Raw genomic sequence first — 55985 nt, forward strand, 5'->3', positions numbered from 1 at the left:
ACGGCCCCGCTGTCCGTCGGTCCCTCACCGACGGCGTCGGCCCCGCAGCCGGTCGGCCCCTCGCCTATGGCGACGGCCCCGCAGCCGGTGTGTCCTTCACCGACGGCCCCGCAGCCGGTCGTCGGCGAAGAGGGCCAGGGCCTCGTCCGTCGCCCGCTCGAGCGAGGAATCCGCGTCGCCGCCGCTCATCGCGCCCCGTCGGCCTTGCGGTCGTCGCCGACGGGGGACGCACCGGCTGCGGGGCCGACGCCGTCGGCGAGGGGCCCACGGGCAGCGGGGCCGTCGGTGAAGGACGCACCGACTGCGGGGCCGTGGCCATCGACGAGGGACCGACCGGCTGCGGGGCCGTCGGTGAAGGACACACCGGCTGCGGGGCCGTCGCCATCGGCGAGGGGCCGACCGGCTGCGGGGCCGACGCCGTCGGTGAGGGACCGACGGACAGCGGGGCCGTCATCGTCGCCATCGACGAGGGACCGACCGACTGCGGGGCCGTCGCCATCGGCGAGGGGCCCACGGGCAGCGGAGCCGTCGGTGAAGGACACACCGGCTGCAGGGCCGTCGCCATCGGCAAGGGACCGACCGGCTGCGGGGCCGTGGCCATCGGCGAGGGACCCACGGGCAGCGGGGCCGTCATCGTCGCCATGGGTGAGGTGCCCACGGGCAGCGGGGCCGTCGGTGAAGGACACACCGGCTGCCGGGCCGTCGCCATCGGCGAGGGACCCACGGGCTGCGGGGCCGTCGCCGGACTCGCCGGCTGCCGGGCCGCTGTCGGCGGGCGTCTTGGGGGCGCCGTCAACGGCGGGCTCCGCGGCCTCTCCGGCCCGGGAGGGCTGCCCGGCCGCGCTGTCCTGCGCCGGCGTTGCGGCCGGGCCGCCCGCGGCGCGCTTCCCGGGTACGCCCTCCTCGGCGGCAGCCGCCGCCGTGCCTCCCTCGGCGGCAGCCGCCCCCGCGGCAGCCGCCTCCGCCGCCCAGCGCTGGGCCAGCGCCACGGCCTTGCGGGTCGCCTCGGCCACCGCTTCGGGGCTGCCCCCCGCGCGCCCGGCCGCATAGCCGACGAGGAACGTCGTCAGGGGCGCGGCGGGGCGGGCCACGCCGTGCGCGGCGTCGCGCGCGAGGTCCAGCAGGGCGGTGGTGTCGACGTCGAGGTCGATGCCGAGTTCGGCCTTGGCCGCGGAGATCCATTCATCCAACACGCTCCCATCGTCCCTGATGCGCGCGCGGGCGGTGGCGACGTCTTCCCAGGTGTCACAGTCGAAGGAGGCCGTCGGGTGCGCGAAGCGCCCGAGGGTCAGCTCGTCGGTGAGCAGGCGCAGGGGCAGCCCGGCGAGGCTGCCGTGCTCGGTGGCGAGCAGCGCCAGCTCCCGGCGCAGCGGCTCGGTGCGGTAGGCGGCGACCAGCGGCTGGTCGCGCCCGTCGAAGTCGGTGAGCAGGACGCCCTCCACGTACGGACCGCCGGTGGCCGCCGCGGCGAGCAGGGCCCGTACGGTCTCGGCCCGCAGGAAGGGCAGGTCGGCGGAGAGCACGAGCGTGGTGGCGGAGGCCGTCTGGCGCAGGCCGGCGGCGAGCCCGGCGAGCGGGCCGCCACCGGGCGGCTCCTCGCGGGCCCACCGCACGGGCCGCGCGGTGGGGCGCCGGGGCCCCACGACGACGGTCTCCTCGGCGTCCGCGCACGCCTCCAGCACGCGGTCCAGCAGTGTCCGCCCGCCCACGCGCAGGGTGGGCTTGTCGGCGCCGCCCAGTCTGCGGGCCGCGCCACCGGCGAGCACTACGGCGTCGTAACCAGTCACCCGACGAGTATGGCCGCTCGGGGCGGGCCGAAGGCTCAGAGGGAGCGCAACAACACGGCGGGCTGCTCGACGCAGTCGGCCACGTACCTCAGGAAGCCGCCCGCCGTGCCGCCGTCGCAGACCCGGTGGTCGAAGGTGAACGACAGCTGCACCACGTGCCGTACGGCCAACTCCCCCTGGTGAACCCAGGGCTTGGGGACTATCCGGCCGACGCCGAGCATGGCGGCCTCGGGGTGGTTGATGATCGGCGTGGAGCCGTCGACGCCGAACACGCCGTAGTTGTTCAGCGTGAACGTGCCGCCGGTGAGCTCGGCCGGGGTCAGCGTGCCGGACCGCGCGGCCTCGGTGAGGCGGGCGATCTCCGCGGAGAGGCCGTCGGCGGTGCGCAGGTGGGCGTCGCGGACGACGGGGACGACCAGGCCGCGCTCGGTCTGCGCCGCGAAGCCGAGGTGGACGCCGGGCAGGCGGACGATCTCCCGGGCTTCGGTGTCGACGGTGGCGTTGAGGTCGGGATAGCGGGCCAGGGCGGCCGTACAGATGCGGGCCAGCAGGGCCAGGAGGGAGACCTTCGGCCCGCCCGCGGCGTTCATGGCCCGGCGGGCGGCGAGCAGCTCGGTGGCATCGGCGTCCACCCAGCAGGTGGCGTCGGGAACCTCCCGCCGGCTCCGGCTGAGCTTCTCGGCAACGGCACCGCGCAGCCCCCGCAGGGGGATGCGCTCCGCGCCCGGGACGCCGGGGGCGACCGCCGCGGTGGTCTCCCGTGCGGCCTCCGGTGCGGCTTCGGGCGCGACCGCGGCGGCGCGCACGGCACGCTCCACATCGACGCGCAGAATCAGCCCGTCCCGCCCGGAACCGCTCACCGCCCGCAGATCGACCCCGTGTTCCCGGGCCAGCTTCCGAACGAGCGGAGAGACGACGGCGACGGGCCCGGCGGCAGCGCCGCGCCGCTCCTCGGTCACGGCAGGGGACGCACCGCTGCCCGCAAGTCCGATGGCAGTCCCGTCCGTTCCGTCCGCCGCAGCACCGCTGAGCCCGTACGCACGTGACCGGCGGTCCCGGCCCGCCTCCGGGCCGCCCGGCCCAGCCGCACGCCCGTCCACAGGCACGCCCCGGGAAGCCTCCTGCCCCGCAGAACCGCCGGCAGCCCAGGCCGCCCCTCCCGTCGCAGCGGCGCCCGGCCCGCGCGAAGAAGACCGGCGGTGCCCGCCCGCCTGCAGGCCGTCCGGCGCCGCCGGATCCCCGGCTGCAGAGCGACCCGCAGGACCGGAGGTGCCGTCCGGCAGGTGCGGCGCCCCGATCCCGGGGCGCCGCACCCGGCGCCGCCGCGCCGCAGGCGCCCCCGTGCCGTAGCCCACGAGGACGTTGCCGGAGGACTCCGCCTCGGGGGCGGCCCCCGACGCGGGGGGCGCGGGCGCGGCGCCGGCCTCAACGGGCGCCCCGACGGCCACCGTCAGGAGCGGCGCCCCCACGGGCAACTCCGTGCCCTCCTCGCCGAAGCGGGCCGTCACCACACCCCCGTAGGGGCAGGGCACTTCCACCATCGCCTTGGCGGTCTCGACCTCCACGACCGGCTGGTCGACGGCCACGACCTCGCCGACCTCGACCAGCCAGCGCACGATCTCCGCCTCGGTGAGCCCTTCGCCCAGGTCGGGCAGCCGGAATTCCTTGACCTCGGGCATCAGCTCTCCGCCTCCCACTGCAGCCGTGCGACCGCGTCCAGGACCCGGTCGACCCCGGGCAGGTGGTGCCGCTCCAGCATCGGCGGCGGGTACGGGATGTCGAAGCCGGCGACGCGCAGCACCGGCGCCTCCAGGTGGTGGAAGCAGCGCTCGGTGATCCGGGCCGCGATCTCCCCGCCGGGGCCGCCGAATCCGGTCGACTCGTGGACGATCACCGCGCGCCCGGTGCGCCGGACGGAGGCGCAGACCGTCTCCTCGTCGAAGGGCACGAGCGAGCGCAGGTCGACGACTTCGAGGTCCCAGCCCTCGGCGACGGCGGCCTCGGCCGCCTCCATGCAGACGGGCAGGGACGGCCCGTACGTGATGAGCGTGGCGGACGTGCCGCGCCGGCGGACGGCGGCCCGCCCTATGGCGGGCACCGCCTCGGGCGTCTCGGGGTCCCACTCGGCCTTGGACCAGTAGAGCCGCTTGGGCTCCAGGAAGACGACGGGGTCGTCGGAGGCGATCGCCGCGCGCAGCAGCCCGTAGGCGTCGGAGACGGTGGCGGGGGTGACGACGTGGAGGCCGGGGGTGGCCATGTAGTACGCCTCGGAGGAGTCGCTGTGGTGCTCGACGCCGCCGATGCCGCCGCCGTAGGGCACGCGGATGGTGAGGGGCATGGGCATCGCGCCGCGCGTGCGGTTGCGCATGCGGGCGACGTGGCTGATGAGCTGCTCGAACGAGGGGTAGGCGAAGGCGTCGAACTGCATCTCCACGACGGGCCGCAGCCCGTACATGGCCATGCCGACGGCGGTGCCGAGGATGCCGGCCTCGGCGAGCGGGGTGTCGGTGCAGCGGTCCTCGCCGAACTCCTTCACCAGGCCGTCGGTGACGCGGAAGACGCCGCCGAGCGCGCCGACGTCCTCTCCGAGGACGTGGACGGAGGGGTCCTCGGCCATGGCGTCGCGCAGGGCGCGGTTGAGGGCCTGGGCCATGGAGGCGGGCCGGGCTCCGGCCCTGACGGCCGCGGTGGTCATCGCTGCATCCCTTCCGGGGAGGCCGGGGCGGCTTCGGCTGCGGCGTCGAGCTCGGCGCGCAGCATCTCGGCCTGCTCCCGCAGTTGGGCGGTCTGCTCGGCGTAGACGTGGGTGAAGAGGTCCATGGGGTCGAGCACGGGGTCCTGGTTCATGCGCTCGCGCAGGTCGGCGGCCATGCGCTCGGCCGCTTCCCGCTCGGCGGCCACGGTGTCCTCGTCCAGGAGCTTGCGTGCGGTGAGCTCCTGCTCCAGCAGGGCGATGGGGTCGTGGCCGCGCCAGGTGTCGACTTCGGCGTCGCTGCGGTAGCGGGTGGCGTCGTCGGCGTTGGTGTGGGCTTCCATGCGGTAGGTGAGGGCTTCGACGAGGGTGGGGCCGCCGCCTTCGCGGGCGCGCCGCACGGCGTCGGTGAGCACCTCGTGGACGGCGGCGGCGTCGTTGCCGTCGACGAGCCGGCCGGGCATGCCGTAGCCGACGGCCTTGTGGGCGAGCGAGGGGGCCGCGGTCTGCTTGGCGAGCGGCACGGAGATCGCGAAGCCGTTGTTCTGCACGAGGAAGACGACGGGTGCCTGCCAGACGGCGGCGAAGTTCAGCGCCTCGTGGAAATCGCCCTCGCTGGTGCCGCCGTCGCCGACCATGGCGAGCGCGACCACGTCATCGCCCTTGAGGCGGGCGGCGTGGGCGAGGCCCACCGCGTGCGGCAGCTGGGTGGCCAGCGGGGTGCACAGCGGTGCGATCCTGTGCTCGTGGGGGTCGTATCCGGTGTGCCAGTCGCCGCGCAGCAGGGTGAGCGCCTGGACGGGATCGAGGCCGCGGGCGACGGCCGCGAGGGTGTCCCGATAGCTCGGAAAGAGCCAGTCCTGCTCCTGCAGGGCGAGCGCGGCGGCGACCTCGCACGCCTCCTGCCCGGTGGAGGAGGGGTAGACGGCGAGCCGGCCCTGGCGGGTGAGCGCGGTGGCCTGGGCGTTGTACCTCCGGCCGCGGACGAGGTGGCCGTAGAGCCGGAGCAGCAGCCCGGCGTCGAGCCCGTCCGCCGCCTCGGTGCCCAGCACGCGATACGGCTCCGCGTCGGGAAGCAGGGGTGCGGGGTCGGTGCGGGGCCGCCAGGCGGGGGGCGGGGTGGGCCGGTACGAGCCGGGCTGCTCCAGAACCGTCATGACGAGCACCTCCTTCGTGGGGACGGGCTTGACCGGACGTGCGGCGGAATCCCGCCGACGCCCTCCCTACCGATTGTTCGGTCGTCGGCACATTTTGGCTACAGGCGGCCCGAGCCTGTGGACAAACGGTTCTCCACAGCCTGAGATATGGCCAGGACGTCCAAGAGGGGGAGGCGGGACGCCATGCCGGACGAACAGATGGCCTTCACCGGGAGCAGGGCTCCGGCGCGGCCGCTGGACGAGATAGACCGCGCCATCCTGCGCATGCTCCAGGCCGACGGGCGCGCTTCGATACGCTCCGTCGCCGAGCAGGTGCACGTCTCGCGCGCCAACGCCTACGCCCGGATCAACCGGCTCATCGACGACGGGGTCATCCGGGGCTTCAGCGCGCGGGTCGACCAGGAGCGGGCTGGGCAGAGCGCGTCGGCGTACATCACGCTGAAGATCGTGCAGAACTCCTGGCGCACGGTCCGCGACAAGCTCCTGGAGCTGCCGGGGGCCTCGCACATCGCCCTGGTCAGCGGGGACTTCGACGTGCTGTTGCTGGTGCACACCAAGGACAACCGGGCCCTGCGCGAGCTGGTGCTGACCCGCATCCAGTCCATGGACGAGGTGCTCAGCACCCGCACGCTGCTGATCTTCGAGGAGACGGACCTGCAGGAGAAGGGCTAGTCCGGGAACGGCCGGTCCGGGAAGGTCAGTCCCGCCCGGGGGTGCGCAGGCCCGCGAACGCCGTCAGCACCACCGCGTCGGCGACCTCTTCGCTGGTCGCCGCCCCGCCGTGGCCGGGGCGGTACCACTCCACCACGGAGTTGATCATTCCGAAGAGGAGGCGGGTGGCCAGCCGTGCGTCCACGTCGGCCCGCAGGTCGCCGTCGGCCGCCGCCTGCTTGAGGAGATCGGCGACGCGGTGGTCGAACTCGCGGCGGCGCTCCATCGCCCAGCGCTCGGTGTCGGTGTTGCCGCGCACGCGCAGCAGCAGCGTCACGTAGGGCAGCTCGGCCATGAGCACCTCGACGGTGCGCCGGGTGACGTGCTGCAGGCGGTCGACGGCGCGGCCCCCGGTCGCCTCCGGCTCCTCCAGCACGGCGAAGAGCCCGTCCAGGGCGCGGCTTATCGCGAGCCGCAGCAGCTCTTCCTTGCCCTTCACGTGGTGGTAGATGGAGGACTTGGAGATCCCGGCCGCCTTGGAGAGGTGCTCCATGGACGTGCCGTCGTAGCCCCGCTCGTTGAACACCTCGACGGCGACCGCGAGCAGCGATTCGGGCGTGTAGGTGTCGCGCTTGGCCATGGTCACGATTACAGCACCCGTGCCTCTCGGTCCGCACGGCGCCTCAGGGCCCGCGACGGCGCGTAGCGCTCGCCCGCCCCCTCGTCGTGCAGGTTGTACAGGAAGTTCCACAGCCAGAGCGCCCCGAGACGGTCGGCCCACTGAAGCGGGCCGCCCGGATAGTTCACTCCCAGCCGCATGGCCGCGTCGATGTCCTCGGGGGTGGCGACCCCGCGGGCGGCGGCGTCGACGGCGAAGTCCACGATCATCGCGACGGTCCTGCCGACGATCATGCCGGGGACGTCGTCGATGACGCTGACCTGCTTGCCAAGCGCCTGCATCAGGCCGGTGGCCTCACGGACGTCCTCGGGCGCGGCGTCCGCGGACGGGGCCAGGGCGATGCGGGTAGCGGCGCGGTAGTCGAGCGACAGGTCGAAGAAGATGCCGCGCTCTCCCGGAGGGCCCTCCACGGCGGCCGAGCCGTCGGTCAGCGCCAGGCACGCACCACCGGGCAGCCTGATGTGGCCGCCGGAGGCGGACCCGTCCCCTTCCACGGCGACCTCGATGCCCGCCTCCCGGGCCATCTCCACCAGGGCGGCGGCGGGCCCCAGGCCGCCCGTGACGCGGATCGCGGCGGGGGCGTCCTGCGGCTCCGCGGTGTGCGGCCGGGGCCGCTGCGCGTCCGCCGAGTGGTCGAACCAGCCGCGGCCGCTCTTGCGCCCCAGCAGCCCCGCCTCCACCAGCCTGCGCTGCGCCAGGGACGGCCGGAACTTCGGGTCGTGGAAGAACGACTCGTAGACCGAACGGGTGACGGCTTCGTTCACGTCCTGGCCGATGAGGTCGGTGAGCTCGAAGGGCCCCATCGCGAAGCCGCCGCACTCGCGCAGCACGGCGTCGAGGGTGGCGGGGTCGGCGGCACGCTCCTCGTACAGCCGGAAGGCCTCCGCGTAGAAGGGCCGGGCGATGCGGTTGACGATGAAGCCGGGGGCGTCGGCGCAGGCCACCGGGGTCTTGCCCCACGCGGCCACCGTGGCACGGGCGCGATCGGCCGCCTCCTGGTCCGTGGCGAACCCGCGGACGACCTCCACCAGCGGCAGCAGCGGGGCGGGGTTGAAGAAGTGCAGGCCGACGAAGCGGCCGGGGAGCTTCAGGGCGCCCGCGACGGCGGTCACCGACAGGGACGAGGTGTTGGTGGCCAGCAGGCAGCTGTCGGGAACGACCGATTCCAGCTCGGTGAACAGCTTCTGTTTGGCCTGCAGTTGCTCGACAATCGCCTCGATGACGAGCGCGGAGTCGACGAGTTCGGCGAGCCGGGCGGCGGGCCGCAGGCGGGCGAGAGCAGCGTCCCGGCCGGCCGCGTCGAGCCTTCCCTTGTCCACCAGGCGGCCGAGCCGGGCGGCGATCGCCCGCGCCGCCTCCTCCGCACGGCCGGGCGCGGCGTCGTACAGCCGCACGGGGTGGCCCGCGGTCAGGGCGACCTGGGCGATGCCCTGGCCCATGGTGCCGGCGCCGACGACGGCGACGGTGCCGGCCGGGTCGATAGCGGTCATGGCAGTGATCCTCCCCGAAGTGTTGTCCACAGGATTGCCGGGCCCCCTTGTCCCGACCGATCGTTCGGTTACTGTATCCACCGGGGGTGCGTCTGGTCCCCCGTATCGGAGCCCCGCTCGACAAGGAGTTGGTCAGCCGTGACCGCCGGACTCACCACCGCTCAGTTGACCGAGAAGCACCGCCCCATCCTGGATCAGGCGCTGGAGGCCATCCGCACGCGGGCCTACTGGTCCCCCTTCCCCGAGCACCCGAAGGCGTACGGCGCGGAGGGCGCCGTGCCGGGCAGCCTGAGCGCCGCCGAGGGCCAGGCCGCCTTCGAGGCGCTGCGCGGCGCGCGCTTCGAGCTGGACCAGCCGGGCACGGACGGCTGGGCGGGCGCCGAGGTGTCGCCGTTCGGGATCGAGCTCGGCATCGAATATCCCCACCCGGCCGTCGATGACCTGCTGCCGGCGCTGCGCGCGGCGATGCCGCAGTGGCGCGAGGCGGGGCCGGAGGTGCGGGCCGCGGTCTGCCTGGAGATCCTCGCGCGGATCAACGCCCGCTCGCACGAGTTCGCCCACGCCGTGATGCACACCAGCGGCCAGGCGTTCATGATGGCCTTCCAGGCCGGCGGCCCGCACGCCCAGGACCGGGGCCTGGAGGCCGTGGCCTACGCCTATGCGGAGCAGGTCCGCACCCCGGGCTCGGCGCCGTGGTCCAAGCCGCAGGGCAAGCGCGATCCGCTGGAGCTGCGCAAGGAGTTCACGGCCGTCCCGCGCGGCGTCTCCTTGCTCATCGGCTGCAACACCTTCCCCACGTGGAACGGCTTCCCCGGCTTCTTCGCCTCCCTCGCCACGGGCAACGCCGTCCTGGTCAAGCCGCACCCGCGCGCGGTGCTGCCCCTGGCCCTGACCGTGCGCATCGCGCGCGAGGTGCTGAGCGAGGCCGGCTTCTCGCCCGACCTGGTGGCCTTGGCCGCCGAGCGGGACGGCGAGGGCATCGCCAAGACCCTGGCCGTGCGCCCGGAGATCCGCATCATCGACTACACCGGCTCCACCGCCTTCGGCGACTGGCTGGAGGCCAACGCCCGCCAGGCGCAGGTCTACACGGAAAAGGCCGGCGTGAACACCGTCGTGCTCGACTCCACCGACGACTACAAGGGCCTCCTGGGCAACCTGGCCTTCTCGCTGTCCCTCTACAGCGGCCAGATGTGCACCACCCCGCAGAACTTCCTGATCCCCCGCGAGGGCATCGCCACCGACGCCGGGCACAAGTCCTACGACGAGGTGGTCACGGACCTGGCCGCCGCGGTCGAGGGCCTGCTGGGCGACGACGCCCGGGCGAACGCCCTGCTGGGCGCCATCGTCAACGACCAGGTCAAGGAGCGGATCGACGCCGCCGCGCAGCTCGGCGAAGTGGCCCTGGCCTCCCGCACGGTGGACAACCCCGAATTCCCCGGTGCCACCGTCCGCACCCCGGTGATCGTGAAGCTGGACGGCGCCAAGCCCGACGCCGAAGCGGCCTACTTCTCGGAGTGCTTCGGCCCGGTCTCCTTCGCCGTGGCCGTCGACTCCGCGGCGGACGCCGTGGAGCTGCTGCGCCGCACGGTGCGGGAGAAGGGCGCGATGACCGTCGGTGCGTACACGACGTCGGCGGAGGTCGAGCGGCTGGTGGAGCAGGCCTGCCTGGAGGAGTGCGCCCAGCTCTCGCTCAACCTGACGGGCGGGGTGTTCGTGAACCAGACGGCGGCCTTCTCCGACTTCCACGGCTCCGGCGGCAACCCCGCCGCCAATGCGGCCCTGTGCGACGGCGCGTTCGTCGCCAACCGCTTCCGCACGGTCGAGGTGCGCCGCCCGGCCTAGGCCCGGTCCGGGCCCGGGCCTCCCCAGTGGAACAGCGCCATGGCGACGCTGGTGGCGAGGTTGTAGCTGGAGACCTGCGGCCGCATGGGGAGGGCGACCAGCCGGGTCGCCCTCTCGCGCAACCCGGGCGAGATGCCGTGGCGCTCCGAGCCGAAGGCGATCAGCGCGTCGTCGGGCAGCGTGAGGGAGCGGATGTCGTCGCCCTCCGGGTCCAGGGCGTACAGCGGCCCGGGCGGCAGCTCGGGCAGGGGCAGCCGCTCGACGGCCGTGGCGTAGTGCAGCCCCGCCCCGGCCCGTACGGCATTGGGGTGCCAGGGGTCCATGTCCCCGGTGGTGACGACGCCCGTGGCGCCGAAGCCGGCCGCCAGCCGGATCACGGCGCCCACGTTGCCGAGGTTGCGGGGGTTGTCCAGGACGACGACGGGGGCCCGGCGGGGCGCCCGTGAGAGGGCGTCGAGGTTCGCCCGGCGGGCCGGCCGCACGGCGAGCGCGGCCACGCCGGTGGGGTGGATCCTGGGCACCAGCTCGCGCAGGTCCCGCGCCGGGATCTCCACCAGGCGCTCGTCGAGGATCGCCGTGAGGTCCTCGGCCAGCGCGGCGGCCAGCTGCAGCGCCGCCGCCTTGTCGCTGGTGAGCGCGATGCTCACGTCCGCGCCGAAGCGCAGGGCGTGCTTCAGGGCGTGGAAGCCGTCGAGCAGTACGGCGTCGGGGGCGTGCTCGCCCCACTGCCGCACGGCAGCAGCGGCTTCGTCCTCGGTCATGCCCCTCAGCCTACGAGAGTCCGGTCGGCCGCTTCGTCCCCCTCGCGCTGCGCGGGAACGGCCTGCGTCCGGGCCGGCAGCAGCCGGTCACGGGCGCGGGCCGCGAGCGGTCCCAGGCGGCGCAGGAAGGAGGTGGGGAGGAAGACCGCGTCGGCCACGATCATCGCGAGGGAGAAGAACGGCAGCCCGAGCAGCAGGGCGATGCCCAGGTGCTCCATCATCATCACGGCCAGCAGGACGTTCTTCACGCGCCGGTTGAGCAGGGTGAAGGGGAAGGCGACCTGCACGGCCACGGTGCCGTAGCTGAGCAGCAGCACGAGCAGCCCGCTGCTCGCGAGGGCGTGGGACAGCTCGGGCCAGGGCGAGAAGTAGTCGAGGTGCAGCGGGTAGTAGAGCGCGGTGCCGTCCTGCCAGCGCGAGCCCTGGATCTTGTACCAGCCGGCCGTGGCGTAGATCAGGCAGACCTCGGCCATGATCACCAGCAGGCCCGCGTTGTGCAGCAGGTTGGCCAGGATGTCCAGGACGGCGCGGGGTTCGGGTGCGTAGCGCCCCGCGAGCCACCACAGCGCCTGAACGAGCCACAGGCCCCACAGCGCGGTGGCCCAGCCGACGCCGGGGAGCGGACCGTGGTCGGTCCAGGACATCCGCGTGTCGCCGAGGAGCTGCGCGGCGGCCAGGGCGAGCCCGCAGGCGGCCCACAGCACGATCCCCGTCACGTCCCGGCGGGCGGGCCCGCCGGCCTGCTTGGCGGCGCGGCGGGCGTCCAGCGACCAGACCCGCCCGCAGCGCGTGAGGATCAGGTAGAGGGCCATCAAGTGGATGACGTTGTCGCCGCCGTCGCCGAGGAAGACGCTGCGGTTCTGCAGGGACAGCACGCCGACCATGGAGAGCACGGTCATGGTGCGGGTGCGCCAGCCCAGGGTCAGCAGGGCGGCGGTCACGACGGCGAAGGCGTAGACGGCCTCGAACCACAGGCCGCCGTCGGACCACAGCAGGGCGGTGAAGGCGTGGTTGTCGGCGGTCAGCCGACGGGCCATCTCCCAGCTCCACGGCCCGTCGGGGCCGTACATCTCGTGCCGGTTGGGCCACTCGCGCAGCAGGAAGACCAGCCACGTGAAGGAGAGGCCGATGCGGATCACGGCCGTCTGGTGGGCGCCGAGGGCGCTGCTCGTGACGCGGTCGATTCCGCGCGAGAGGCGGGCGCCGAGCGGCAGGGTGGTCGTGCTCATCGGTTCTTCGCCTCCGTACGGTCGGCGGCGGTGACCGGCCACCAGCCCAGCACGCGGTAGGCGGGCTTGGCCCCGCCCTTCTCGTCGCTCCAGGCGGGCGGCTCGACCAGGGTGGTCACGGCGCGCACCTGGACGCGGCGGAGGCTGTGTCCGTCCTGCCCGGGGCCGAGGCGGTCGACGACGATGCGCCGTATGTACTGCTCGGAGAGCTCGCCGCGCAGCCCGTTGGGCGCTTCCTTGACGTCGTGGGAGTTGGTGTAGAAGTCCCAGGCGCGGCGCAGCTCGTTCTGCTGCGTGTGGCTGGGCAGGAGGTTGTGGCGGATCTCGGCGCCGTCCTTCGCGGTCAGATCGGTCCAGCCGGTCGTCGTGGTCCGCCCGTCGGGGCCGGCGAGCTCGGCGCGGGCCTGCACGGCGACGTTCTGCTGCAGCGGGTTGGGAGCGAAGAACTTCCAGTTCTGCTCGTACTCCGGATAGATGTAGTCGTCTATCGCCGCCGCGTTCTGCTTCGTGACCGTGTTCGACGGCGCCACGTGCAGGAACACCATCGCCAGGTGCACTCCCGTCGTCACCGCGATCACCGCCGCGCCCGCCGCGACGACGAGGCGCGCGGGCAGGGACAGCCCCTCGAGGGCGCCGGCCCGCTCGTGCCCGTCATCCGACTCCATGCCCGCCCCGTTCCCGCGTCCTGCCTGTGCTGTGCACCCGAACGGTACCCAGGTCGTCCGGCGGGGCACAGCGCCCGGGGGTTATCCACAGGCTTGACACCCCATGGCGGCCGCCTCACCATTGAACCGAACGATCGGTCGGTCGGGCCGGTCTCAGGCGGGCGGAGAGGCAGGGGGCATGCCATGACGACGATGGCGCCGGACACAGGAGCCCAGGACACCGCGGGCTACGAGGCGGTCTTCGACGCCGCCGTGGCCGCCGACGAGCGCATCGAGCCGCGGGACTGGATGCCCGATGCCTACCGCGCCACCCTCGTCCGCCAGATAGCGCAGCACGCGCACTCCGAGATCATCGGCATGCAGCCCGAGGCCAACTGGATCACCCGCGCGCCCTCGCTGCGCCGCAAGGCGATCCTCATGGCCAAGGTGCAGGACGAAGCCGGCCACGGCCTCTATCTCTACAGCGCCGCCGAAACCCTGGGCACCGGGCGCGACGAGCTGCTCGACAAGCTCCACTCGGGCCGCCAGAAATACTCCTCGATCTTCAACTACCCCACCCTGACCTGGGCGGACGTGGGCGCCATCGGCTGGCTCGTCGACGGCGCCGCGATCACCAACCAGGTCCCGCTGTGCCGCTGTTCCTACGGGCCCTACGCCCGCGCCATGGTCCGCATCTGCAAGGAGGAGTCCTTCCACCAGCGCCAGGGCTATGAGCTGCTGCTCGCCCTCAGCCGGGGCACCGAGGCCCAGCACGCCATGGCCCAGGACGCCGTGGACCGCTGGTGGTGGCCCTCGCTGATGATGTTCGGCCCGCCCGATGCCGAGTCCTCCCATTCGGCCCAGTCCATGGCCTGGAAGATCAAGCGGCACTCCAACGACGAGCTGCGCCAGCGGTTCGTGGACATCTGCGTCCCCCAGGCCGCCTCCCTCGGCCTGACCCTCCCCGACCCCGACCTCCGGTGGAACGAGGAGCGCGGGCAGCACGACTTCGGCGCCATCGACTGGACCGAGTTCCACGAGGTGCTCCGCGGCAACGGCCCCTGCAACGACCAGCGGATCCATCAGCGCCGGCGGGCCCATGAAGAAGGCGCATGGGTGCGCGAGGCAGCCGCCGCGTACGCGGCCAAGCACGGAAAGGCGACGGCATGACGAACGCTGACTGGCCGCTGTGGGAGGTCTTCGTCCGCAGCAGGCGCGGCCTCGCCCACACCCACGCGGGCAGCCTCCACGCCCCGGACGCGGAAATGGCCCTGCGCAACGCCCGCGACCTCTACACCCGCCGCTCCGAGGGCGTCTCGATCTGGGTGGTGCCCTCCGCCGCGGTCACCGCCTCCTCCCCGGACGAGAAGGACCCCTTCTTCGAGCCCGCGGCCGACAAGCCCTACCGCCACCCGACCTTCTACGAGATCCCGGAAGGGGTGCGGCACCTGTGAAGGACGCGCCTGTGACCGCTGTGGATGCGCCCCCGGCCGCGGCCGCGCTGGCCCTCGGGGACGACGCCCTGGTGCTCTCCCACCGGCTGGGGGAGTGGGCCGGGCACGCCCCGGTACTCGAAGAGGAGGTCGCCCTGGCCAACATCGCCCTCGACCTGCTCGGCCAGGCCCGCACCCTGCTCTCCCTCGTCGGCGACGAGGATGAGCTGGCCTATCTGCGGGAAGAGCGCGCGTTCCGCAACACCCAGCTCGTCGAGCAGCCCAACGGCGACTTCGCCCGCACCATCGCCCGCCAGCTGTACTTCTCCACCTACCAGCACCTGCTCTACCAGCAGCTGGCCGCGGCCGGCGGGCCGTTCGCGCCCCTGGCCGGCAAGGCCGTCAAGGAAGTCGCCTACCACCGCGACCACGCCGAGCACTGGACGCTGCGGCTCGGTGACGGCACGGAGGAGAGCCACGCCCGCATGCAGCAGGGCCTGGACGCCCTCTGGAGGTACACGGGCGAGCTCTTCGACCCCGTCGAGGGCCTGCCGGTCGACCACGGCGCCCTGCGCGAGGCCTGGCTGTCCGCGGTGACCGCCACCGTCGAGCGCGCCACGCTCACCCTGCCGGCCGGCCCGCAGAGCGGTGCGTGGACGGCCGGTGCGGGCCGGCAGGGCATCCACACCGAGCCGTTCGGGCGGATGCTCGCGGAGATGCAGCACCTGCACCGCAGCCACCCGGGGGCGTCATGGTGACCGCACCCACCGCCCTGGAGGAGCGGCTGCGCGCCCTGGCCGGAGCCGTCCCCGACCCGGAGCTGCCCGTGCTCACCCTCGCCGAGCTGGGCGTGCTGCGCGGCCTGCACGTCACCGGCCCGGGCCGGGTCGAGGTCGAGCTCACCCCCACCTACACCGGCTGCCCCGCGATCGAGGCCATGTCCGCGGACATCGAGCGCGTGCTGCACGAGGACGGCCAGGCCGAGGTGTCCGTCCGCACCGTGCTCTCCCCCGCCTGGTCCACGGACGACATCACGGCCGAAGGGCGGCGCAAGCTCGCCGAGTTCGGCATAGCGCCCCCGAGGCCCACGGGCCCCGGCGAGCCCGTCATGGTCGGCCTGGGCATCCGGTGCCCCCACTGCGGCTCCACCGAGACCACGCTGCTCAGCCGCTTCTCGTCCACCGCCTGCAAGGCCCTGCGCCGCTGCGAGGCGTGCCGGGAGCCGTTCGACCACTTCAAGGAGCTGTAGATGGCAGCGGCCCGCCACGGCGCCTTCCACCCCCTGCGAGTGGCCTCCGTCGAGCCCCTCACCGACGATGCGGTGGCCGTCGCCTTCGCCGTGCCCCCCGAGCTGCGCGAGACCTATCGCTACGCCCCCGGCCAGCACATCGCCCTCCGCCGCACCACCCGCGACGGCGGCGAGATCCGCCGCACGTATTCGCTGTGCGCCCCCGCTCCCGCCCCCGGGGCGCCGGGCCCCGCGGAGCTGAGGGTGGGGGTGCGGCTGGTCGACGGCGGCGAGTTCTCGACCTACGCCTTCAAGGAGCTGGCCGCCGGGGACACCGTGGAGGTGATGGCGCCGACCGGGCGGTTCGTCCTGGAGCCGCGCGCCGGTCACTTCGCCGCGATCGTCGGCGGCAGCGGGATCACGCCCGTGCTGTCCATCGCCTCGACGCTGCTGGCGAGGGTCCCCGAGGCCCGGTTCTGCCTCATACGCAGCGACCGGACCACCGCCTCCACGATGTTCCTGGAGGAGGTCGCCGACCTCAAGGACCGCTTCCCCGACCGCTTCCAGCTGGTGCACGCCCTCTCCCGCGAGGAGCAGCAGGCCGGGCTGCCGTCCGGGCGGCTGGACGAGGAGCGGCTGGCCCGGCTGCTGCCCGCGCTGGTGCCGGTGGAGGAGATCAGCGGCTGGTTCCTGTGCGGGCCCTTCGGCCTGGTGCGGGGCGCCGAGCGGGCGCTGCGCGGCCTCGGGGTGGGGCGGGACCGCATCCACCAGGAGATCTTCCACGTCGAGTCCGGGGCGGCGGTGGAGGCTGGGGCCGCCGTGGAGCCCGGGGCCTCGGTGGACTCCGGCCGGGCGGCTCCCGCCGGCTCGCCCGCGCACAGCACGGTGACGGCGATGCTCGACGGGCGCAGCGGCAGCTGGCCGGTACAGGAGGGCGAGACGCTGCTGGAGGCGGTGCTGCGCAATCGCTCGGACGCGCCCTACGCCTGCAAGGGCGGGGTGTGCGGGACGTGCCGGGCGTTCCTGGTCCGAGGCGAGGTGCGGATGGACCGCAACTTCGCGCTGGAGCCGGAAGAGATCGAGGGCGGCCATGTGCTGGCGTGCCAGTCGCATCCGCTGACGGAGGAGGTGGAGCTCGACTTCGACCGCTGAGCGTTCCCGTGACCGCTGAGCGTTCCCATTTGCCGCCCGCCGCCTTAGATTGACGGACCGTCAGATTTGATGGGCCGGATCACGGGCGCGGGAGGACGGCGGCAGTGGACTTCACCTTCAGCGAGGAACAGCAGGCGGCCCGGGAAGCGGCGCAGGCCGTCCTTTCCGGGGTCTCCCCCGACGGCGTGCCCAGCCCGGTCCTCTCCCGGGGCCCGGTCGCGGAGGACTTCGACCGCGCGCTGTGGCGCAAGCTGGCCGCGGCCGACCTGCTGAGCCTGACCGTCGCCGGCGAGCACGGCGGGGCGGGGCTCGGGCCGATCGCCCTGTGCCTGGTGCTGCGCGAGGCGGGGCAGGTGCTCGCCCGGGTGCCGCTGCTGGAGTCCGGTGCGACGGCGCTCGCGCTCAGCACGCACGGCGGGCCGGCCGGAGCGGCGGTCCTGCCCGCGATCGGGCGGGGCGAGCTGGTCACCACGGTGGCCTCCAGCGGGCGCACGGGCCACGACGCGGCCGAACTCGCGGTGGCCGCGCGGCCGGTGGCCGGGGAGGGCTGGGTGCTCGACGGCGTGCAGACGGCCGTGCCGTGGGCGCCCTGCGCCGATGTGCTGGTGATTCCGGCACACCTCGCGGACGGGCAGGCGGGCGACGGACGGGTGGGCGGGCGCTCCGTGCTCGGGCTCGTCCCCCGTGATCACCCGGGGGTGAGCCTGGCCGGGCAGGTGTCCACCAACGGCGAGCGGTACGCCGAGGTGCGGCTCGACTCCGTACGGCTCGACGCCGCGCAGGTCGTCACCGCCGAGGGGGCCTGGGAGCGGCTGCGCGCCCTGCTCACGGCCGGCACGTGCGCGCTCGCCCTCGGAGTGGGCACGGCGGTGTGCCGCATGACCAGTGCGTACACGGCGAAGCGGGAGCAGTTCGGCTTCCCGCTGGCCACGTTCCAGGCGGTGGCCGTCCAGGCCGCCGACCGCTACATCGACCTGCGGGCGATGGAGGCGACGCTCTGGCAGGCCGCGTGGCGGCTGGAGTCCGGGGCGGGCGGGCCGCTCCCGGCCGCCGCCGACCTCGCCGTCGCCAAAGTGTGGGCCTCGGAAGGGGTACGCCGCGCGGTGCAGACCGCGCAGCACCTGCACGGCGGTTTCGGCGCCGACACCGACTACGCCCTGCACCGCTACCACGCCTGGGCCAAGCAGCTGGAGCTGTCCCTCGGCCCCGCCGCGGCCCACGAGGAGGCGCTGGGCGACCTGCTGGCCGCCCACGCGCCCGACGACCACTGAACCGGAGGCGTCAGATCACGGTGCCGGGGGCGCCGTTGCCGTCCACGACCGGGCGGCCCGCGGCCTCCCAGTCCTGCATGCCGCCCGCGACGTTCACCGCGTCCAGGCCCTGCTGCACCAGATAGGCGGTGACCTGCGCGGACCGGCCGCCGGAACGGCAGATGACCTTGATCTGGGCGCCCTCGGGAGCCTTCTCCGTCAGCTCGCCGAAGCGGGCCACGAAGTCGCTCATCGGGATGTGCAGCGCGCCCTCGGCGTGGCCCGCCGCCCACTCGTCGGCCTCGCGGACGTCCAGCAGAAAATCTTCGGCGGAGAGGGCGTCGACGCCGACCGCGGGAATACCGGAACCAAAGCTCATGCCCACGACGCTACCCGACCAGCTCCCGCAGATGCGCCTCGCGCTCGGCGACCTGGGCGCGCAGGCCCTCGGCGATCTCCTCCAGCAGGCCGTCCGGGTCCTCCGGCGCCATCCGCAGCATCGCACCGATCGCCGAACCCTCCAGCTCGGCCGCCAGCTCCGACAGCATCTCCTTGCGCCGCGCCAGCCACTCCAGACGGGCGTAGAGCTCCTCCGCCACGTCCAGCGGACGCGGCTCCGGCGGCGGGCCCGCGGCCCACTCCGCGGCCAGCTCCCGCAGGACGGCCTCGTCACCGTCCGCGTACGCCGCGTTGACCCGCACGATGAACGCCTCGCGGCGCACCCGCTCGTCCTCGTCCCGCGCCAGGTCCGGATGCGCCTCGCGGACCAGCTCGCGGAAGACCCGGCGGGCCTCGTCGCTCGGGCGCACCCGGCGCGGCGGGCGGACCGGCTTCTCCGTGAGCATCGCCTGCGCCTCCGGGGAGAGGCCCTCCGAGTCCAGCCAGCCGCCGAAGAGCTGCTCCACGCCGGGCAGCGGCTGCACCAGCGCGCGGGCCTCGCGGGCGCGGCGCAGGTCCTCGGCGTCGCCGCTGCGCGCGGCCACCGCCTCGGCGATCTGCGCCTCCAGTTCGTCGAGGCGGGCGTAGACCGGGCCGAGGCGCTGGTGGTGCAGGCGGGAGAAGTTCTCCACCTCCACCCGGAAGGTCTCCACGGCGATCTCGAACTCGATCAGTGCCGTCTCGGCCGTACGGACGGCCTTTTCCAGGCGGGAAGTGTCTGCGTCCGGATTCATCACCCGCCCAGCGTAGTTCCCTCCCGGAGGGTTCCCAGGACGCCCTGGCCCAGCCCCGCCGGGGCCCTCCGGGGCTGTGGCTTGCCGGTGGCGGGGCTGTTCGGCACCGCCGGGAAGCGGCGTCCGGGCTTGTCGCCGTTGCGGCGGGATTTTCTTGCTTGTCGCCGTTGCGGCGGGGTTTTCTTGCCTGCGGCAAGGGGGGCGAGGGGCGGTGGACCGGAAGCCGAGCTGCCCGGTGCCGAGCACGGCAGACCGGGCACCGGGCGGCAGGCACCGCGGGAGGCGGTGGGGGTTTAGCGGGCTCGCCTGTTAGATGCCTGTTTCTGCTGGCACGCGGCCCGTGCGGATGGCTCGGGTCAAGGTGGCGTGGTCGGCTTCTGTGGTGTTTGCGTAGGTTTGGGCGAAGGTGGCGATGGCCTCGTCCAGGGCTTCGGACTTGCCGCAGTAGGCCGCTATCAGGCGGGGGTCCGCGGTGTGGGAGTGGGCGCGGGCCAGGAGGGCGCCGGTGAGGCGGGCGTAGTCGTCCAGCTCGTCGGGGGCGAGGGCCGCCGGGTCGACGCTGCCCTTGCGGTTGCGGAACTGCCGCACCTGGTACGGGCGGCCCTCGACCGTCGCCCAGCCCAGCAGCACGTCGCTGACGACCTGCATCCGCTTCTGGCCGAGCACCACGCGCCGCCCCTCGTGACCGTCCGGCGGCAGGGCGAAGCCGGCCTTCTCCGCGTACGGCAGCAGGACCGAGGGCCGGGCCTCCTTCACCTGGAGGACGAGCGGCTCGCCGCGGTGGTCCAGGAGCAGCACCACGTACGAGCGCAGCCCCACGCTTCCCGTGCCGACCACGCGGAAGGCGACGTCCTGCACCTCGTACCGGGCCGCCAGCGGCAGCAGGTCCTCCGGGAGGGTGCCGAGGTAGCCGCCGAGCGCGAGGGCGACCGCCGCCGCCTCGCCGTCCGGCAGCCGGCGCAGCACCGGCGGGGCGTCCACGAACCGCCGCCCGTCCTCGGTCTTCTCCGTGGCCTTCGCCGCGAAGCGGGCACTGGTGTTCCGCCGGGCCTTCTCCGCGACCCGCTCCAGCGTGCCGACCAGTTCGCGGGCGTCCGCGTGGGAGACGAGCCGCTCGTCGGCAATGGCGTTCCAGGCCTCCGCGACCGGCATCCGGGCCAGCAGCCGCATCGTGTGCCGGTAGGAGCCGACGGCGTCGCGCGCCGCGGCCCGGCAGGTCGGCTCGTCCGCGCCCGCCTCCCGCCCGGCCAGCACCAGCGAGGCGGCGAGCCGCTTCACGTCCCACTCCCACGGGCCGTGCAGGGTCTCGTCGAAGTCGTTGAGGTCGATGACGAGTTCGCCGCGCGCGTCCCCGTAGAGCCCGAAGTTCGCGGCGTGGGCGTCTCCGCAGATCTGGGCGCCGACCCCGGTGACGGCCGAGTCCATCAGGTCGTGGCCCATCAGCCCCGCGGAGCCGCGCAGGAAGGCGAACGGGGACGCGGCCATCCGGCCGACCCGTATCGGCGTGAGCTCCGGCAGCCGGCCGGCGTTCGACGCCTCCACCGCGGCGACCGCGTCCGGCCGGCCCGGCCCGGCGGTCCACTCCGCGTGCGCGGTCCGCGGCACGCGCTCCCGCAGCGCCTTGCCCTCGGCCTTCGGCGACCCGCCCGCCGCATCCCTCGGACGCGCGAACCCCGGCACGTACGGCAGTCGCGACATCGCGCCCCACCTCCCCCTTCGAACCCTTCGGATCCTTCGAACCCTTCGGATCGGACGGGCCGACCCCGCAGCCGGCCCTCAGGAAAGACCCTGAGGGCCCGCGCCCGGTTCCCCGCACCAGCGGCCGGAAGGTGGCCGGAACATGCCCGTCCGTCACCACGCACCCTTAACCTCAAGCAAAGTTGAGGTTTGATGATGCGTTCACGAGCCCCGGCTCCGATCCGATCGTGCAGGCAAGCAGCTACGCGGGGGAGAGAGCGAGAGAACTCATGACCAAGGAATCCGGCTTCTACTCGATCATCGACTACACCGTCGACGGGCCCGAGACGCAGCGCGCCCTGCTCAAGGAGTTCACCGAGATCCAGAAGTCCTGGGTGCGCTTCTACCCCGGCTACCGCTCGGCGCAGTTCCACCTCAGCACGGACGGCACCCGCGTCGTGAACCTCATCCACTGGGCCACCGAGGCCGACTACCGCAACTTCGTGGAGAACTCCGACACCGACGGCCGGATGGCCGCCATCCGGCGGGCCCTGGAGAGCCTGCCCGGCAAGGCCGAGATCAACATGCCGGGCGCACCGACCTACCTCGCCTACGAAGTCACGCCCGAGCCCCGCCCGTAGCGCGTCCCCCGGCAACTTCCAGCGTGGCATAGCCCAGCACCCGGGCGATGCCGAGCGCGCGCAACGCCTCGTCGCCGCCGACGGTGTCGGGCTCGCCCATCATCCGCCGGGCGGTCGACTCCAGCAGCACGCCGGCGACCGCGGCCAGCGCCGACGGCGGCAGGGCCTCTTCCAGCATCGCCGCGACGGAGACCGGATCCGGCCCGGCAGGAACGGGACCCTGCCGTTCGGACGCGGCCACGGACGCGGGCGCGGGCTCCTTCGCGGAAGCGGGCCGGTCCCCTGCGGCCGAGGGCGGCGTCTCGCGCCAGGACCTCAACGAGCCGTAACGGGCCAGGCCGTCATGCAGGGCGGCCGCGAAAGTGGACCCCAGACCGGGCCCCGTCATCTCTTCCTTCGACGCTCGCACCGGCGCCTCCTCGAAGCCACGGGCACCGCAGCGGGCGCCCTCGCGGATGAGCGACAGGGCACACGCGGTCCGCCCCCGACGCATAGCGCGAACGTAGCAAACCGACCAGTTTGTATGTCAAGGGAGGAGCGGGCGGTTCGTCATGCTATGCGACCGTGCTCGACCGTTCTTCCAGAGACGCTCCAGGAGCCCTCCAGGCCCCTTCCACGTCCGACCCCGCGGGGTCCAGCCGGCCGACCACGTGCGCCGCGGCGAGCCGGGGCAGCAGCAGCCGCCAGAAGGCCGTCACGGCCTCGCGGGACAGCCACTCCTGGTCGCCCCGGCCGAGAACTTCCAGCCCGGTCGTCGACGCCGTGATGACCGTGGCCGCGTCCTGCGGCGCCACCCCCTCCGCGAGCGCCCCTTCGCTGCCCGCCCGCACCAGTTGCCGGCGCACGAAGTCCTGCCACTGCCGGCGCAGGTCGGGCCGCGTGGCAGCAGCGGAGACGTCGCAGCTCAGGCGGAATCCGGCGCGGACGACCGGGTCGCTGCGGAGGCGGCTGACCATCGCGTGGGAGGCGTCCGCGAGCACCTGCAGGGCGGGTTCGTCGCTGCTGTCCGCGCAGCGCGTGATGGTGAGGAGGGCCTCGCGCGCCTCGGACTCGACGGCCGCGGCCAGCGACTCCTTGTCCTCGAAGTGGAAGTGGAACGCGCCGGTGCTGACCCCTGCCCTGGCACTGATCCCCGAGACGCGCGAACTCGCGTACCCGTACTCGTCGAACGCTGCGGCGGCGGAGTGGATCAGTGCGCGGCGGGTGCGCTCTGCTCGCTCTTGCTTCCTCATGGACGACTCCCGCAACGAACTCGAACCCCTGCGCCCCGACGCGGGGATGTGGGAAGTGGACGGGGACATGTCACCCGTAGGCAATGGGTGAAGTGTAGCAAAACAAAACCAACTAGATGGTTTTCATTGCCTTCCCTTTCCCGACTCTTGGGCCGGCGAGACCCAGGTTCCGGTGGATCTCCAGGGTCGCCGTGGAGCGGTTGAGAGTGATGTAGTGCAGCCCCGGCGCACCCTCGCCGAGGAGCCTGCGGGCCATGCCCGTCGCGTAGTCCACGCCGATGCGGTGCGCGTCCTCCGGGCGGTCCGCGGCGGCGGTGAGTCGCTCGGCCAGCCCCTGCGGGAACGCCGCATTGCTGAGCTCGGCGAACCGGCGGATCTGCCGGGCGTGCGTGGCCGGCATGATCGCCGGAATGACGGGAACGTCGCAGCCGGCCGCGGCGACCCGGTCCCGCAGCCGCACGTAGTCCTCGACGTGGAAGAACATCTGCGTGATCGCGTAGTCCGCGCCGGCCCGGCACTTGGCCACGAAGTGGCGGATGTCGTCGTCCCAGTCCACCGAGCGGGGGTGACGCTCGGGGAACGCCGCCACGCCGACCGTGAAGTTGCCCGAGCCCTTGATGAGCTCCACCAGTTCCCGGGCGTGGGAGAAGCCCCGGGGGTGACGGCGCCACTCCCCCTGCGGGTCGCCCGGCGGATCCCCGCGCAGGGCGAGGATGTCGCCGATGCCCACGGCGGCGTACTGCCCGATGATGTGACGCAGCTGGGCGACGGAGTGGTCGACCGCGGTCAGGTGGGCGACCGGCCGGAGCGTGGTCTCGGCGGAGATGCGCTCGGTCGCGGCCACGGTGCGGTCGCGCGAGGACCCGCCCGCCCCGTAGGTCACCGACACGAACGTCGGAGCCACTGCCTCGATGCGGCGGACGGCGTCCCACAGGGCCTGTTCGCCGTCCGCCGTCTTCGGCGGGAAGAACTCGAAGGAGTACGAGCGCGCGCCGCTCGCGAGCACCTCGCGCAAAGTGTGCGGCATGCGTGGGGCGCTGCGAGGCCGTGAGGCCTCCGAGGCCAAGCCTGCGGCGGTCACGACGCGCCGCCCGCGGTCGTCGGCACCTCCGGCAGGTGCGGGGCGATCGACCTTGCGGCCTGCGCCCCGTAGGCGTCCTCTATACGGGCCGACAAGTCCGTCCACGCCGGCTCGTACTCCTGCGTGCCGACGGACTCCAGGACCAGCGTGGCCAGGGCGCAGCCCAGCTGCGCGGCCCGCTCGTAGGGCTGCTGCCACACGACGCCGGCGAGGAACCCGGCCCGGAAGGCGTCACCGACGCCCGTCGGGTCCTTGACGCCGCCGGTCGGGACGGCGGGCACGCGCAGTTCCGCCCCGCCCTCCTCCGCGATCACCACACCGTTCTCCCCCAGCGTGGTCACCCAGGTGCCCACGCGCGCGAGAACCTCCGCCGCCGTCCAGCCGGTGCGCTCCTGCAGCAGCGCGGCCTCGTACTCGTTGGTGAACAGGAAGCGGGCGCCGTCCACCAGCCGGCGGGTCTCCTCCGCGCCCAGCCGGGCGAGCTGCTGAGAGGGATCGGCGGCGAAGGACAGGCCCGTGGCGCGGCACTCGTCCGTGTGCCGGAGCATCGCCTCCGGGTCGTCGGGAGCGACGACCACGAGGTCGAGCCCGCCGACCCGCCGCACCACGGGCCCCAGTTCGATCTCGCGGGCTTCGGCCATGGCTCCGGCGTAGAAGGTGGCGATCTGGTTCTGGTCGGCGTCCGTGGTGCAGACGAAGCGGGCCGTGTGGAGGGTCTCGCTGATGCGCACCGAGCCGGTGTCCACCCCGTTGGCGGCCAGCCACTGCCCGTACTCGCCGAAGTCCGCACCCGCCGCGCCCACCAGCACCGGGCGCAGACCGAGGCGCCCCATGCCGAAGGCGATGTTGGCGGCGACACCGCCGCGCCGGACCTCCAGGGTGTCGGCGAGGAAGGACAAGGACACCTTGTCGAGCCGGTCGGGGATGAGCTGCTCGGTGAAGCGTCCGGGATAGACCATCAGGTGGTCGGTGGCTATCGAACCGGTCACGGCGATGCGCACGGGGTTCTCTCCCTGGGCTCGGGGCGAGGGGCGGTGGGTCCTGCGGTGCAGGGGGGAGGAAGGCAGGGGCCGGGGCCGGGCGGGGGCGGGGCCCGGCCCCCGGCCGACGGTCAGCGGCCGACGGCCTTCTTCAGGGCGGCGACGCGGTCGGTGCGTTCCCACGTGAAGTCCGGCAGCTCACGGCCGAAGTGGCCGTACGCGGCGGTCTGCGCGTAGATCGGACGGAGCAGATCGAGGTCGCGGATGATGGCGGCGGGGCGGAGGTCGAAGACCTCGCCGATCGCCGTCTCGATCGTGCCGGTGTCGACGGTGTTCGTACCGAACGTCTCCACGAACAGACCCACCGGCTCGGCCTTGCCGATCGCGTACGCCACCTGCACCTCGCAGCGCGAGGCCAGACCGGCCGCGACGACGTTCTTGGCGACCCAGCGCATCGCATACGCCGCCGACCGGTCCACCTTGGACGGGTCCTTGCCCGAGAACGCGCCACCACCGTGACGGGCCATACCACCGTACGTATCAATGATGATCTTCCGGCCGGTCAGGCCCGCATCACCCATCGGACCACCGATCTCGAAACGACCCGTCGGGTTCACCAGCAGCCGGTAGCCATCGGTGTCCAGCTTGATGCCGTCCTCCACCAGCTCCCTCAGCACATGCTCCACCACGAACTTACGGATATCCGGGGCCAGAAGAGACTCCAGATCCACATCCGCGGCATGCTGGGAGGAGACCACAACCGTGTCGAGGCGGACGGCCTTGTCACCGTCGTACTCGATCGTCACCTGCGTCTTACCGTCCGGCCGCAGATACGGAACCGTCCCGTTCTTCCGCACCTCCGACAGGCGGCGCGACAGGCGGTGCGCCAGGTGGATCGGAAGCGGCATGAGCTCGGGCGTCTCGTCGCAGGCGTAGCCGAACATCAGGCCCTGGTCGCCCGCGCCCTGGCGGTCCAGCTCGTCCTCGTCACCCTCGACGCGGCTCTCGTAGGCCGTGTCGACACCCTGGGCGATGTCCGGCGACTGGGCGCCGATGGACACCGAGACGCCGCAGGAGGCGCCGTCGAAGCCCTTCTTGGAGGAGTCGTAGCCGATCTCGAGGATCTTGTTGCGCACGAGCGAGGCGATCGGCGCGTAGGCCTTCGTGGTCACCTCGCCGGCGACGTGCACCAGGCCGGTGGTGATCAAGGTCTCGACGGCCACACGGGAGGTCGGGTCCTCCGTGAGCAGGGCGTCGAGGATCGTGTCGCTGATCTGGTCAGCGATCTTGTCGGGGTGACCCTCGGTCACGGACTCCGAAGTGAACAGGCGGCGGGACACATCGCTCCCTTAGAACGTTGGACGGGGGACGTTGGACGGGGGACGGGGGACGTTGGCGGTTACAGGTGAGTGGTCAGGCCGCGTACGGCGTCTTGGCCCGCGCCTCGCGCAGGGCCACGGCCCACCACAGCAGCTGGTCGAGCAGCTTCTTCGCCGCGCCGTTGGTGCCTTCGGTGTCCCGCGGCTGCCCCTCGTCGTCGAAGGCGGTGTAGACGGACGGGATGGTCACGCCGTCCCGCAGGGTGACGGTGTGGAGCTCGGCGAAGACCGTACGGAGCTGCTCGACGGCGCGGACGCCGCCGGTCGCGCCGCCGGAGTAGCTGACGAAGCCGACCGGCTTGGCGTGGAACTCGGTGTACACCGAGTCGATGGCCTGCTTGAGCGAGGCGGGGTAACCGCGGTTGTACTCGGGCGTGATGACGGCGAAGACGTCGGCCCGGTCGATGCGCTCCGCGAACGCGCGCACCTCCGCCGAGGGGTACGTGCCGTCCTCGCCGGGCCCCTCCAGGACGTGCGGCAGGTCGGCGTCGGCCAGGTCGATGACGTCGACGTCCAGGTCGGCGCGCTCACGGGCGTGGGCGGTGAACCAGTCGGCGACGACCGGACCGAAGCGGTCCTTGCGGGTGCTGCCAACGATCACGGCGAGGCGTGTGGGGCCCTGAGCTGGGCTCGTGTCCGACAAGGCGGTTCCAATCTCCGTACAAGCAGGGGGTGTCAGGGACGTCATCAGGGCGGGAAAGGGCAGCGGACGGCGGGCAGGGGACCCGCTCAGCCCGCCGCGCCCGGCAGCAGCACGATGCGTCCGATGTGGGCCCGGGACTCGATCTCCGCGTGGGCCCGTCCGACCTCTTCCAGGGGGTACGTGGCGTGCACCGCGTGCCGGATCGTGCCGTCGGCGAGGGCGGCGGCCAGCTCCTCGTGGTTGGCGAGGTACTCCTTGGGGCGGGCGGCGCGCCAGCGGGAGAGGGCGAAGCCGGTGATGAACTTCATCTCGATGAGTTCCATGGGCGAGATCCGGGGAATCTCCAGCCCGCCGCCCGCGGAGCCGTAGAAGACCAGGCGGCCGAACGGGGCGAGCAGGCCGACGCCCCGGCGCAGGACGTCGCCGCCGATGCTGTCGAGGATGATGTCGACGCCCTTGCCGCCGGTGGCGTCGCGGACCTCGTCCACCCAGGTGTCGCGGCTGTAGTCGATGACGACGTCGGCGCCGAGGGCGCGGGCGAAGTCGAGCTTCTCGGGCGAGCTCGCGGTGGCGATGACCGGTCCCGCGCCGTGGGCCTTGGCCCACTGCACGCTCAGGTGGCCGATGCCACCGGACGCGGCGTGCACCAGGACGCTCTCGCCGGGACGCAGGTTTGCCGTGCCCAGGGTGCCGGTGCCGATCGGGCCGGGCGAGGGGAGGGCGGTGGCCTGTGCGGCGTCGAGGCCCTCCGGCACGGACAGAACCGTTTCCGCGTCGACGACCACGTAGTCGGCGTACGCCCCGTGGAGCGTGAACGCGCCGACCCGGTCGCCCTCGCGGAAGCCGGTCACCCCGGCGCCCACGCCCGCGACGCGGCCGATGACGTCGCCGCCGAGCACGATCGGGAACTCCGGCCGCCACATGGGGGCGGGGAAGATGTTGCGCCGCATCTGCGTCTGCGCGAAGCCCACGCTGATCGCCTCGGCGGCGATCAGCACCTCGCCCGGGCCCGGCTGCGGCACGGGGGTCTCCTCGACCCGCATGACCTCCGGGCCCCCGAACTCACGGATACGGATCACACGCATCTGAGTTTCCTCCAGTCAGACAGTCAGCAGTCAGGCAGTCAGGCAGTAAGGCAGTCAGAACAGTGGGTCAGGGGGTCAGTGCGTCAGGGGCTCGCTGCGCCCCGTGCTCTGCTTCAGCTCGAAGAACGCCGGGTCGCCGGCCAGGGTCCGGAAGGCCTCCCAGAGCCGCACCGCACGCTCTCCGCGCGGTATCTCCGACAGGACCGGGCCGAACTGGCCGGCTCCGCCGTCCACGGAGATCGTGGGCACGCCGATCAGCTCCTGGCCGAGGCCGTCCGAGGGCACCCGGGCGTGCGAGGCGCGCAGATCCTCGTCCCAGCGGTCGTCGTCCATCGCGTCGATGAGTTCCGCGGGCAGGCCCACCTCGGCCAGGGCGGCCTCGATGTCGGGGCGCGTCTTGCCCAGACCCTCGATCATCGCCGCGCGGAACTCCTCCGCCGGAGCGGTGCGGACGGGCTCGAAGATGCCGCCGGGGCCGTGGAAGCGGGAGCCCATGGCCGTGTAGAGCGGGCCGGTGACGGCGTCGCCGTGGGCGGCGCGGGCGGCGGCCAGGACCCGGACCGGGCCCCAGTAGAGGTCGAGCATCGTGCGCCGCGCCTCGGGCATGTCCTTGCCGCTGTTGAGCAGGGCCAGGCTCATCTCGTGCCAGCGGACGGTCACCGGGGCCTTCGCGGCCACCTCCGTGATCCACCGGGAGGCGATCCAGGCGAAGGGGCACAGCGGGTCGAACCAGAAGTCCACGACGTGCGACCCGGCCTGCGGAGGCGCCTGCTGCGGCTCGGTGCGGGACTGGGACTGCGGCTGGGACTGGGGCTGGGACTGGGACTGCGGCTGGGGTTCCATGGTCTCGTCTTCCCTGAGTGACTCGGGCCGGGCGTCGATCCGCGCGAGCGCGTCGAGCACGGCGTTCTGCTTCTCGTCACGGGCGCGCGACAGCGCGGCGTAGTCCGTGCCGAAGGTCCGCTCCGCCTCGGCGCCGAGCGCCTCGACGGCTTCCGGCGTCAGGGCCGGGACGGAGGGGGCGCGCCAGGCGCGCTCCAGGCCGGGGGCGGTGCCGCTCAGCCAGCGGCGCAGACCGCCCTCGCCGCCGCCCAGGTGGAAGGCCTCGAAGGGGCCCACGGTGGCCCAGCGCAGGCCGATCGAGTGGGTGACGACGGCGTCGAGTTCGGCCATCGTGACGACGCCCTCCTGCACGAGGTGGACGCTCTCTCTCAGGAGCGCCGCCTGCAGGCGGTTGGCGACGAAGCGCGGTACGGGCTTGCGCACGACGACGGGGGTCTTGCCGAGGCCGCGGTAGAAGGCCGTGACCTCGTCGATCAGCGCGGTCGGGGTGTGCCGGCCGCCGACGACCTCGACGAGGGGGACGACGTGCGGCGGGTTGAAGGGGTGTCCCACGACGACGCGTCCCGGCCCGGCCATCAGCGCGCCCATGTCGTCGGGCAGCAGCTTGGACGTGGAGGACAGCAGCAGGGCTTCCGCGGGAGCGGCCCGCTCGACCGTACGGAAGAGTTCCTGCTTGAGGGCGAGGTCGTCGGGGGCGTTCTCCTGCACGACGGCCGCACCGCGTACCGCGCGGGCCATGTCGGGCTCGAACTCCACGCGCTGCATGAGCACGTCGACGCCGGCGGACCCGCCCGGCAGGGTGGGCGCGAAAACCTCCAGGCCCTCCCTGACCACCCGCTCGGCGTCGGGCCGTCTGCTGTTGACCCGGACCCGCAGGCCCCGGCCGAGGAAGAGGGCGATCCAGCCGAGCCCGATGGTGCCCGCGCCGATGACGGCGACGACGCCGCGCTCCCCGGGGGGCTGTACTGCGCTACTCATCACGTGCCCGTTCTCGTTCGGCGGACTTCTGCACGGCGGATTCCTGCACGGCAGGCTTCTGCACGACGGGCTTCTGCACGGCGGACGCCCGGGCGCAGCGGACGCCCGGGGCGGTCACCCGCTCGGTCAGTAACCGACCTGGGTGGTCGAGAACGTCACCGGCTTGGCCGGGTCGGGGTAGCACTGGAACGGGTCCCACTGGTTGGTCACGGGCTGCAGCCGGTTCCAGGAGAAGGCCGGGTCGGTGAAGCTGGAGCCGCCCGCACCGGTGGTGAGGGTGGCGCCGCTGGTGGTCGGGGCCTTGAGCGTGACCTCCAGGTTCGGGAAGTCGAACTCGACGCCGCCGGCCCACTCGCCGTCGGACTTGACCGCGAGGTTGTTGCCGTTGCGCTCCACCCACTGCTTCGCGGAGCCGAGGTTGCTGCCGCCGGTCAGCTTGTAGCTGACGATCTTGGCGTTGGCCGGCACCTTGTACGCGATGTTCACGGTGTTGAGGAGCTTGTTGAAGTCCGCCACGGCCTTGATGGGGGCCGAGTCGAAGGTGACCTTGAAGGTCTGGCCCGGGGCGACCTTGGCCGGCGCCGTGGTCGTGAAGTCACGCGCGTACGTGACCGGGATCCAGGTGCCGTCGTACCGGGTCTGGCAGGTGTAATCGAGCGTCTTCGTCGCGGTGTCGGCACTCGCCGTTCCGGCCGAGGACATGATCCCCGTCAGAGCAAGCCCCAGTGAGGCCGCAAGTCCGCCCGTCAGCTTCCACTTGTGCTGCACTGCATTTCCTCTCTCACCCGGCGCGGAGTACTTCCGGCGCCGGGAACAGACTCGGGAACACGACTGGAGTCCCGATGGAGAGCGGATCGAATTCCGGCCGTGGCAGCGGGTTTCGGCCTGGGGCGGACGTTCCCGAGTCGGACGTTCCCGAGTCGGACTTGCCCGAGCCGGACTTGCCGAGCCGGACGCGCCCGAGCCGGACGCGCCCGAGCCGGACGCGCCTCGGGCGGGCGTGACGTGGCGTCAGACCGACGCCGCCGGCTCCTTCTGCGCCCGCTCCCACGCGCGCTCGATGAAAGTCAGCAGCTTCTCCGGCGCCTGCACGCCGGAGATCGGCATGCGGCCGTCGATGACGACCGAGGGCACACCCGTCACGTTGAACTGCCGGGCACGGTTCTCGTCGGCGACCACGGCGTCCGCGTAGCGGTCGCTCTCCAGCACCTCGCGCACCTCGGCCTCGTCCAGCCCCGCCTCGCCCGCCAGCCGCACGAGCACCTCGCGGTCACCGACGTTGAGGGCCTCGGTGTGGTACGCGTGGAACAGCCGCTCCATGACCGGCTCCAGCAGGCCGCGCTCGGCCGCGAAGTGCGTGAGCCGGTGCGCGTCGAAGGTCCCCACGGGGCGCGACTTGTGGAGGTTGAGCTCCAGGCCCTCCTGCCGGCCCTGGGACTTGATCAGCTCGATCCGGCCCGGCAGCACGTCCGGGGCCGTCCACTGCGCCATGGCCTCGGCCGCCGTCGGGCCGGGCTCGCTGCCCTCGCCCGGGGCGAGCTCGAAGCTGCGCCAGACGATCTCCAGCTCGTCGCGGTGGGCGAAGCCGTCCAGCGCGGCGGCTATCCGGCGCTTGCCGATGTAGCACCAGGGGCACAGGACGTCGGAGTAGATCTCGATCTTCATGAAAGGTCTCCTCGGTTGACGTGCGATCGTTCAGCCGACGGTGATGACGATCTTTCCGCGCACGTGGCCGGTCTCCATCTCGCGGTGCGCGTCCGCGGCCTGCTCCAGCGGGAAGGTCTTGGAGACCTCGACGCGCAGCTTGCCCTCGGCGTAGAGGGCGGTCAGCTCGGCGAGGCGCTCCTTGGTCCGCTGGCTGAAGATCGCACGGACGCCCAGCTCCTCGACGCGGCCGAAGTCGACGAGGGTGGCGATGCGGTTCTTGTCCTTGATCAGCTCGACGGAGACGTCGAGGGCGTCGCCGCCGATGCCGTCGAGGGCCGCGGTGACGCCGCCGGGGACGAGCTCGCGGACGCGGTCGGCGAGGCCCTCGCCGTAGGTGACGGGGACGGCGCCCAGCGACCGCAGGTACTCGTGGTTGCGCTCGCTCGCGGTGCCGATGGCCGTGGCGCCGAACACCTGGGCCAGCTGCACGGCGATCGTGCCGACGCCGCCGGCGGCCGCGTGGACGAGCAGGGTGTCGCCCGCGCCGATCTCCAGCGCCTGGAGCGCGGTGTGGGCGGTCTGCGCCGAGGCGGAGAACGAGCCGGCCACCTCCCAGGGCATGCCGGCCGGCTTGGCGACGACCTGCTCGGCCGAGACGACCAGGTACTCGGCGTAGCAGGACAGGATGGCCCAGCCCAGGACCTCGTCGCCGACGGCGAACCCGGTGACGCCCTCGCCGAGCTCGTCGACGACGCCCGCGAAGTCGTTGCCGACGGTCTGCGGGAAGGAAAGCGTCATGTTGGGCGGCGTCCAGCCGGCGCGGACGGCCGTGTCGTACGCCTGCACACCGGCGGCCTTGACGCGTACGCGGATCTCACCGGCGCCGGGACGGGGGGTCTCGACCTCCTCGACCTTGAGCACCTCGGGGCCGCCGAACTCCTGGAAAACTGCCGCCTTCATGGCTTGTCCTTCTCTCTGGTGGAACTCTCGTGGGGCTGGTGATCTTTATCCTTCAACCTCAACCAGAGTTGAGGTCAACGGGGAAGTCGACGCTTCGTGCGGTTTTTCAGCGCGATTCGAGCGCGATTCGAGCGCGATTCGAGTGAGCTTCGAGCGGGCTTCGAGCACGCCTCGACCGAACGTCGAGCGTGCTTCGAGCGGAACTCGACCTTCCGCCCGATGGGCGCGGTGACCCGGTTGCCCGAAGCCCTTACGCCGGGCCCCGGCCGCCATCTGCCGCCGCGATCACCCGCGTCTGCTTCGCGTCCCGCTCGGCCGCGAGCTCCTCGTAACCGCGGTCGCCGAACGCCTCCTCCGCCTGGGCGAGGATCCGGGCGACGGTCTCCTCGTCCACCGGCGGGTTGCCGAGCCCCTGCCAGCTCTTCTCCAGGCCGGCGCCGAGGTGCTCGAACCAGTGGCGCAGGCCCCCGGGGCCGCCGCCGAGGTGGAAGGCCCGGAAGGGGCCGACCGCCGCCCAGCGCCCGCCGATCGAGGAGGTGACGATCTCGTCCAGCTCGGCGACGGAGACGACTCCCTCGCGGACCAGGTGGATGCTCTCGCGCAGCAGCGCGGACTGCAGCCGGTTGGCGACGAAGCCGGGGACGGCGCGGCGCAGCACCACGGGGGTCTTGCCGAGGCCCCGGTAGAAGGCCACGGTCTCCTCGACCGCCTGCGGGTCGGTCCGCTCGCCCTTGACGATCTCGACGAGCGGCACGATGTGGGGCGGGTTGAAGGGGTGGGCGACCAGCAGCCTGCCCGGGTCGGCCATCTTCTCGCCCAGGGCGTCGGGGAGCAGGGTGGAGGTGGAGGACAGCAGCAGCGCGTGGGCGGGGGCGGCGGCGCCGATGCGGGCGAAGAGGTCCTGCTTGAGGGCCAGGTTCTCCGGGGCGTTCTCCTGGACGACGTCGGCGCCCTCGACGGCGCGGGCCACGTCGGGCTCGAACTCCAGGCGGGCGCAGAGCCCGGCCGGGTCGGCGGGGCCGCCCGGCAGCGAGGCCGCGTACAGCTCGAACGCCTTCCTGACGTGCGTCTCGGCGTCGGGGCGCCGGCTGTTGATCCGGACGGTCAGCCCGGCGGAGGCGAACAGCGCCGCCCAGCCGAGGCCGATGGTGCCCACGCCGATCACGGCCGCCGTACGGATGCGCGTCCCCAGGGGATCTGAATCTGTCACCGCATGCTCCTGTCGTCCTGCCTGCCTGTGTGTGCCGGGGTGCGGGTGCTGCCTGCACAGGCTGCCGCGACGGGCTCGTGCGGAATTCGAGCGGCGGTCGAACCGGACACGTGTGTTCCGCGCCCGGCCCGGTCCCGCGGGAGGGTCTAGTAGTTGCCCAGGCCGCCGCAGACGTTGAGGGCCTGCGCGGTCACGGACGAGGCGCCGTCGCCGACCAGGTAGTCGACCATGGCCGCGACCTCCTCGACGTCGACGTAACGGCCGATCGGCACGCGGGTGGTGACCTTCTCGGCCGCCTCCTCCAGGGTGATCCCGTACATCTCCGCGTAGTGCCCGCGGACGCGCTCGGCCATCGGCGTCTCGACGAAGCCGGGGCAGACGGCGTTGACGGTGATGCCGGTCTTCGCGAGGTCGAGGCCGAGGGCCTTGGTGAAGCCGACCACGCCGTGCTTGGAGGCGGAGTACGGGGCGGCGGTGACCGCGCCCTGCTTGCCGGCCGTCGAGGCGATGTTGACGATCCGGCCCCAGCCCTTGGTGAGCAGGCCGCCGGCGCTCAGCACCTCGCGCGTCACGAGGAAGACGCTGTTGAGGTTGGTGTTGATCACGTCGTACCAGAGCTCGTCGGACATCTCGGCGATCGCACCGCCGCCGTTGCGGCCGGCGTTGTTGACGAGGATGTCGACGGTGCCGAAGCGGTCCACCGCGGCGGCCACGAAGCGCTTGACGTCCTCGCGGTCGGTGACGTCACAGGTGGTGCCGTCGGCCTCGAAGCCCTGGTCCTGAAGGGACTTGACGGTCTGCGCCAGCTTGTCCGCGTCCCGGGCGCACAGGTAGACGCGGGCGCCGTTGCGGGCCAGGTGGGTGGCGATCGCCAGACCGATGCCACTGGTTGCCCCGGTCACCAGTGCGACCTTGGCGTTCTGCGTGCCCATCGTTCCTCCGTAGCTGGTTGCGAATACTCATGCCGTACTGATGACGTGTGACAGCGCCGTGACGCCGGTCGCGCCGAGGGTGCCGCCGCGGCCTCGACGGCCGGTCGAAAGGGGGTCGAAGCGCGGGTTCCGCCGCAGCGGTTCCGCCACGTCTCGATCCCGGCTCAAGCGGGGCTGAGCAGCGTGGGGGGATGCTCGCAGAGACGATCACCGCCGAACGGTTCCGGACGTCCCTCGCCCGCTGGGCCAGCGGGGTCACGGTCGTGACCACCGTGGACGCACAGGGCCGCAGCCACGGTTTCACTGCCAGCTCCTTCACCTCCGTCTCCCTCGAACCGCCCCTGGTGCTCGTGTGCCTGGATCTGCGGGCCAACTGCTTCGACGCCTTCACCGGCGCCGAGGGGTTCGTCGTCCACGTGCTCGGCCGGGACCAGCAGGACCTGGCCGGGCTCTTCGCGCGCAAGGGCGCGGAGAAGTTCCCCCGGCCGGGCACGACGTGGTCCCGGCGCGGGCTGCCCCTGCTGCCGGGCGCGCTCGCCCGGCTGGAGTGCCGCACCGAGCGGCAGGTGCCGGCCGGTGACCACCTCGTGCTGTTCGGCGAGGTGGAGCACGCCGAGGCCGGCGAGGGGGAGCCCCTCCTGTACTACCGGAAGGGCTTCCACGGCATCGCCGGCCAGGCACCGGCCTGACGCCTCGCCCGGGCCTCCCTCACGCGCACAGCGGCGCGAGCGACCCCGCCGCGCGCCGCCGCTGTGCCGGGAGCCGCCGGGCCCCGGCGCGCACGGCGATGAGGTGGGCGACCGAGGCCAGGGTGACGTGGCGGTGCCAGCCGCGGAACGAGCGGCCCGCGAAGTCCCGTATCCCCGTGTGCTCGGAGATCTCCGCGAAGTCGCGCTGGACGACGCCCGTGAGCCGGGTCAGGCGCAGCAGGGTGACCAGCGGCAGCCGCCGGGAGTCGGTGAGCCACAGCCGCGACGGCCACCGGTCGGAGGGGCCCCAGTCGCCCATCAGCAGCATGGGCCGGTGGTGGCTGCCGCCGGGCCCGCCCGCGGGGGCCGGGCAGGACAGGATCACCGGGATCGTGCTGACCACCCCGCGGTACGAGCCCGCCCCGGAGGTGTCGGACCACTCGACCTGCCGGCGCATCCGCTTCATCGAGCCGATCAGGTTCTGCGCGGGCACTTCCCGGTCGCTGTAGCCCTGCAGCAGGGTGCCGTCGACCCGCAGGGGGGTCGTGCCGTCGATGCGCATGATCAGTGGAACGCCCGCGCGCGCGAAGCGCCGCACGGTCGCCCCCGCGTCGAGCCCCTCCACGTCCACGACGACGGGGCGCCGCCGCAGCCCCCAGGAGTCGGCGGCTTCCAGGGCGACGGCGGCGGCGTGCTCCTCCAGGGAGATGACGCGGCTGGCGTCGGGTATGTGGGCGCGGCTGCGCCGGGCGGGGTCCTCCAGCCAGTTCCTGGACAGCACCAGGCTCCAGTTGAAGGGGACGCTGACGCGCTCGGAGGCGCTCCAGACGCTGAACGCCCGCTGGCCGTTGACCGTTTGTCCCAGGTGAGGGAGGAACTGCTGGTCGACGCCGACCGAGTGCACCCCCGCCTTGGGGATGACGGTGGAGTTGACCACCCAGGCCTGGGGGCGCACCTCCTCCTCCGCGCGGCGCGCGAGCGCCCGCCGGACCGGGGCCCAGTTCCAGGACGAGGCGGTGATGAAGTGGTGGACGCTCTGCTGGAGCGCCTTCCCGCCGATCTGTTCCGCGACGTTGCGCAGGGTCTTGCGGCCCTCCGCCTCCAGCAGGCCGCGTACGTACTGCTCCGCCATCCTGCGCTGGTCGTTGCGCGTGAGCGAAGAGAAGAGCTCGGGTTCCACGTCCCAGGGGCCGGCGAGGGCCGCTTCCCCGGCCGGTGGCTCCCCGGTGGTCCGAGGGCTGGGCACAGGCCGGCCGGGCACGGAGCGGCCGGCCACAGGGTGGCTGGACACAGGGCTGAGTTGCACGGATCTGGCTTCCATCGTCTCTCCCCACGTGATGGCTACCGACGGCGCATTTGACCGTACCAAACCGACTGCGTTGTTTCTATTACTCTTTGAAACCTTGACCGGGAGAGGCGTTACACCCCTTCTTGCCCGGTTTCCTCCCTCTCCATCCCGCCCCAGGCCCGGCCGAAAACCAACCGGAAGCCCTGGGTACGGGCCCTCCGACGTCGCCTTACCAAGAGAAACCGGCCAGCCGGTTTCTTGTGATGAGGGAGCGAAGGGCGTGACGGAAGGCGCCGGAGGTGCCCCATCCGTCTTCGAGTGGTGTTCGAGCCCGGAGCCGCACCGTTTCCCCACGGCAAGCGGAAAGGAACGTGACTCGATGTTCAGCTCGAAGGAAGGCGTGCCCACGCGATGACCCGACGAGTGGTGATCACCGGAATCGGCGTCCGCGCCCCGGGCGGCTCCGGCACCAAGGAGTTCTGGGACCTGCTCACCGCGGGCCGCACCGCCACCCGGCGGATCTCGTTCTTCGACGCGGCTGCCTTCCGGTCCCAGGTGGCGGCCGAGGCCGACTTCTTCCCCGAGGCCGAGGGCTTCTCCCCGCGCGAGATCCGCAGGATGGACCGGGCGACCCAGTTCGCCGTCGCCTGCACCCGCGAGGCCGTGGCCGACAGCGGGCTGGAGTTCGCCGGCGTCGACCCGCACCGCGTGGGCGTGAGCCTCGGCAGCGCCGTCGCCTCCGCGACCAGCCTGGAGAACGAGTACCTCGTGATGGCCGACAAGGGCCGCGAGTGGCTGGTCGACCCCGACTACCTGTCGCCGCACATGTTCGACTACCTCAGCCCGGGCGTGATGCCCGCCGAGGTCGCCTGGGCCGCGGGCGCCGAGGGCCCCGTGACCATGGTCTCCGACGGCTGCACCTCCGGCCTCGACGCCGTGGGCTACGGCGTCCAGCTCATCCGCGAGGGCTCCGCCGACGTGATGATCGCCGGCGCGTCGGACACCCCGATCTCCCCGATCGTGCTGGCCTGCTTCGACGCCATCAAGGCCACCACCACGCGCAACGACGACCCCGAGCACGCCTCCCGGCCGTTCGACGCCTCCCGCAACGGCTTCGTCCTCGCCGAGGGCAGCGCCATGTTCGTCCTGGAGGAGTACGAGGCCGCCAAGGCCCGCGGCGCGCAGATCTACGCCGAGGTCACCGGCTACGCCACGCGCTGCAACGCGTACCACATGACCGGCCTGAAGAAGGACGGCCGGGAGATGGCGGAGGCGATCCGCGCCGCGCTCGACGAGTCGCGCATCGACCCCACCGTCGTGGACTACGTCAACGCGCACGGCTCCGGGACCAAGCAGAACGACCGCCACGAGACGGCCGCGTTCAAGATCGCGCTCGGGCAGCACGCCTACGACGTTCCGGTCAGCTCCATCAAGTCGATGGTCGGCCACTCCCTCGGCGCCATCGGCTCCATCGAGATCGCGGCCTGCGCCCTGGCCATCAAGCACGACGTCGTACCGCCGACGGCCAACCTGCACACGCCCGACCCCGAGTGCGACCTCGACTACGTCCCGCTGACGGCGCGCGAGCAGCGGGTGGACTCCGTCCTCACCGTCGGCAGCGGCTTCGGCGGTTTCCAGAGCGCGATGATCCTGCGCGCCCCGGAAGGAGTGAAGGCATGACCAGCAAGGACGCTCCGAACAGCCGGACCGTGATCACCGGCATCGGCGTCACCGCCCCCAACGGCCTGGGCACCGACGCCTACTGGAAGGCGGTGCTCGCGGGCCACACCGGCATCGGCCCCGTCACCCGCTTCGACGCCTCCCGCTACGCCGCCTCCCTCGCCGGCCAGATCGACGACTTCGACGCCGCCGAGCACCTCAACAGCCGGCTGCTCCCGCAGACCGACCCCTCGACGCGGCTCGCGCTCGTCGCCGCCGACTGGGCCCTCACCGACGCCGACGTCTCGCCCGACACCCTGCCGGACTACGACATGGGCGTCGTCACCTCCAACGCGATGGGCGGCTTCGACTTCACCCACCGCGAGTTCGACAAGCTGTGGAGCAAGGGCCCGGACTTCGTCAGCGTCTACGAGTCCTTCGCCTGGTTCTACGCGGTCAACACCGGCCAGATCTCCATCCGCCACAAGCTGCGCGGACCGAGCGCGGCCCTTGTCGGCGAGCAGGCCGGCGGCCTGGACGCGCTCGGCCACGCCCGGCGCACGATCCGCCGCGGCACCCCGCTCGTGGTGGCGGGCGGCGTCGACTCCGCCCTCGACCCGTGGGGCTACGTCTCCCAGCTGGCCGGCGGCCGCGTCACCACCGCCACCGACCCCGCCCGCGCCTACCTGCCCTTCAGCGCCGACGCCTCGGGCTACGTCCCCGGCGAGGGCGGCGCGATCCTCGTCGCCGAGGACGAGGCGAGCGCCCGCGCGCGCGGCGTGCAGCACGTCTACGGCGAACTCGCGGGCTACGCCGCGACCTTCGACCCGGCGCCCGGCACCGGCCGTCCCCCGGCCCTGCGCCGCGCCGCCGAGGCCGCCCTGGCCGACGCGGGCCTCGCGCCCGGCGACATCGACGTGGTCTTCGCCGACGGCGCCGGCGTGCCCGAGCTGGACGCGGCGGAGGCCGCGGCCATCAGCGGCCTGTTCGGCGCCGGAGCCGTGCCCGTCACCGCCCCGAAGGCCCTCACCGGCCGGCTCTACTCCGGCGGCGGCCCGCTGGACGTCGCGACGGCCCTGCTGTCGATCCGCGACGGCGTGATCCCCCCGACCCCCACGGGCGCCCCGGTGCCCGAGGGCTACGGCCTCGACCTGGTCCAGGGCGCACCCCGCGACCAGCGGGTCCGCACCGCCCTGGTGCTCGCGCGCGGCCGGCACGGGTTCAACTCGGCCGTCGTCGTCCGCGCCTAGCCCCGCGGGCGGCTCCGGCCGTACGCGCACACCTCTACCCACCTGGAGTAATCCCCATGGCCCACATGACCGTTGACGACGTCCGCCGCATCCTCGTCGAGTGCGCCGGCGTCGACGACAGCATCGACATCACCGGCGACATCTCCGACCGCCCCTTCGACGAACTGGGTTACGACTCGCTCGCCCTGATGGAGAGCGCCGCCCAGATCAAGCAGGAGTTCGGCGTCGTCGTCCCGGACGACGAGCTGGTCGAGGTCGAGACGCCGCGGGCCCTCATCGACCTGGTCAACGGCCTGGTCACCGAGGCCGCCGCCGCCTGACGCGCCGCGCACCCCACCGCACCGAGCGGCCCCGCAGCACGCACCCGGGTCCGGGCACGGGAGAACCACGTGCCCGGACCCGGCCCCGTACGCACCGAGGAGACGAACGACATGACGGAACCGCGCCGGCACCACACCGAGCACACCCTGGATGTTTCCGCGCCCCCGGAGGTGCTCTACGGCCTGGTCGCGGACGTCACGACCTGGCCCGCCATCTTCGGGCCGAGCGTCCACGTCCACCACCTGGAGCGCGGCGAGCGGACGGAGCGCTTCGAGATCTGGGCCACAGTGGGCGGCAAGGTCAGCACCTGGACCTCCCGGCGCACCCTCGACCCCGAGGCGCGGCGCGTGACCTTCCGGCAGGAGCGCAGCCAGGCCCCCATCGCCTCCATGGGCGGTGAGTGGATCTTCGAGGCGCTGCCGGGCGGCGGCACCCGCGTGGTGCTGCTCCACGACTTCACGGCCGTCGGCGACGCGCCGGAGACGGTCGCGGCGGTCAACGCGGCGCTGGACCGCAACAGCCCCGAGGAGCTGGCGGCGCTGGCGCGGATCGCCGAGTACGGCGGCCCCGCCTCCGACGTGGTGTTCTCCTTCACCGACACCGTCGAGCTGACGGGTTCGGCCGCCGACGCCTTCGACTTCGTCAACCGCGCCGACCTGTGGGCGGAGCGCCTCCCGCACGTCCGGCAGGCCCGGCTGACCGAGGACGTCCCCGGCATCCAGGACCTGGAGATGGACACGGTCACCGCCGACGGCTCGGCCCACACCACCCGCTCCACCCGCATCTGCCGCGGCCCGGAGTGGATCGCCTACAAGCAGCACGTCATGCCGAAGCTGCTGCTCGGCCACAGCGGCCTGTGGCACTTCGCGGACAAGCCCGGCGGCGGCGCCGTCGCCACCGCCCGGCACACGGTGGCGGTCAACCCCGGGGCGGTCACCGAGGTCCTGGGCGCGGACGCCACCCTCGCCGACGCCCGTCAGTACCTCCGCGAGGCCCTCGGCCGCAACAGCCTCGCCACCATGGCGCACGCCGCGACGTACGCCGAGGAGCGCGCCGCCGCGCAGGCCGGCTGATCCCTTCCCCCTCCCCCTTTTCTTCTTCTCTTCTTCCTTCCCGGAGGCACCATGACCGCCACCACGCAGTCCCTGACGGAGCTCCACTCCCAGGTCCAGCACTTCTACGCCCACCAGATGCACCACCTCGACGCCCGGCGCTTCGAGGAGTACGCGGCGACGTTCACCGAGGACGGCGTCTTCCAGCACTCGCCGGGCGCCGAGCCCGCCGTCGGCCGCCCCGGCATCGTCGAGGAGCTCGTGAACTTCCACAAGAAGTTCGACGGCGACCCGGTCACCCGCCGCCACTGGTTCAACCAGATCGCCCTGGACCCGCAGGACGACGGGACCGTCAAGTCGACGGTGTACGCCCTCGTGGTGACTGTCCGCCCCGGCGGCAAGCCCGAGATCAACCCGAGCTGCACGGTGCACGACACGCTGGTGGTGAACGGGGGCGAGGTGCAGCTGAAGTCCCGCCTGATCACCCATGACCAGGTCTTCTGACATCGCCCCCACAGCCGGACCCGGTGCGCCCGCCGACCGGGTGACCGCGCTGGAGCGCCTTTTGGGCGACCCCCGCGACCCGGGCAACCCGCTCGGTCACGCCGCCGTCCTGGCCGCCGACCGCCGCGGCGAGCTGCCGCTGGGCGGCGAGCCCCTGCTGGACGCCTTCGGCCTGCGGCAGGAGATCGTCCCGCAACCCCTCGGCGGGCGTCTGACCCGCCTGGACACCGCGACGCAGCTGCTGCGCGCGGTGTTCCGGCGCGACTTCGCCCTGGGGCGCGGGCACGGATCGGTCTCCCTGGTCTCCGCCGTGTTCGCCTGGTGCCACGGCACCCCGGAACAGCAGGCCCGCACGGCCCGGCTGCTCCTGGACGGCGGGCGGCTCGCCGTCGCGTTCCAGAACATGTCCTACGGCAACGAGTTCAGCAGCGGCGACCTCACCCTCACCCCCGGGCCGCGGGGCGGCGGGCTGCTGGACGGGCGCACCCCGCTGATCGCCAACGCGCCCCTGGCCGCCGGCTTCGTCCTGCTGGCCCGGCACGCGGACGGCGACGGCGCCCACTCGGCGCTGCTCCTGGACCGCGCCGACCTGCCGCCGGACGCCGTGCGGCTGCTCTCCCCGTACGACGCCGCCGCGGTGCGCCGGCTGCCCGCGGGCCTGCTGGAGTTCGACCGGTGGCCCGTCCCCGAGGGCAGCGTGCTCGGCGCGCCCGGTGACGGGACGGCGGTCGCCCTGCGATCCCTGCAGGTCAGCAGGCCGCTCGTGCCGTCGATGGCGGTCGGGTGCGCCGACACCGCGCTGCGCTCGGTGGTCGCGGCGGTGCTGGAGCGCACGCCGGGGGTGCGCCCGCTGACCTCGCGGTACGCGCGGCGTGCGATCACGTCCTCGTTCGCGGACGCCCTGGTGTGCGACTGCCTGCTGCTGGCCACGATCCGCTCGCTGCACCTCCTGCCGGAGGAGTCCAGCGTGTGGACGGCGGCCGCCATGTGCCTGGTGGTGCGCATGCTGCAGCAGAGCACGGGCGACCTCGCGGCCGTCCTGGGGCCGCGCGCCCTGCAGGAGGAAGGCGGCTTCGGCACGTTCCGCAAACACCTGCGCGACCTGTCGGAGATCCCGCCGGGACCGATCGGCGCCGCCGCGGCCCTGGCGACCCTGGTCCCGCAACTGCCCTTCCTGGCCCGTACGTCGTGGACCGCCGCCGCGCCACCGGCCGCCCTGTTCTCCGCCGCCGCGCCCCTGCCCCCGCTCGACCCCTCCCGGCTCGACCTCGCCGCCGGCGGGGACACGCTGATGGCGGTGCTGCCGCACGCCGAGGAGACCCTGGACGCCCTCCCCGTCACCGGCCCGGACGGGGAGGTGCTGCGCTCCCAGGTGCGGGCGCTGGCCGCCGCGCTGCGGGCGCTCGGCGCCAAGTGCCGCGCCCTGCCCAAGCAGGACCTCGCCGCCCTGGCCACCCCGCACGGCTACGCCCTCGCCGAGCGCTACACCCTCCTCGCGGCGGCGGCCGCCTGCCTGGGCGTGTGGCTGTACGGCGACCGCGAGCGGCAGCCGGGCTTCCTGTCCGACCCCGCCTGGCTGATCGCGGCGCTCGGCAGGGTCCAGTTCCGCCTCGGCCTGCCCGAGCCCGCCGCCGACGGCAGACGCGGCGAGGCGCTCCTCGCGGCCGTGGTCGAGCGCTGCACCCAGGGCCGCAGCCTCGACCTGTACGACGTGCCGCTGGGTGGCGGGCCGACCGCATAGCGCCCGCCGCACGTCCGGCAAACGGCAGCCGGCCATCGCACCAAGGGAGATCACATGGCCACATCCGGCACCCGGGGGCTGGCCGGTTCGGCGCCGGTCCGCATCACGGCCCCGGACGGCCCGTGGACCGCGGCGGACGCCGCCATGGAGGAGCGGGGCTTCGCCCTGGTCTACGGGCTGATGGCCGACTGGGGAGACCACGGCCTGCCGGACGGCGAACTCCGCAGGCTGCTCGGGCAGGAGGCCGAGCGCCACGCCGGCATCCGCCAGGAGCGGACGCGGCGGCGCTTCGCCGCCTCCCGGCTGCTGCTGAAGCACGCGGCGGGCGCCGTCCTGGACGCCGACCCGGGCGACCTGGAGCTCGCCCGCAACCCCAACGGCAGGCCCTACCTGCGCGGTTGCGGCCAGCTGGAGGTGAGCCTGAGCCACACGGGGGACATCCTCGCCGTGGGACTCAGCCACGTCGGCCCGATCGGCGTCGACGTGGAGTCCTCGGCCCGCCCGATCCACGGCACGGGCCTGGCCGAGGAGTCCTTCACCGCCTACGAGCGGGCCGCGCTGGGCTGGCTGCCGGAGGAGGACCGCAACGCGTCCATGATCCGGCTGTGGACCCTCAAGGAGGCCTACAGCAAGGCCCTGGGGCTGGGCCTGCGGCTGCCCTTCACCTCCTTCGGCTTCACGATCCCGGCCGCCTCCGGCGCCACGGCCCGGCTGCTGCGCTCGGACGGCTCCCCGGCCGACGACGGCGACTGGCACCTGGAGTCCCACACGCTGCCCGCGGGCTACACCGTCAGCGCGGCGGTGGCCCCGGCGGTCTTCGGCACGGCGAGGAGGCCGACGGCGGGGACGGTGCTGGACGCGGGCCTGGCAGCGGCGGTGCTGTCCGCACGCCCCCGCGGGGGACCGGCCGCGCCTCCTCGACCCGCACTCGATTCCCGCTCGCCACAGTGATCGAGCCCCTTCCCCGACCCGCGGAGAACACCCGGTGAACACCCAAGCCACCCCCCGCCTCCAAGAGGTGGCGGAGAACGTCCACGCCTACGTCCAGCCCGACGGCGGCTGGTGCCTGAACAACGCCGGCCTCATCGTCGCCGGCAACCGTTCCGCCCTCGTCGACACGGCCGCGACGGAGGCACGCGCACGCGCCCTGAAGGAGGCCGTCGCCCCCCTCACGGCGCGACCCCCGCAGTTCGTCGTCAACACCCACTCCCACGGCGACCACACCTTCGGCAACTACCTCTTCGCCGACGACGCCGTGATCGTCTCCCATGAGCGCACCCGGACCGAGATGGCGGACGTCGGCCTGCACCTGACGGGCCTGTGGCCCGAGGTGTGCTGGGGCGACGTCTCGGTGGAGCTGCCCACCCTCACCTTCCGCGACCGGCTGACCCTGCACATCGGGGACGTCACGGCCGAGCTGCTGCACCCGGGCATCGCGCACACGACCAACGACACGGTCGTCTGGCTGCCCCAGCAGCGGGTCCTGTTCACCGGCGACCTGGTGATGTCGGGGGCCACGCCGTTCTGCCTGATGGGCTCGGTCTCCGGCTCGCTGGCCGTCACCGAGCAGCTGCGCGCGCTCGACCCGGTGACGGTCGTCGCGGGCCACGGCCCCGTGGGCGGACCGGAGTTGCTCGACGTGACGGAGGGGTACCTGCGGCGCGTGCAGGAGATCGCCCGAGAGGGTCTCGCGGCGGGGATCGGCCCGCTGGAGGCCGCGCGCGAGGCGGATCTCGGGGAGTACGCCGGGCTGCTCGACTCCGAGCGCCTGGTGCCCAACCTGCACCGCGCGTACGCGGAGGAGAAGGGGGCGCCTCCCGGCCGTCCGCTGGACGTCGGCCTGCTCTTCTCCGAGATGGTCGAGTACCACGGCGGACTGCCCGCGTGCCACGCGTGACACACGTATGAACCGGACGTGACGGGGCTCGTAAAAAAGAAAACCTACCGGTCGGTAGCCTGACACTCTCACCGCCCCGGAGTGGGGGTTTTGTGCGGCAGACACCTACGTTGTCAGCAATCCTGCTCAACGCGGCACAGGGATCTTTGCACCCGGTACAGGAGTGTGTGCAGTGCGATTCAACCTCATCGGCCCGTTCGAGATCATCACCGAAGACGGGCGACCACCCCACCTGCCCAGCACGCCGAAGGTCTGTCAGACACTCGCCCTGCTCCTGACCCGGCCCAACGAGATCGTCACCTCGGAATCGCTGATCCAGGAGCTGTGGGGGGAGTCGCCGCCGCGCAGCGCCCTGACCACGTTGCAGACGTACATCTACCACGCGCGCAAGATGTTCATAGCCGAGCGGCTGGTGCCCGCCGAGCGGGCCCTGCTGATCACCCAGCCGCCCGGCTACCTCATCCGCGTGGAGGACCACGAGGTCGACATCAAGATCTTCGAACGCCTCGTGCTGCAGGGGAAGACGGCCCTGGAGAACGGCAGGCCCGAGGCCGCCGTCCAGCGCCTGGAGCAGGCGCTGGACCTGTGGCGCGGCCCCGCGCTCTCCAACATCCCCGCGGGCGACGTCCTCACCGGCCGCATCGTGCACCTCAACGAACTGCGCATCCGGGCCCTGGAGCTGCGCATCGAGGCGGAGCTGCAGCTCGGCCGGCAGCGGGAGTCCATCCCGCTGCTGCGCGCGCTCGTCAACGACTACCCGCTCAACGAATGGTTCCACGGCCAGCTGATCTCCGCCCTCAGCCACTCCGGGCGGCGCGCCGAGGCCCTGCAGGCGTACCAGAGCCTGCGCCGGATCCTCAACGACGAGCTGGGCCTGGAGCCGTCCCCCGAGCTGCAGCGGCTGCAGCTGGACGTGCTCAACCCGGCGGACACGGTGCCCGCGCAGCACCAGCGCCGCCTGGTGACCGCGGGCACCTGACCCCCCCACGAACACCAAGCGCCGGACGGCCCGTTACGGGTCCGTCCGGCGCTTTCGCCCAGGGGCGGCCGCCGGGCTTCAGGCGGAGGCGTTCAGCAGCCGGGCGTACGCGCCTGCCGCCGTCGGGAACTGCAGACCGCTGTGGCCCGCGCCGCAGTTCACGTCCCGCCAGCGCCGCTGCAGCTCCTCGCCCTCGGCCTGCGCACGGGTGCCGGCCGAGCGCAGCAGCCGGTCGCAGACCGTCGCGAGCATCTCCGCGGCGAGTGCGCAGTCCCGCCCGTTGCGGGCGGTGGCGAGCGCGTCGACGGCGCCGGTGTCGGTGGTGCGGGCGACGCGCTCCAGCAGCAGCCCGGCCGCGTCGGTCTCGCCCTCGGCACGGGCCAGGAGCTGTTCGAAGGTGCCGTGGTCGGAGCCCCCCGAGATGGCGCCCGCGGGGGCGGCCAGCTTGGCGGCGACGAGCTCGCGCCAGCGGCGCAGCGCGCCCCGGGTCGCGCCGAGCAGGGGCCCGCCGAGGGTGACGCCGTTGGCGGCCTTCATCGGCACGCGGTGGCAGTCCGCCTCCGCGTCGGGCGCGAGCCCCTTGAGCAGGACGTCGAGCGGGACGGTGTACGCGTCGGGCACGAGCACCTCGTCGAGCACGACGGTGTTGCTGCCGGTCCCGCGCATGCCGATGACGTGCCACGTCTCGCTGACGGCGTAGTCGGTGCGGGGCACGGCGAGGACGCGGACGCCGGTGCCCTCCTCGCCGGTGCGGGCGGCGACGAGCGTCCAGTCGGAGAAGTCGACGGCGCTGACGTAGTTCCAGGAGCCGGTGACGCGCCAGCCGCCGCCGGGGGCCCGCTCGGCGCTGCCCGAGGGCACGAGCCCAGCGACGACCACGGTCTGCGGCCCCTTCGCCCACACGCCCTCGCGGCCCTCCCGCGGCAGGTAGGCGGTCAGCCGCCCGGCGCTGGCGATCACGGAAGCGAACCAGGCCGCGGAGGCGCAGCCCTCGCCGAGCGCCGCGGAGGCGTCGAGGAGCTCGGCGAAGGACCCGGCCCCACCGCCGAGCGCCGCCGGCGCGAAGTGGCCGGCGAATCCGGCGGCCACGATGGCGTCCACGACGGGCCGGGAGAGCCGGCGGTCCGCCTCCGCGTCCGCGGCGTGCGCGGCGGCGAGCGGGGCGGCCGCCACGGCGGCCTCCAGCAGGGTGGGTGCTGCTGCGTCTGCTTCCCTGGTCATCGTGAGGCTCCTGTGGGTGTGCGGTGGTGCGGTGAGTGGCGGTGCGGAGGCGCCGGGAGGGGCCGGCGCGCGGCGGAACTCCTCGGCCGGCGTCAGGAGTTCTTCGCCGCGAAGTCCCGGATGGACTCGGCGGAGTAGTCGACCATCTCGGGGGTGAGGCCGGGGTAGACGCCGATCCAGAAGGTGTGCTCGGCGACGAGGTCGCTGTTGGCGAGCGAGCCGCTGATCCGGCGCGGGCGGTCCAGGTAGGCGGGGTGGCGGGTGAGGTTGCCGGCGAAGAAGCGGCGGGTGCCGATCTTCCGGCCCTCCAGGAACGCCACCAGGTCCTTGCGGGTGTAGCGCGCCTCGGGGCGCACGGTGAGGGCGAAGCCGAACCAGCTGGGGTCGCTGTCGGGCGTGGCCTCCGGCAGGAGCAGCCCCGGCACCCCGTCCAGGCCCTCGCGCAGCCGCTTCCAGTTGGCGCGCCGGGCCTCGCCGAACGCGTCGATCTTGGAGAGCTGGCTGAGGCCGAGGGCGGCCTGCAGGTCGGTCGCCTTCAGGTTGTAACCCACGTGGGAGAAGATGTACTTGTGGTCGTAGCCGTGCGGCAGGTCGCCCATCTGGTAGTCGAACCGCTTGAAGCAGCGGTTGTCCTCGCCCGGCTCGCACCAGCAGTCCCGGCCCCAGTCGCGCATCGACTCCACGATGCGGGCGAGCGCGAGGTTGTCGGTCAGCACGCAGCCGCCCTCGCCCATCGCCAGGTGGTGCGCGGGATAGAAGCTGGTGGTGGCGATGTCGCCGAAGGTGCCGGTGGGCTTGCCGCGGTAGAGGGAGCCGACGGCGTCGCAGTTGTCCTCGATGAGGAAGAGGTCGTGCTCCTCGGCGAGCTTCGCGACCTCCTCGACGGCGAAGGGGTTGCCCAGCGAGTGGGCGATCATGATCGCCTTGGTGCGCGGGCCGATGGCCTCGGCGATGCGCTCCGGCGTCGTGTTGTACGTGCCGAGCTCGACGTCGATGAAGACGGGCACGAGGCCGTTCTGGATGATCGGGTTGACGGTGGTCGGGAAGCCCGCCGCCACGGTGATCACCTCGTCGCCGGGCTGCAGCCGCCGGTCCTCCAGCTGCGGGGAGGTGAAGGCGGACAGCGCGAGGAGGTTGGCCGAGGATCCCGAGTTGGTCAGGTGGGCCTTGCGCAGCTTGAAGTACTTGGCGAACTGGCGCTCGAAGCGGCGGGAGCTGACACCGGCCGCGATGCGCATGTCCAGCGCGGCCTCGACCAGCGCCACGCGGTCGTCGGCGTCGAAGACGGCACCGGCCGGCCACACGCCGGTCTCCCCGGGGACGAACTCCTTCTCGTCCGTGCCGTGGTACGCACGGACCTGCTCCAGAATGCGGGCCTTGGCTTCGTTCATTTCTCTTCGCCTCCTACGGCGTACTCAGCGAGTCGTCGGGCGGTGCCGGCCCGGCCTCCGCGCACCTGCCCCGCCCGGTGGACGTCGGCGACCAGCTGCGCGTGGCGGACGGTCGCCTCGCCGGTCGTCGTCCCGGCGCCGGATCCGATGCTCGTCACCCACGCTCGGACCGCGGCCGTGACCTGGTCGAACGCCTCCAGCTCCAGCTCCTCGGCGCCGCCCTGCCGCTCGATCGCGATCACCGGGCGGTGGCCGGCCGGGGTCGTGAAGGCGTGGTCGAGGCGGAGCCGGCCGGCACTGCCGAGCACTTCGTAACGCGACGTGTAGTGGTGTTCCATGCCGAACGTGAGGTGGGCGGTCACCCCGTCGGGCCGCGCCAGCAGCACGCTGCCCGCGACGTCCACGCCCCGCTCCGGGTCGGTGCGCAGGTCCGCGCCGGCCACCTCCAGGCCGGGCCCGAGCAGCAGCTGGGCGGCCCGCAGCGGGTAGACGCCGACGTCGAAGAGCGCGCCGCCGCCCAGGTCGGCCCGGTAGCGGATGTCGCCGTCGGGCCGCGGCGGGATCGTAAACGCGGCGTGCAGGGTGCGGAGTTCGCCGATCGCGCCCTCGTCCAGCAGCTGCCGCACGCGCCGGTGCTGCGGGTGGTGGACGAACATGAAGTTCTCCATGAGCACCAGCCCGCGGGAGCGGGCCAGCTCCACGAGCCGCGCCGTCTCCCCGGCGTCCAGGGTCATCGGCTTCTCGGCCAGGACGTGCTTCCCGCCGAGCAGCGCGCGCTCGGTCCACTCGGCGTGCAGCGACGAGGGCAGCGGTACGTAGACGGCGTCGACGTCGTCGCGCTCCAGCAGCTCCGCGTAGCCCGCGGCGGCTTCGGCCCCGTACTGCTGGGCGACCCGCTCGGCCCGGGCGGCGTCGCGGGCGGCCACGGCCGTGAGCACGATGCCCTCCGTCCGCTCCACGGCGGGCAGCATCCGGCGCAGGGCGATGTCGGCGCAGCCCAGGAGCCCGAGGCGCACGGGCGCGGCCCTCGGGGCGCGCTTCGCGGCGCTCACCGCAGGAACCGCAGGCAGGCCAGGAGGTTGCGGGCCTCGACGTTCACGTGGTTCGCGTGGCGGATCATCGCCCCGAGCTGGTGGGGGGTCATCCAGATGTGGTCCGGGCCGGCGTCGAGCGGGAAGTCCTCGGGTGCCTCGACCGCGAGGTAGCGGTTCTCCGCGTGGTAGAAACGGCCGCCCTCCTCGGAGTGGACGACGTCCAGCAGGATCCGCCCGGGCGGCGCCGAGAGCACCTCGTCCAGGAACCGCGGACGGCTCCCGGCGGGCAGCCCCTCGTAGTTGGCGGGCGTGCACTGCACGGTGGGGCCCATTTCGAGGACGTCGAAGCTGCCCGCCTCGGTGCGGGCCTTCACCAGCAGGTGGAGCGTGCCCTCGATGCGCCGGGTGAGGAAGGCGATCACGCCCCGGCCCACCGGCGCGATCATGGGCTGCGACCAGCGGGAGACCTCGCGCCCCTGGGCCTCGACGTCCACGCCGATGACCTTGAAGAAGCGGCCGCTCTCGTGCACCACGGCCCCGTCCGCCTCGGCCCAGCCGCCGACCTCCGCCAGCGGGATGCGGCGGCGGTCGAGCCGGTGCGAGGCCTTGGCCTCGGTGAACCAGCTCAGCAGCTCGGCCGTTCCGTGCAGGGCCCGGCCCTCGGCTCCGGTCGTGCGGCCCTGCACGGCCCAGCCGTCGGGCAGGCCCGACAGCACGGTGCGGGTGTCCATGTTGACGAGGTTCTCGACGTTCAGCAGCTCACCGATCTGGTCGAGCGTGAGCCAGCAGAAGCCGTCGCGGACGGGGACGTCCCCGTCCACCTCGATGATCATGTTGCGGTTGCGCTTGCCGAGGAACCACGACCCCTGCTCCGACTGCAGCGCGTCGAAGACCACCCGGCCGGTGCGCGGCGCCAGGAAGTGCTCCAGGTACGGGACGGCGTTGCCCTGGTGCACCCGGGTGAAGTTGCTCCGCGTCGCCTGCACGGTCGGGGAGAGCTGCAGGATGTTGATGTTCCCCGGCTCCATCTTCACCTGGAGCAGGAAGTGCGGGACGCCGGCGAACTCCTTCACCAGGATGCCCAGGATCCCGGACTCCGGCTGCACGATGATCGGCTGCGACCAGGCGGCGACCTCCCGGTTGTCGGTCTCCGCCGCGATGCCCTCGATGCTGAAGAACCGCCCGCTGCGGTGCCGGATGTCGCCGGTCCCCGGCTCGAAGGACCAGCCGTCGAGCTCGCGCAGCGGGGCGGGCGTCACGCGGTGGTGCTGGGCCGCGCGCTGTTCGGCGAACCAGTCGTGGAACTCGCTTGTCTGCCGGAACACGGCAGCCCTCCTCATGATGTGCGGTTTCTTCAGCATTCGGCACCGGGTTAGAGCGCCGCTCGAAGGAGGCTCAGGGGTCGAAGGGCGCTCGGGGTCGAAGGGCGCTCAGGGCCGAAGGGCTCAGAGCGTCAGGCCCACGCGCCGCGCGGCGGTGGCGAAGACCTCGGTGGTCGCCGGGAGCCGGTCGATGCCGTCCCGGTAGGCGGCGCGCGCCTCCGCCAGCCGGGCGCGCACCAGCGGGTCGTGGAGGATGCCCGTCAGCGCCTCGACGACGCCCTGCTCGTCGAACAGCTCGGTCCGTACGGCGGTGTCGGCGAACGGGTTGTCCTCCAGCAGCGGCCCGACCACCTTGTCCCAGCTCAGGGGCCACATGTGGAACGAGGGGACGGCGCCGGGGAAGTCCGCGAGCCACGCCCGGACCGCGGGCGAGAGCCCGTCCGGGGCCCCGGTCCGCCCGCCGTCGCCCGCCGCTTCCCCGAGGGCGCGGGAGTTGAGGGCGAACATCCCCGGCACGTCGGCGAGGACGGCCCGCTCCAGCGCGTAGGACGGCAGGAACGCCGACATCACGGCGTCCGAGGCGCCGAGCAGGGCGTGGTAGCGCTGCGCGGTGTACGAGGCCTCCACGTGCACGCGCTCGGGCGGCAGCCCCAGCCCGTCCAGGTACGGACCGGCGACGACGAAGCGGGTGTCGTCCGGGAGCTGCCGCAGGTAGTGGCCGATCAGCCGCGGCACGCGGACGGCCAGCTCGCGCGTGCGGGGCCCGGCCCGCGTCTGCATGGTCTCCTGCCACGGCAGGGTCGGGAACATCAGCAGCTTCTCCGCCCCGCCGAGCCCCAGCGACCGGCGCACCTCCTCCCTCGCCGCGTCCGTCAGCGGCGCGATGCTCCGGTTGGCGCGGTAGGGCAGGCCCTGCCCGCCGGCCCGGGCCTCCGGGCGGCCCATCGGCACCGGGTGCAGGTGCACCGGCATGTCGAGGATGTTCCCGTCGGCGACGACGGTCTTCCCCAGCACCTCCAGCTCCCGCGTGGTGTTCGTCAGGTCGTGCAGGTCGAGGGGGATCACCGGCACGCCGAACTCCTGGACGTACCAGGGGTCGGTCTCGTAGCTGACCAGGTGCGTCAGCCAGTGCGCCAGGTAGTCGGCCAGCACGACGGCGTCCGGCCGGAACTCCCTGACGACCCGCCCGACCTCCTCGCGGACCCGGCCGCCCATGGCGGGCGTGATCACGGTGTACGGGTGTCCGGCGGTCTTGAGCTGGTCCTCGTTGTCCGCGTCGATCACGAAGTGGCTGACGACGCCGGCGTCCCCCAGCTGCTCCGCGAGATCGAGCCCGATGGTCGTCTCGTGCAGGCTCTTGGCCAGCGGGGACATGAACAGCAGTCGCATGACGTGGGTCTCCCGTTCCGGTCAGCCCGCGGCCGGGGCGCCGGCCGTCTCCGGGGCCAGGTCGCGGGTGCGGGTCTCGATCGCCTTGCGCAGCTCGGCCGCCACGGTGAGCACGTCCGCGTCGCCGAGGCCCGGGTGGATCGGCAGGCACAGGGTCTCGCCGGACGCCTGCTCGGTGCCGGGCAGTTCGGCGTCGGACCCGTAGGTGGGCACCTTGTGCAGCGGGGCGTAGCGGAAGGTCGTGTAGATGTCGGCGGCCAGCAGGTCGGAGGCGACCTGGTCGCGGATCCGCGCGTCCATCTGCACCCAGTAGAAGTAGTGCGAGGACTCGTGCCCGGCCGGCAGCGGCGGGGGCGTCTTCAGGCCCTCGACGCCCGCGAGTTCGCGGTCGTACAGCGCGACGATCTCCTTGCGCCGGCCGGTGAACTCCGGCAGCCGGCCGAGCTGCACGAGTCCGATCGCGGCCGTCAGGTCGTTGCCGATCACGCGCCGGCCGACCTCCGGCACCTCCAGCTCCCACCAGCGGTGCGAGACCTTGGCGTAGGCGAGGCCGGTGGCCTGCACGAGCCCGTGGTACGCGAGCCGGCGGGCCCGCTGCGCGCGCTCGGCGTCGCGCACGTAGAGCATCCCGCCGTCGCCCGTGACCAGCACCTTCGCGGCGTCGAAGCTCCACATGGCGAGGTCGCCGAAGGAGCCCGCCGCGCGGCCGTCCACGCGGGAGTCCACCGAGCAGGCGGAGTCCTCGACCAGGGCGAGGCCCCGCTCGCGGCAGCGCTCGGCGATCTCCACGACGTCGCCGGGGTGGCCGCCGTAGTGCAGCACCACGACCGCCTTGGTGCGCTCCGTGACCGCCGCCTCGATGTGCTCCCACGTGGGGTTCATCGTGCGCGGGTCGACGTCGCAGAAGACGGGCGTGGCCCCCACGGAGACGATGGCGTTGGCGGCCGCGAGGAAGCTCATGGACGGGATGACGACCTCGTCGCCCTCGGCCAGGTCGAGGACCTCCAGCGCCAGGAACAGCCCGGCCGTACCGGAGTTGACGAACAGGACGTGCTCCGGGGCGACCCCGAGGCGCTCGGCGAACGCCGCCTCGAAGGCCTTCGTGCGCGGCCCGTGCCCGAGCCACTTGCTGTCGAACACCTCGGCCACGGCCGCGAGTTCCGCGTCACCGACCTGCGGCTGGAAGAGATTGATCATTTGGTAGTACCCCTGGGAGTCGATGTGGCGCGGACACGTGCGGGCGGTGGGGGGCGTACGGGTGCGGTGCGCGCGGACGGCACACGGGGTGGCATCCGCGCGGCGGCGTACGGGTGTCAGGCCGCGGCGGCGAGCCGCTCGATCGCCCGCACCGCATCGGCGGACGTGGGCAGCGCGGCCACCTCGGCGGCCAGCTCCGCGGCCCGCTCGCGGTAGGAGGGGGTGGCCAGCATCTCCGCGCAGACGCGCGCGATGTTCTCGGCGCTGTCGTCGGCCGGGTCGATCATCGTCGCGGCCCCGTACGCGCTGAGCCGCGTCGAATAGTCCACGCAGTAGGGCAGGTAGGGCACGAGCACCTGGGGCACGCCGTACGAGAGGTAGCCCATCGTCGTGTTGCCGCCCGCGTGGTGGACGACGAGGTCGCAGGTCGGGGCCACCAGGTGCAGCGGGATCCAGCCGGCCCGCACGTGCTCCGGCAGCGGCCGCAGCTTCTCCGCGACCGCCTCGGGCGTCGCGATCAGCAGCTCGACGTCCAGCTTGCCGACCTTGTCGACCAGCCCGCTGAGGATGTCGAAGTCGGACTCCGGGGTGACCCGGCTGCCGGCCGACACCAGCACCCGGGGCCGGTCGCCCTTGGTGTACATCCAGGGCTCGACCGGCATCTGGGTGGCGAAGGGCACGTAGCGCATCATCTGCGCGGGCGGCGCGTCGGCGGGCCGCAGGCTGGGCGGGCAGATGTCGACGAACAGATCCGTGCGCGGCATCTCGTACATGCCGAGCCGCTCCAGCTCCGGGCCCAGCTCGGCGGCGGCCGCGAGGTCGATCGTGCGCGGCTCGCCCATGTCGATGGCCTGCTTCACGTACGGCACGCCCAGATGCCCGGCGATCAGCGGCGCGGCGAAGGCCAGCGCCCCGCCCACGACGACGTCCGGGCGCCAGTCCGCCGTCAGGGACAGCAGGCCGTCCAGGCAGGCGGCGGCGTAGCGGCCGAACGTGCGCCCGTTGAAGATGTAGCGCTCGTGAAGATCCTCGGGGATGGGCACGCGGATGCCGCGCCGGTCGACGAGGTGGTCCATCATCGGCACGTCGGAGACCGGGACACCGGGGATCCCGGCGCCCGTGATGGTCGCCATCATGTTCTCGGGGGCGGCCATAAAGACCTCGTGCCCGGCGTTGCGGGCGGCCTGGGCCAGCGGGACGATGCCGAAGATCACCCCGGAGGTGCCTCCCGCAACAAAGAGAATCTTCATGCGGTCATCGTTGGAACCGGGCCTCGAACCCTGCTCGACGGCGGCTCGACGGACCGGCCCCGCGAGGGTCTCCGGGGGACGGCGCGCCTCAGACCAGCGGCTTGCGCACCGTGATCACGGAGTACCCGAGCATGTCCCGCTCCAGCTTCGAGACCTTGCCGATCATCTCCTTGAACTCCTCGGCGAACTGCAGCCCGCCCTTCTCCACGACCTTGTCGTAGTTGTCCGCCACGAGCTGGTCGATCCGCGCGGCGGAACGCCGCAGGTGGGCGGTCGCGTCGTAGTTCCGCTCGACGGCCAGCCCCGCCGCGCCGATCATCTCGGCGTACTGGTCCGCGGTCGGCAGCGAGCCCACGGTGAAGCCCTCCAGCAGGACCTTGCGCCACTCCTCGTCCAGCTCGACCGACTCGACGTAGTCCGACAGCACGAACACGCCGCCGGGCCTCAGCACCCGCGCGATCTCCCGCAGCGCCGCGGGCCGGTCACCGAGGTACATCAGCGACTCCATGGCCCACACGGCGTCGAACTCACCGTCGGCGTAGGGAAGTTCCGACACGTCCGCCAGCGCGAACCGCACCCGCTCGGCGAGGCCCGCCGCGGCCGCCGCCTCCGTGCCGGCCGCGACCTGCTCCGCACTCACCGTGATGCCGGTGACCTCACCACCGCTGGCCTCCGCCAGCCGCAGCGCCGGGCGGCCCTGCCCGCAGCCGACGTCCAGGAGGTGCTGCCCGGGCTTCAGCCCGACCTGCCCGATGAGGACGTCCGTGAGCCGGTCCTTGGGGTCGGTCTCCGGGTCCTCGTCGTCCCACCAGCCGATGTGCAGGTTCTGGCCCATGAAGATCTCCCAGAGCCAGCCCTTCTCGTCGTAGACCTCGCCGACCTCGTCCGGGGACAGGGCCTGGGCCTCGGCCTGCGGTTCCTGCGTCATTGACTCTCAGCTCCTCCACATCGGCAACCGCGACGGGAAGAGAAGTTGTCAACATTAGTTCGACGGTGACTCGAATCGGAGTCGAGCGCGGTCGACCACGTTGTCCCCGATCCTGTCTCCTTGCGAGAATTTCTGGGGAACCCATGAAAGCACTGGTCCTGTCCGGTGGCGAAGGTACGCGGCTGCGGCCCTTCACCTACTCGATGGCGAAACAACTGGTCCCGGTGGCGAACAAGCCCGTCCTGGTGCACTGCCTGGAAAACCTGCGGGACATCGGCATCGAGGACGTGGGCGTCATCGTCGGCGGCCACGCTGCACAGATCGAGGCCACGGTGGGCGACGGCTCGCAGCTCGGGCTGCGCCTCACCTACATCCGCCAGGAGGCCCCGCTCGGACTCGCGCACTGCGTGGCCCTCGC

At 73.0% G+C, this 55985-nt stretch carries 53 protein-coding genes and 1 pseudogene (1 of these 54 running past the window's edge); 20 read left to right on the forward strand and 34 right to left on the reverse strand.

The genetic code is table 11. The features are described 5' to 3' along the window. Positions 1 to 950 precede the first annotated feature (950 nt). The 4 genes and pseudogenes from ACSNOG_RS06615 to pdhA all read right to left on the reverse strand — a co-directional run. Positions 951 to 1787, reverse strand: a pseudogene (locus ACSNOG_RS06615) (NTP transferase domain-containing protein); the annotation flags it as partial. Positions 1788 to 1822: 35 nt separating this feature from the next. Further along, a complete protein-coding gene (locus tag ACSNOG_RS06620; RefSeq protein ID WP_436751594.1) occupies positions 1823 to 3466 on the reverse strand; it encodes a dihydrolipoamide acetyltransferase family protein in 1644 nt (547 codons plus the stop codon). Then, entirely contained in the window at positions 3466 to 4482 is a 1017-nt protein-coding gene (locus tag ACSNOG_RS06625; protein WP_436751595.1) for an alpha-ketoacid dehydrogenase subunit beta, read from the reverse strand. Before ACSNOG_RS06625 ends, ACSNOG_RS06620 begins: the two co-directional genes overlap by 1 nt. Next, on the reverse strand, positions 4479 to 5636 hold the full coding sequence (pdhA, locus tag ACSNOG_RS06630; RefSeq protein WP_436751596.1) for a pyruvate dehydrogenase (acetyl-transferring) E1 component subunit alpha: 1158 nt from the start codon (positions 5634 to 5636) through the stop codon (positions 4479 to 4481). The genes ACSNOG_RS06625 and pdhA overlap by 4 nt, the downstream gene beginning before the upstream one ends. A 183-nt stretch (positions 5637 to 5819) precedes the next feature. Between pdhA and ACSNOG_RS06635 the strand changes: the two genes are divergently transcribed. Continuing rightward, positions 5820 to 6308, forward strand: a complete 489-nt coding sequence (locus ACSNOG_RS06635; protein ID WP_436751597.1) for an Lrp/AsnC family transcriptional regulator — start codon at positions 5820 to 5822, stop codon at positions 6306 to 6308. A gap of 25 nt (positions 6309 to 6333) precedes the next feature. On the opposite strand, the gene ACSNOG_RS06640 is transcribed toward ACSNOG_RS06635, so the two are convergent. Together ACSNOG_RS06640 and ACSNOG_RS06645 are read right to left on the reverse strand one after the other, a co-directional pair. After that, positions 6334 to 6933, reverse strand: a complete 600-nt coding sequence (locus tag ACSNOG_RS06640) for a TetR/AcrR family transcriptional regulator (protein ID WP_436751598.1) — start codon at positions 6931 to 6933, stop codon at positions 6334 to 6336. 2 nt (positions 6934 to 6935) lie between these two features. Then, the gene (locus tag ACSNOG_RS06645) at positions 6936 to 8456 is read right to left on the reverse strand and encodes a 3-hydroxyacyl-CoA dehydrogenase (RefSeq protein ID WP_436751599.1); all 1521 of its coding nucleotides are present in this window, start codon (positions 8454 to 8456) and stop codon (positions 6936 to 6938) included. 138 nt (positions 8457 to 8594) lie between these two features. Between ACSNOG_RS06645 and paaN the strand changes: the two genes are divergently transcribed. Next, a complete protein-coding gene (gene paaN / locus ACSNOG_RS06650) occupies positions 8595 to 10298 on the forward strand; it encodes a phenylacetic acid degradation protein PaaN (protein WP_436751600.1) in 1704 nt (567 codons plus the stop codon). Here the strand turns inward: paaN and ACSNOG_RS06655 are convergent. The 3 genes from ACSNOG_RS06655 to ACSNOG_RS06665 are packed head-to-tail and all read right to left on the reverse strand — an operon-like array spanning position 10295 to position 12953. Further along, entirely contained in the window at positions 10295 to 11059 is a 765-nt protein-coding gene (locus ACSNOG_RS06655) for a TrmH family RNA methyltransferase (protein WP_436751601.1), read from the reverse strand. The genes paaN and ACSNOG_RS06655 overlap by 4 nt on opposite strands. 5 nt (positions 11060 to 11064) lie before the next feature. Continuing rightward, on the reverse strand, positions 11065 to 12288 hold the full coding sequence (locus ACSNOG_RS06660; RefSeq protein ID WP_436751602.1) for an HTTM domain-containing protein: 1224 nt from the start codon (positions 12286 to 12288) through the stop codon (positions 11065 to 11067). Then, positions 12285 to 12953, reverse strand: coding sequence for a DUF5819 family protein (locus ACSNOG_RS06665; RefSeq protein WP_436751603.1), 669 nt, complete (start codon positions 12951 to 12953; stop codon positions 12285 to 12287). The genes ACSNOG_RS06660 and ACSNOG_RS06665 overlap by 4 nt, the downstream gene beginning before the upstream one ends. Before the next feature lie 183 nt (positions 12954 to 13136). Here ACSNOG_RS06665 and paaA point away from each other — a divergent pair, with 183 nt between their 5' ends. From paaA to ACSNOG_RS06695, 6 genes are all read left to right on the forward strand, one after another. Further along, positions 13137 to 14102: a 1,2-phenylacetyl-CoA epoxidase subunit PaaA gene (gene paaA, locus ACSNOG_RS06670; protein WP_436751604.1), complete on the forward strand. Its 966-nt coding sequence runs from the start codon at positions 13137 to 13139 to the stop codon at positions 14100 to 14102. Next, positions 14099 to 14386 (forward strand): 1,2-phenylacetyl-CoA epoxidase subunit PaaB, encoded by a 288-nt coding sequence (paaB, locus tag ACSNOG_RS06675; RefSeq protein ID WP_391828341.1) that lies wholly within the window; start codon positions 14099 to 14101, stop codon positions 14384 to 14386. Before paaA ends, paaB begins: the two co-directional genes overlap by 4 nt. 11 nt (positions 14387 to 14397) lie before the next feature. Further along, positions 14398 to 15123: a 1,2-phenylacetyl-CoA epoxidase subunit PaaC gene (gene paaC, locus ACSNOG_RS06680; RefSeq protein WP_436751605.1), complete on the forward strand. Its 726-nt coding sequence runs from the start codon at positions 14398 to 14400 to the stop codon at positions 15121 to 15123. Beyond that, entirely contained in the window at positions 15117 to 15614 is a 498-nt protein-coding gene (gene paaD / locus ACSNOG_RS06685) for a 1,2-phenylacetyl-CoA epoxidase subunit PaaD (protein WP_436751606.1), read from the forward strand. Before paaC ends, paaD begins: the two co-directional genes overlap by 7 nt. Then, positions 15615 to 16745, forward strand: coding sequence for a 2Fe-2S iron-sulfur cluster-binding protein (locus tag ACSNOG_RS06690; RefSeq protein ID WP_436751607.1), 1131 nt, complete (start codon positions 15615 to 15617; stop codon positions 16743 to 16745). Between the two features lie 104 nt (positions 16746 to 16849). Next, positions 16850 to 18016 carry an acyl-CoA dehydrogenase family protein gene (locus ACSNOG_RS06695; protein ID WP_436751608.1) on the forward strand — a complete coding sequence of 389 codons (1167 nt, stop codon included), beginning with the start codon at positions 16850 to 16852 and terminating at the stop codon, positions 18014 to 18016. Between the two features lie 10 nt (positions 18017 to 18026). On the opposite strand, the gene ACSNOG_RS06700 is transcribed toward ACSNOG_RS06695, so the two are convergent. The 3 genes from ACSNOG_RS06700 to ACSNOG_RS06710 form a co-directional block, all read right to left on the reverse strand. Beyond that, on the reverse strand, positions 18027 to 18374 hold the full coding sequence (locus ACSNOG_RS06700) for a rhodanese-like domain-containing protein (protein WP_436751609.1): 348 nt from the start codon (positions 18372 to 18374) through the stop codon (positions 18027 to 18029). A gap of 10 nt (positions 18375 to 18384) precedes the next feature. Continuing rightward, entirely contained in the window at positions 18385 to 19167 is a 783-nt protein-coding gene (locus ACSNOG_RS06705; protein WP_436751610.1) for a hypothetical protein, read from the reverse strand. A 309-nt stretch (positions 19168 to 19476) separates the two neighbouring features. Next, the gene (locus ACSNOG_RS06710) at positions 19477 to 20865 is read right to left on the reverse strand and encodes a DUF2252 domain-containing protein (RefSeq protein WP_436751611.1); all 1389 of its coding nucleotides are present in this window, start codon (positions 20863 to 20865) and stop codon (positions 19477 to 19479) included. A gap of 269 nt (positions 20866 to 21134) precedes the next feature. On the opposite strand from ACSNOG_RS06710, the gene ACSNOG_RS06715 reads away from it, so the two are divergent. Further along, positions 21135 to 21485, forward strand: a complete 351-nt coding sequence (locus tag ACSNOG_RS06715) for an antibiotic biosynthesis monooxygenase (RefSeq protein ID WP_436751612.1) — start codon at positions 21135 to 21137, stop codon at positions 21483 to 21485. On the opposite strand, the gene ACSNOG_RS06720 is transcribed toward ACSNOG_RS06715, so the two are convergent. From ACSNOG_RS06720 to fabG, 13 genes are all read right to left on the reverse strand, one after another. After that, the gene (locus ACSNOG_RS06720; protein WP_436751613.1) at positions 21463 to 21894 is read right to left on the reverse strand and encodes a hypothetical protein; all 432 of its coding nucleotides are present in this window, start codon (positions 21892 to 21894) and stop codon (positions 21463 to 21465) included. The two genes, ACSNOG_RS06715 and ACSNOG_RS06720, sit on opposite strands and share 23 nt — an antisense overlap. Before the next feature lie 145 nt (positions 21895 to 22039). Then, positions 22040 to 22717 (reverse strand): ScbR family autoregulator-binding transcription factor, encoded by a 678-nt coding sequence (locus ACSNOG_RS06725; protein ID WP_436751614.1) that lies wholly within the window; start codon positions 22715 to 22717, stop codon positions 22040 to 22042. 112 nt (positions 22718 to 22829) lie between these two features. Next, positions 22830 to 23744: a methylenetetrahydrofolate reductase [NAD(P)H] gene (gene metF / locus ACSNOG_RS06730; RefSeq protein WP_436751615.1), complete on the reverse strand. Its 915-nt coding sequence runs from the start codon at positions 23742 to 23744 to the stop codon at positions 22830 to 22832. Between the two features lie 50 nt (positions 23745 to 23794). Then, complete coding sequence (locus ACSNOG_RS06735) at positions 23795 to 24799, reverse strand: carbohydrate kinase family protein (protein WP_436751616.1); 1005 nt, start codon at positions 24797 to 24799, stop codon at positions 23795 to 23797. A gap of 110 nt (positions 24800 to 24909) precedes the next feature. Further along, positions 24910 to 26118 (reverse strand): methionine adenosyltransferase, encoded by a 1209-nt coding sequence (gene metK, locus ACSNOG_RS06740; RefSeq protein WP_436751617.1) that lies wholly within the window; start codon positions 26116 to 26118, stop codon positions 24910 to 24912. A 73-nt stretch (positions 26119 to 26191) separates the two neighbouring features. Next, entirely contained in the window at positions 26192 to 26758 is a 567-nt protein-coding gene (locus ACSNOG_RS06745; protein ID WP_436751618.1) for an NADPH-dependent FMN reductase, read from the reverse strand. A gap of 128 nt (positions 26759 to 26886) precedes the next feature. Further along, a complete protein-coding gene (locus ACSNOG_RS06750; protein WP_436751619.1) occupies positions 26887 to 27885 on the reverse strand; it encodes a quinone oxidoreductase family protein in 999 nt (332 codons plus the stop codon). A gap of 75 nt (positions 27886 to 27960) precedes the next feature. Beyond that, positions 27961 to 29706, reverse strand: coding sequence for a mycothiol-dependent nitroreductase Rv2466c family protein (locus ACSNOG_RS06755; RefSeq protein WP_436751620.1), 1746 nt, complete (start codon positions 29704 to 29706; stop codon positions 27961 to 27963). 126 nt (positions 29707 to 29832) lie between these two features. Then, positions 29833 to 30474, reverse strand: a complete 642-nt coding sequence (locus tag ACSNOG_RS06760; RefSeq protein ID WP_436751621.1) for a hypothetical protein — start codon at positions 30472 to 30474, stop codon at positions 29833 to 29835. Between the two features lie 243 nt (positions 30475 to 30717). Next, positions 30718 to 31371, reverse strand: coding sequence for a DsbA family oxidoreductase (locus tag ACSNOG_RS06765; protein WP_436751622.1), 654 nt, complete (start codon positions 31369 to 31371; stop codon positions 30718 to 30720). A 30-nt stretch (positions 31372 to 31401) separates the two neighbouring features. After that, complete coding sequence (locus ACSNOG_RS06770; RefSeq protein WP_436751623.1) at positions 31402 to 32313, reverse strand: NADP-dependent oxidoreductase; 912 nt, start codon at positions 32311 to 32313, stop codon at positions 31402 to 31404. A 250-nt stretch (positions 32314 to 32563) separates the two neighbouring features. After that, a complete protein-coding gene (locus ACSNOG_RS06775) occupies positions 32564 to 33523 on the reverse strand; it encodes a 3-hydroxyacyl-CoA dehydrogenase NAD-binding domain-containing protein (protein WP_436751624.1) in 960 nt (319 codons plus the stop codon). 146 nt (positions 33524 to 33669) lie between these two features. Further along, the gene (gene fabG / locus ACSNOG_RS06780; RefSeq protein WP_436751625.1) at positions 33670 to 34455 is read right to left on the reverse strand and encodes a 3-oxoacyl-ACP reductase FabG; all 786 of its coding nucleotides are present in this window, start codon (positions 34453 to 34455) and stop codon (positions 33670 to 33672) included. Positions 34456 to 34646: 191 nt separating this feature from the next. Between fabG and ACSNOG_RS06785 the strand changes: the two genes are divergently transcribed. Next, on the forward strand, positions 34647 to 35144 hold the full coding sequence (locus ACSNOG_RS06785) for a flavin reductase family protein (protein WP_436751626.1): 498 nt from the start codon (positions 34647 to 34649) through the stop codon (positions 35142 to 35144). A 19-nt stretch (positions 35145 to 35163) separates the two neighbouring features. On the opposite strand, the gene ACSNOG_RS06790 is transcribed toward ACSNOG_RS06785, so the two are convergent. Next, complete coding sequence (locus ACSNOG_RS06790) at positions 35164 to 36324, reverse strand: IS701 family transposase (RefSeq protein WP_436751645.1); 1161 nt, start codon at positions 36322 to 36324, stop codon at positions 35164 to 35166. Positions 36325 to 36843: 519 nt separating this feature from the next. On the opposite strand from ACSNOG_RS06790, the gene ACSNOG_RS06795 reads away from it, so the two are divergent. The 9 genes from ACSNOG_RS06795 to ACSNOG_RS06835 all read left to right on the forward strand — a co-directional run bounded on the left by ACSNOG_RS06795 (position 36844) and on the right by ACSNOG_RS06835 (position 45835). Continuing rightward, positions 36844 to 38112 carry a beta-ketoacyl-[acyl-carrier-protein] synthase family protein gene (locus ACSNOG_RS06795; RefSeq protein ID WP_436751627.1) on the forward strand — a complete coding sequence of 423 codons (1269 nt, stop codon included), beginning with the start codon at positions 36844 to 36846 and terminating at the stop codon, positions 38110 to 38112. Continuing rightward, a complete protein-coding gene (locus tag ACSNOG_RS06800) occupies positions 38109 to 39341 on the forward strand; it encodes a ketosynthase chain-length factor (RefSeq protein WP_436751628.1) in 1233 nt (410 codons plus the stop codon). The genes ACSNOG_RS06795 and ACSNOG_RS06800 overlap by 4 nt, the downstream gene beginning before the upstream one ends. Before the next feature lie 56 nt (positions 39342 to 39397). After that, entirely contained in the window at positions 39398 to 39661 is a 264-nt protein-coding gene (locus ACSNOG_RS06805) for an acyl carrier protein (protein ID WP_058047372.1), read from the forward strand. A 111-nt stretch (positions 39662 to 39772) separates the two neighbouring features. Continuing rightward, positions 39773 to 40735, forward strand: a complete 963-nt coding sequence (locus tag ACSNOG_RS06810) for an aromatase/cyclase (protein WP_436751629.1) — start codon at positions 39773 to 39775, stop codon at positions 40733 to 40735. 51 nt (positions 40736 to 40786) lie between these two features. Further along, positions 40787 to 41218 (forward strand): nuclear transport factor 2 family protein, encoded by a 432-nt coding sequence (locus tag ACSNOG_RS06815; protein WP_436751630.1) that lies wholly within the window; start codon positions 40787 to 40789, stop codon positions 41216 to 41218. Continuing rightward, entirely contained in the window at positions 41202 to 42959 is a 1758-nt protein-coding gene (locus ACSNOG_RS06820; RefSeq protein WP_436751631.1) for an acyl-CoA dehydrogenase family protein, read from the forward strand. Before ACSNOG_RS06815 ends, ACSNOG_RS06820 begins: the two co-directional genes overlap by 17 nt. 54 nt (positions 42960 to 43013) lie before the next feature. After that, positions 43014 to 43910 (forward strand): 4'-phosphopantetheinyl transferase family protein, encoded by an 897-nt coding sequence (locus ACSNOG_RS06825; protein WP_436751632.1) that lies wholly within the window; start codon positions 43014 to 43016, stop codon positions 43908 to 43910. A gap of 34 nt (positions 43911 to 43944) precedes the next feature. After that, complete coding sequence (locus ACSNOG_RS06830) at positions 43945 to 44856, forward strand: MBL fold metallo-hydrolase (protein WP_436751633.1); 912 nt, start codon at positions 43945 to 43947, stop codon at positions 44854 to 44856. Positions 44857 to 45028: 172 nt separating this feature from the next. Further along, positions 45029 to 45835, forward strand: a complete 807-nt coding sequence (locus ACSNOG_RS06835) for an AfsR/SARP family transcriptional regulator (RefSeq protein WP_436751634.1) — start codon at positions 45029 to 45031, stop codon at positions 45833 to 45835. A gap of 78 nt (positions 45836 to 45913) precedes the next feature. Here the strand turns inward: ACSNOG_RS06835 and ACSNOG_RS06840 are convergent, their stop codons facing one another. From ACSNOG_RS06840 to ACSNOG_RS06875, 8 genes are all read right to left on the reverse strand, one after another. After that, on the reverse strand, positions 45914 to 47056 hold the full coding sequence (locus ACSNOG_RS06840) for a hydrolase (RefSeq protein WP_436751635.1): 1143 nt from the start codon (positions 47054 to 47056) through the stop codon (positions 45914 to 45916). Positions 47057 to 47148: 92 nt separating this feature from the next. Next, positions 47149 to 48447, reverse strand: a complete 1299-nt coding sequence (gene rfbH / locus ACSNOG_RS06845) for a lipopolysaccharide biosynthesis protein RfbH (protein WP_436751636.1) — start codon at positions 48445 to 48447, stop codon at positions 47149 to 47151. Continuing rightward, the gene (locus tag ACSNOG_RS06850; RefSeq protein WP_436751637.1) at positions 48444 to 49499 is read right to left on the reverse strand and encodes a Gfo/Idh/MocA family protein; all 1056 of its coding nucleotides are present in this window, start codon (positions 49497 to 49499) and stop codon (positions 48444 to 48446) included. Before ACSNOG_RS06850 ends, rfbH begins: the two co-directional genes overlap by 4 nt. Then, entirely contained in the window at positions 49496 to 50806 is a 1311-nt protein-coding gene (locus ACSNOG_RS06855; protein WP_436751638.1) for an NDP-hexose 2,3-dehydratase family protein, read from the reverse strand. Before ACSNOG_RS06855 ends, ACSNOG_RS06850 begins: the two co-directional genes overlap by 4 nt. Before the next feature lie 120 nt (positions 50807 to 50926). Beyond that, complete coding sequence (locus ACSNOG_RS06860; protein WP_436751639.1) at positions 50927 to 52192, reverse strand: DUF6365 family protein; 1266 nt, start codon at positions 52190 to 52192, stop codon at positions 50927 to 50929. 21 nt (positions 52193 to 52213) lie between these two features. Then, on the reverse strand, positions 52214 to 53389 hold the full coding sequence (locus tag ACSNOG_RS06865; RefSeq protein ID WP_436751640.1) for a DegT/DnrJ/EryC1/StrS family aminotransferase: 1176 nt from the start codon (positions 53387 to 53389) through the stop codon (positions 52214 to 52216). Between the two features lie 116 nt (positions 53390 to 53505). Continuing rightward, positions 53506 to 54639, reverse strand: a complete 1134-nt coding sequence (locus tag ACSNOG_RS06870; protein WP_436751641.1) for a nucleotide disphospho-sugar-binding domain-containing protein — start codon at positions 54637 to 54639, stop codon at positions 53506 to 53508. A gap of 88 nt (positions 54640 to 54727) precedes the next feature. Further along, the gene (locus ACSNOG_RS06875) at positions 54728 to 55567 is read right to left on the reverse strand and encodes an SAM-dependent methyltransferase (protein WP_436751642.1); all 840 of its coding nucleotides are present in this window, start codon (positions 55565 to 55567) and stop codon (positions 54728 to 54730) included. A gap of 143 nt (positions 55568 to 55710) precedes the next feature. On the opposite strand from ACSNOG_RS06875, the gene ACSNOG_RS06880 reads away from it, so the two are divergent. Continuing rightward, a protein-coding gene (locus ACSNOG_RS06880; RefSeq protein ID WP_436751643.1) for a glucose-1-phosphate thymidylyltransferase crosses the window boundary here: on the forward strand, positions 55711 to 55985 show its 5' portion. Its footprint extends 805 nt past the window's final position; 275 of the gene's 1080 nt are visible here — the first part of the coding sequence; the start codon lies at positions 55711 to 55713; the stop codon falls past the right edge of the window.

Source organism: Streptomyces sp. URMC 124, assembly GCF_051386455.1.
GTDB lineage: Bacteria > Actinomycetota > Actinomycetes > Streptomycetales > Streptomycetaceae > Streptomyces.

Coding starts and splice junctions, on each gene's coding strand:
- ACSNOG_RS06620 (WP_436751594.1), bottom strand. CDS start 3,466: ATGCCCGAGGTCAAGGAATTCCGGCTGCCCGACCTGGGCGAAGGGCTC.
- ACSNOG_RS06625 (WP_436751595.1), bottom strand. CDS start 4,482: ATGACCACCGCGGCCGTCAGGGCCGGAGCCCGGCCCGCCTCCATGGCC.
- pdhA (WP_436751596.1), bottom strand. CDS start 5,636: ATGACGGTTCTGGAGCAGCCCGGCTCGTACCGGCCCACCCCGCCCCCC.
- ACSNOG_RS06635 (WP_436751597.1), top strand. CDS start 5,820: ATGCCGGACGAACAGATGGCCTTCACCGGGAGCAGGGCTCCGGCGCGG.
- ACSNOG_RS06645 (WP_436751599.1), bottom strand. CDS start 8,456: ATGACCGCTATCGACCCGGCCGGCACCGTCGCCGTCGTCGGCGCCGGC.
- ACSNOG_RS06655 (WP_436751601.1), bottom strand. CDS start 11,059: ATGACCGAGGACGAAGCCGCTGCTGCCGTGCGGCAGTGGGGCGAGCAC.
- ACSNOG_RS06660 (WP_436751602.1), bottom strand. CDS start 12,288: ATGAGCACGACCACCCTGCCGCTCGGCGCCCGCCTCTCGCGCGGAATC.
- ACSNOG_RS06665 (WP_436751603.1), bottom strand. CDS start 12,953: ATGGAGTCGGATGACGGGCACGAGCGGGCCGGCGCCCTCGAGGGGCTG.
- paaA (WP_436751604.1), top strand. CDS start 13,137: ATGACGACGATGGCGCCGGACACAGGAGCCCAGGACACCGCGGGCTAC.
- paaB (WP_391828341.1), top strand. CDS start 14,099: ATGACGAACGCTGACTGGCCGCTGTGGGAGGTCTTCGTCCGCAGCAGG.
- paaD (WP_436751606.1), top strand. CDS start 15,117: ATGGTGACCGCACCCACCGCCCTGGAGGAGCGGCTGCGCGCCCTGGCC.
- ACSNOG_RS06690 (WP_436751607.1), top strand. CDS start 15,615: ATGGCAGCGGCCCGCCACGGCGCCTTCCACCCCCTGCGAGTGGCCTCC.
- ACSNOG_RS06700 (WP_436751609.1), bottom strand. CDS start 18,374: ATGAGCTTTGGTTCCGGTATTCCCGCGGTCGGCGTCGACGCCCTCTCC.
- ACSNOG_RS06705 (WP_436751610.1), bottom strand. CDS start 19,167: ATGAATCCGGACGCAGACACTTCCCGCCTGGAAAAGGCCGTCCGTACG.
- ACSNOG_RS06710 (WP_436751611.1), bottom strand. CDS start 20,865: ATGTCGCGACTGCCGTACGTGCCGGGGTTCGCGCGTCCGAGGGATGCG.
- ACSNOG_RS06715 (WP_436751612.1), top strand. CDS start 21,135: ATGACCAAGGAATCCGGCTTCTACTCGATCATCGACTACACCGTCGAC.
- ACSNOG_RS06725 (WP_436751614.1), bottom strand. CDS start 22,717: ATGAGGAAGCAAGAGCGAGCAGAGCGCACCCGCCGCGCACTGATCCAC.
- metF (WP_436751615.1), bottom strand. CDS start 23,744: ATGCCGCACACTTTGCGCGAGGTGCTCGCGAGCGGCGCGCGCTCGTAC.
- ACSNOG_RS06750 (WP_436751619.1), bottom strand. CDS start 27,885: ATGCGTGTGATCCGTATCCGTGAGTTCGGGGGCCCGGAGGTCATGCGG.
- ACSNOG_RS06755 (WP_436751620.1), bottom strand. CDS start 29,706: ATGAGTAGCGCAGTACAGCCCCCCGGGGAGCGCGGCGTCGTCGCCGTC.
- ACSNOG_RS06765 (WP_436751622.1), bottom strand. CDS start 31,371: ATGAAGATCGAGATCTACTCCGACGTCCTGTGCCCCTGGTGCTACATC.
- ACSNOG_RS06770 (WP_436751623.1), bottom strand. CDS start 32,313: ATGAAGGCGGCAGTTTTCCAGGAGTTCGGCGGCCCCGAGGTGCTCAAG.
- fabG (WP_436751625.1), bottom strand. CDS start 34,455: ATGGGCACGCAGAACGCCAAGGTCGCACTGGTGACCGGGGCAACCAGT.
- ACSNOG_RS06785 (WP_436751626.1), top strand. CDS start 34,647: ATGCTCGCAGAGACGATCACCGCCGAACGGTTCCGGACGTCCCTCGCC.
- ACSNOG_RS06795 (WP_436751627.1), top strand. CDS start 36,844: ATGACCCGACGAGTGGTGATCACCGGAATCGGCGTCCGCGCCCCGGGC.
- ACSNOG_RS06800 (WP_436751628.1), top strand. CDS start 38,109: ATGACCAGCAAGGACGCTCCGAACAGCCGGACCGTGATCACCGGCATC.
- ACSNOG_RS06805 (WP_058047372.1), top strand. CDS start 39,398: ATGGCCCACATGACCGTTGACGACGTCCGCCGCATCCTCGTCGAGTGC.
- ACSNOG_RS06810 (WP_436751629.1), top strand. CDS start 39,773: ATGACGGAACCGCGCCGGCACCACACCGAGCACACCCTGGATGTTTCC.
- ACSNOG_RS06815 (WP_436751630.1), top strand. CDS start 40,787: ATGACCGCCACCACGCAGTCCCTGACGGAGCTCCACTCCCAGGTCCAG.
- ACSNOG_RS06820 (WP_436751631.1), top strand. CDS start 41,202: ATGACCAGGTCTTCTGACATCGCCCCCACAGCCGGACCCGGTGCGCCC.
- ACSNOG_RS06825 (WP_436751632.1), top strand. CDS start 43,014: ATGGCCACATCCGGCACCCGGGGGCTGGCCGGTTCGGCGCCGGTCCGC.
- ACSNOG_RS06840 (WP_436751635.1), bottom strand. CDS start 47,056: ATGACCAGGGAAGCAGACGCAGCAGCACCCACCCTGCTGGAGGCCGCC.
- rfbH (WP_436751636.1), bottom strand. CDS start 48,447: ATGAACGAAGCCAAGGCCCGCATTCTGGAGCAGGTCCGTGCGTACCAC.
- ACSNOG_RS06860 (WP_436751639.1), bottom strand. CDS start 52,192: ATGCGACTGCTGTTCATGTCCCCGCTGGCCAAGAGCCTGCACGAGACG.
- ACSNOG_RS06865 (WP_436751640.1), bottom strand. CDS start 53,389: ATGATCAATCTCTTCCAGCCGCAGGTCGGTGACGCGGAACTCGCGGCC.
- ACSNOG_RS06870 (WP_436751641.1), bottom strand. CDS start 54,639: ATGAAGATTCTCTTTGTTGCGGGAGGCACCTCCGGGGTGATCTTCGGC.
- ACSNOG_RS06875 (WP_436751642.1), bottom strand. CDS start 55,567: ATGACGCAGGAACCGCAGGCCGAGGCCCAGGCCCTGTCCCCGGACGAG.